52 protein-coding genes and 3 pseudogenes (1 of these 55 only partly in view) are annotated in these 57,186 nt (G+C 60.3%); 27 read left to right on the forward strand and 28 right to left on the reverse strand.

The features are described 5' to 3' along the window. Nucleotides 1–148: 148 nt before the first annotated feature. The 6 genes from NKJ20_RS23710 to NKJ20_RS23735 form a co-directional block, all read right to left on the reverse strand. Nucleotides 149–1,354 carry a TadE/TadG family type IV pilus assembly protein gene (locus NKJ20_RS23710; RefSeq protein ID WP_352747396.1) on the reverse strand — a complete coding sequence of 402 codons (1,206 nt, stop codon included), beginning with the start codon at nt 1,352–1,354 and terminating at the stop codon, nt 149–151. 132 nt (nt 1,355–1,486) lie between these two features. Beyond that, nucleotides 1,487–2,131: an alpha/beta fold hydrolase gene (locus NKJ20_RS23715; protein WP_352747397.1), complete on the reverse strand. Its 645-nt coding sequence runs from the start codon at nt 2,129–2,131 to the stop codon at nt 1,487–1,489. 427 nt (nt 2,132–2,558) lie between these two features. Continuing rightward, entirely contained in the window at nt 2,559–4,811 is a 2,253-nt protein-coding gene (locus NKJ20_RS23720; protein WP_352747400.1) for a CapA family protein, read from the reverse strand. 77 nt (nt 4,812–4,888) lie between these two features. Next, on the reverse strand, nt 4,889–6,346 hold the full coding sequence (locus NKJ20_RS23725) for a Mur ligase family protein (RefSeq protein ID WP_352747403.1): 1,458 nt from the start codon (nt 6,344–6,346) through the stop codon (nt 4,889–4,891). 76 nt (nt 6,347–6,422) lie between these two features. Further along, nucleotides 6,423–6,905 (reverse strand): hypothetical protein, encoded by a 483-nt coding sequence (locus NKJ20_RS23730; RefSeq protein WP_352747405.1) that lies wholly within the window; start codon nt 6,903–6,905, stop codon nt 6,423–6,425. 46 nt (nt 6,906–6,951) lie between these two features. Next, a complete protein-coding gene (locus tag NKJ20_RS23735) occupies nt 6,952–9,162 on the reverse strand; it encodes an ATP-grasp domain-containing protein (RefSeq protein WP_352747408.1) in 2,211 nt (736 codons plus the stop codon). Between the two features lie 612 nt (nt 9,163–9,774). On the opposite strand from NKJ20_RS23735, the gene NKJ20_RS23740 reads away from it, so the two are divergent. From NKJ20_RS23740 to NKJ20_RS23750, 3 genes are all read left to right on the forward strand, one after another. Beyond that, a complete protein-coding gene (locus NKJ20_RS23740) occupies nt 9,775–11,301 on the forward strand; it encodes a hypothetical protein (RefSeq protein WP_352747411.1) in 1,527 nt (508 codons plus the stop codon). Nucleotides 11,302–11,406: 105 nt separating this feature from the next. Further along, complete coding sequence (locus tag NKJ20_RS23745) at nt 11,407–13,002, forward strand: ATP-binding cassette domain-containing protein (RefSeq protein WP_352747413.1); 1,596 nt, start codon at nt 11,407–11,409, stop codon at nt 13,000–13,002. After that, nucleotides 12,999–14,330, forward strand: coding sequence for an HlyD family type I secretion periplasmic adaptor subunit (locus tag NKJ20_RS23750; protein ID WP_352747414.1), 1,332 nt, complete (start codon nt 12,999–13,001; stop codon nt 14,328–14,330). The genes NKJ20_RS23745 and NKJ20_RS23750 overlap by 4 nt, the downstream gene beginning before the upstream one ends. Nucleotides 14,331–14,896: 566 nt before the next feature. Here the strand turns inward: NKJ20_RS23750 and NKJ20_RS23755 are convergent. Further along, a pseudogene (locus NKJ20_RS23755) lies at nt 14,897–15,328 on the reverse strand (integrase arm-type DNA-binding domain-containing protein); the annotation flags it as partial. 826 nt (nt 15,329–16,154) lie between these two features. Here NKJ20_RS23755 and dctP point away from each other — a divergent pair. The 3 genes from dctP (at nt 16,155) to NKJ20_RS23770 (ending at nt 19,806) form a co-directional block, all read left to right on the forward strand. Beyond that, the gene (dctP, locus tag NKJ20_RS23760; protein ID WP_352747416.1) at nt 16,155–17,273 is read left to right on the forward strand and encodes a TRAP transporter substrate-binding protein DctP; all 1,119 of its coding nucleotides are present in this window, start codon (nt 16,155–16,157) and stop codon (nt 17,271–17,273) included. 109 nt (nt 17,274–17,382) lie between these two features. Further along, complete coding sequence (locus NKJ20_RS23765) at nt 17,383–18,432, forward strand: TRAP transporter small permease subunit (protein ID WP_352747418.1); 1,050 nt, start codon at nt 17,383–17,385, stop codon at nt 18,430–18,432. Between the two features lie 42 nt (nt 18,433–18,474). Continuing rightward, entirely contained in the window at nt 18,475–19,806 is a 1,332-nt protein-coding gene (locus NKJ20_RS23770; protein ID WP_352747478.1) for a TRAP transporter large permease, read from the forward strand. 168 nt (nt 19,807–19,974) lie between these two features. On the opposite strand, the gene NKJ20_RS23775 is transcribed toward NKJ20_RS23770, so the two are convergent. Then, nucleotides 19,975–20,097: a hypothetical protein gene (locus NKJ20_RS23775; protein WP_352574874.1), complete on the reverse strand. Its 123-nt coding sequence runs from the start codon at nt 20,095–20,097 to the stop codon at nt 19,975–19,977. 71 nt (nt 20,098–20,168) lie between these two features. Here NKJ20_RS23775 and NKJ20_RS23780 point away from each other — a divergent pair, with 71 nt between their 5' ends. Together NKJ20_RS23780 and NKJ20_RS23785 are read left to right on the forward strand one after the other, a co-directional pair. Then, a complete protein-coding gene (locus NKJ20_RS23780; protein ID WP_352747481.1) occupies nt 20,169–21,164 on the forward strand; it encodes a hypothetical protein in 996 nt (331 codons plus the stop codon). A 1-nt stretch (nt 21,165) separates the two neighbouring features. Next, complete coding sequence (locus NKJ20_RS23785; protein WP_352747421.1) at nt 21,166–22,641, forward strand: FAD-dependent oxidoreductase; 1,476 nt, start codon at nt 21,166–21,168, stop codon at nt 22,639–22,641. 24 nt (nt 22,642–22,665) lie between these two features. Here NKJ20_RS23785 and NKJ20_RS23790 read toward each other — a convergent pair whose 3' ends face one another. Beyond that, complete coding sequence (locus NKJ20_RS23790; RefSeq protein ID WP_352458289.1) at nt 22,666–23,136, reverse strand: YbhB/YbcL family Raf kinase inhibitor-like protein; 471 nt, start codon at nt 23,134–23,136, stop codon at nt 22,666–22,668. 49 nt (nt 23,137–23,185) lie between these two features. After that, on the reverse strand, nt 23,186–23,623 hold the full coding sequence (locus tag NKJ20_RS23795) for a DUF2267 domain-containing protein (protein ID WP_352747423.1): 438 nt from the start codon (nt 23,621–23,623) through the stop codon (nt 23,186–23,188). 113 nt (nt 23,624–23,736) lie between these two features. On the opposite strand from NKJ20_RS23795, the gene NKJ20_RS23800 reads away from it, so the two are divergent. Beyond that, nucleotides 23,737–24,369, forward strand: a complete 633-nt coding sequence (locus tag NKJ20_RS23800; RefSeq protein ID WP_352747426.1) for an Hsp20/alpha crystallin family protein — start codon at nt 23,737–23,739, stop codon at nt 24,367–24,369. Between the two features lie 88 nt (nt 24,370–24,457). Here NKJ20_RS23800 and NKJ20_RS23805 read toward each other — a convergent pair whose 3' ends face one another. Further along, nucleotides 24,458–24,868, reverse strand: coding sequence for a CBS domain-containing protein (locus NKJ20_RS23805; protein WP_352458287.1), 411 nt, complete (start codon nt 24,866–24,868; stop codon nt 24,458–24,460). A gap of 222 nt (nt 24,869–25,090) precedes the next feature. Between NKJ20_RS23805 and NKJ20_RS23810 the strand changes: the two genes are divergently transcribed. The 8 genes and pseudogenes from NKJ20_RS23810 (at nt 25,091) to NKJ20_RS23845 (ending at nt 35,796) form a co-directional block, all read left to right on the forward strand. Next, nucleotides 25,091–25,918: a phosphoribosyltransferase gene (locus NKJ20_RS23810; RefSeq protein ID WP_352747428.1), complete on the forward strand. Its 828-nt coding sequence runs from the start codon at nt 25,091–25,093 to the stop codon at nt 25,916–25,918. A gap of 11 nt (nt 25,919–25,929) precedes the next feature. Next, nucleotides 25,930–26,607: a dienelactone hydrolase family protein gene (locus NKJ20_RS23815; protein WP_352747431.1), complete on the forward strand. Its 678-nt coding sequence runs from the start codon at nt 25,930–25,932 to the stop codon at nt 26,605–26,607. Nucleotides 26,608–26,729: 122 nt separating this feature from the next. Then, complete coding sequence (locus NKJ20_RS23820) at nt 26,730–27,230, forward strand: DUF6496 domain-containing protein (protein WP_023678569.1); 501 nt, start codon at nt 26,730–26,732, stop codon at nt 27,228–27,230. Nucleotides 27,231–27,571: 341 nt separating this feature from the next. Next, the gene (locus NKJ20_RS23825) at nt 27,572–28,495 is read left to right on the forward strand and encodes an arginase family protein (protein ID WP_352747484.1); all 924 of its coding nucleotides are present in this window, start codon (nt 27,572–27,574) and stop codon (nt 28,493–28,495) included. A gap of 190 nt (nt 28,496–28,685) precedes the next feature. Next, complete coding sequence (locus NKJ20_RS23830; protein WP_352747433.1) at nt 28,686–31,217, forward strand: NAD-dependent epimerase/dehydratase family protein; 2,532 nt, start codon at nt 28,686–28,688, stop codon at nt 31,215–31,217. A 181-nt stretch (nt 31,218–31,398) separates the two neighbouring features. Then, a complete protein-coding gene (locus tag NKJ20_RS23835; protein ID WP_352747434.1) occupies nt 31,399–32,427 on the forward strand; it encodes an ABC transporter substrate-binding protein in 1,029 nt (342 codons plus the stop codon). Between the two features lie 3 nt (nt 32,428–32,430). Beyond that, nucleotides 32,431–34,720, forward strand: a pseudogene (locus tag NKJ20_RS23840) (ABC transporter permease). Next, complete coding sequence (locus tag NKJ20_RS23845; protein WP_352747437.1) at nt 34,720–35,796, forward strand: ABC transporter ATP-binding protein; 1,077 nt, start codon at nt 34,720–34,722, stop codon at nt 35,794–35,796. The pseudogene NKJ20_RS23840 and the gene NKJ20_RS23845 overlap by 1 nt, the downstream one beginning before the upstream one ends. Here NKJ20_RS23845 and NKJ20_RS23850 read toward each other — a convergent pair. The 5 genes and pseudogenes from NKJ20_RS23850 to betI all read right to left on the reverse strand — a co-directional run bounded on the left by NKJ20_RS23850 (nt 35,786) and on the right by betI (nt 39,353). After that, entirely contained in the window at nt 35,786–36,580 is a 795-nt protein-coding gene (locus NKJ20_RS23850; protein ID WP_352747440.1) for an inositol monophosphatase family protein, read from the reverse strand. The two genes, NKJ20_RS23845 and NKJ20_RS23850, sit on opposite strands and share 11 nt — an antisense overlap. Before the next feature lie 156 nt (nt 36,581–36,736). Continuing rightward, a complete protein-coding gene (locus NKJ20_RS23855) occupies nt 36,737–36,883 on the reverse strand; it encodes an SDR family oxidoreductase (protein ID WP_502894852.1) in 147 nt (48 codons plus the stop codon). A 201-nt stretch (nt 36,884–37,084) separates the two neighbouring features. After that, nucleotides 37,085–37,246, reverse strand: a pseudogene (locus NKJ20_RS23860) (aspartate aminotransferase family protein); the annotation flags it as partial. A gap of 12 nt (nt 37,247–37,258) precedes the next feature. Continuing rightward, nucleotides 37,259–38,560 (reverse strand): flavin monoamine oxidase family protein, encoded by a 1,302-nt coding sequence (locus NKJ20_RS23865; RefSeq protein WP_352747442.1) that lies wholly within the window; start codon nt 38,558–38,560, stop codon nt 37,259–37,261. Between the two features lie 76 nt (nt 38,561–38,636). Next, nucleotides 38,637–39,353, reverse strand: a complete 717-nt coding sequence (gene betI, locus NKJ20_RS23870) for a transcriptional regulator BetI (protein ID WP_502894850.1) — start codon at nt 39,351–39,353, stop codon at nt 38,637–38,639. 331 nt (nt 39,354–39,684) lie between these two features. Here betI and NKJ20_RS23875 point away from each other — a divergent pair, with 331 nt between their 5' ends. Beyond that, a complete protein-coding gene (locus NKJ20_RS23875) occupies nt 39,685–39,945 on the forward strand; it encodes a hypothetical protein (RefSeq protein WP_352747446.1) in 261 nt (86 codons plus the stop codon). A gap of 42 nt (nt 39,946–39,987) precedes the next feature. Here the strand turns inward: NKJ20_RS23875 and NKJ20_RS23880 are convergent, their stop codons facing one another. The 4 genes from NKJ20_RS23880 to NKJ20_RS23895 all read right to left on the reverse strand — a co-directional run bounded on the left by NKJ20_RS23880 (nt 39,988) and on the right by NKJ20_RS23895 (nt 43,104). After that, nucleotides 39,988–41,046, reverse strand: coding sequence for a dipeptidase (locus NKJ20_RS23880; RefSeq protein ID WP_352747449.1), 1,059 nt, complete (start codon nt 41,044–41,046; stop codon nt 39,988–39,990). A 187-nt stretch (nt 41,047–41,233) separates the two neighbouring features. Further along, the gene (locus tag NKJ20_RS23885) at nt 41,234–41,533 is read right to left on the reverse strand and encodes a GNAT family N-acetyltransferase (protein WP_352618800.1); all 300 of its coding nucleotides are present in this window, start codon (nt 41,531–41,533) and stop codon (nt 41,234–41,236) included. Further along, nucleotides 41,526–42,161, reverse strand: a complete 636-nt coding sequence (locus tag NKJ20_RS23890) for an alpha/beta hydrolase (protein WP_352747452.1) — start codon at nt 42,159–42,161, stop codon at nt 41,526–41,528. Before NKJ20_RS23890 ends, NKJ20_RS23885 begins: the two co-directional genes overlap by 8 nt. Nucleotides 42,162–42,171: 10 nt before the next feature. Then, nucleotides 42,172–43,104: a VOC family protein gene (locus NKJ20_RS23895; RefSeq protein ID WP_352747455.1), complete on the reverse strand. Its 933-nt coding sequence runs from the start codon at nt 43,102–43,104 to the stop codon at nt 42,172–42,174. Nucleotides 43,105–43,327: 223 nt separating this feature from the next. Between NKJ20_RS23895 and NKJ20_RS23900 the strand changes: the two genes are divergently transcribed. Beyond that, nucleotides 43,328–44,905: an alkaline phosphatase family protein gene (locus NKJ20_RS23900; protein WP_352747456.1), complete on the forward strand. Its 1,578-nt coding sequence runs from the start codon at nt 43,328–43,330 to the stop codon at nt 44,903–44,905. 52 nt (nt 44,906–44,957) lie between these two features. Here NKJ20_RS23900 and NKJ20_RS23905 read toward each other — a convergent pair whose 3' ends face one another. Continuing rightward, nucleotides 44,958–46,316, reverse strand: coding sequence for a PRC-barrel domain-containing protein (locus NKJ20_RS23905; RefSeq protein ID WP_352747459.1), 1,359 nt, complete (start codon nt 46,314–46,316; stop codon nt 44,958–44,960). 252 nt (nt 46,317–46,568) lie between these two features. On the opposite strand from NKJ20_RS23905, the gene NKJ20_RS23910 reads away from it, so the two are divergent. Then, entirely contained in the window at nt 46,569–47,489 is a 921-nt protein-coding gene (locus NKJ20_RS23910) for a diacylglycerol/lipid kinase family protein (protein ID WP_352745287.1), read from the forward strand. A 58-nt stretch (nt 47,490–47,547) separates the two neighbouring features. Here the strand turns inward: NKJ20_RS23910 and NKJ20_RS23915 are convergent, their stop codons facing one another. Beyond that, the gene (locus NKJ20_RS23915; RefSeq protein ID WP_292659198.1) at nt 47,548–47,721 is read right to left on the reverse strand and encodes a hypothetical protein; all 174 of its coding nucleotides are present in this window, start codon (nt 47,719–47,721) and stop codon (nt 47,548–47,550) included. Between the two features lie 146 nt (nt 47,722–47,867). Here NKJ20_RS23915 and NKJ20_RS23920 point away from each other — a divergent pair, with 146 nt between their 5' ends. Beyond that, the gene (locus NKJ20_RS23920; RefSeq protein WP_352451154.1) at nt 47,868–49,394 is read left to right on the forward strand and encodes a sensor histidine kinase; all 1,527 of its coding nucleotides are present in this window, start codon (nt 47,868–47,870) and stop codon (nt 49,392–49,394) included. A gap of 55 nt (nt 49,395–49,449) precedes the next feature. Here the strand turns inward: NKJ20_RS23920 and NKJ20_RS23925 are convergent, their stop codons facing one another. Both NKJ20_RS23925 and NKJ20_RS23930 read right to left on the reverse strand, forming a co-directional pair. Beyond that, entirely contained in the window at nt 49,450–49,929 is a 480-nt protein-coding gene (locus tag NKJ20_RS23925; RefSeq protein WP_352451153.1) for a hypothetical protein, read from the reverse strand. A 10-nt stretch (nt 49,930–49,939) separates the two neighbouring features. Next, nucleotides 49,940–50,266, reverse strand: coding sequence for an ElaB/YgaM/YqjD family protein (locus tag NKJ20_RS23930; protein ID WP_023678546.1), 327 nt, complete (start codon nt 50,264–50,266; stop codon nt 49,940–49,942). Nucleotides 50,267–50,493: 227 nt separating this feature from the next. On the opposite strand from NKJ20_RS23930, the gene NKJ20_RS23935 reads away from it, so the two are divergent. Continuing rightward, nucleotides 50,494–50,874 (forward strand): response regulator, encoded by a 381-nt coding sequence (locus NKJ20_RS23935; RefSeq protein WP_352747462.1) that lies wholly within the window; start codon nt 50,494–50,496, stop codon nt 50,872–50,874. Nucleotides 50,875–50,903: 29 nt separating this feature from the next. Here NKJ20_RS23935 and NKJ20_RS23940 read toward each other — a convergent pair whose 3' ends face one another. Then, nucleotides 50,904–51,455, reverse strand: coding sequence for a sigma-70 family RNA polymerase sigma factor (locus NKJ20_RS23940; protein ID WP_023678544.1), 552 nt, complete (start codon nt 51,453–51,455; stop codon nt 50,904–50,906). 3 nt (nt 51,456–51,458) lie between these two features. Further along, nucleotides 51,459–51,662: a NepR family anti-sigma factor gene (locus tag NKJ20_RS23945; RefSeq protein WP_023720919.1), complete on the reverse strand. Its 204-nt coding sequence runs from the start codon at nt 51,660–51,662 to the stop codon at nt 51,459–51,461. A 216-nt stretch (nt 51,663–51,878) separates the two neighbouring features. Here NKJ20_RS23945 and NKJ20_RS23950 point away from each other — a divergent pair, with 216 nt between their 5' ends. The 5 genes from NKJ20_RS23950 (at nt 51,879) to NKJ20_RS23970 (ending at nt 55,175) form a co-directional block, all read left to right on the forward strand. After that, nucleotides 51,879–52,673: a response regulator gene (locus NKJ20_RS23950; RefSeq protein WP_352451151.1), complete on the forward strand. Its 795-nt coding sequence runs from the start codon at nt 51,879–51,881 to the stop codon at nt 52,671–52,673. A gap of 226 nt (nt 52,674–52,899) precedes the next feature. After that, nucleotides 52,900–53,064 (forward strand): DUF1328 domain-containing protein, encoded by a 165-nt coding sequence (locus NKJ20_RS23955; protein ID WP_023678541.1) that lies wholly within the window; start codon nt 52,900–52,902, stop codon nt 53,062–53,064. A gap of 191 nt (nt 53,065–53,255) precedes the next feature. After that, nucleotides 53,256–54,290 (forward strand): sensor histidine kinase, encoded by a 1,035-nt coding sequence (locus NKJ20_RS23960; RefSeq protein ID WP_352451150.1) that lies wholly within the window; start codon nt 53,256–53,258, stop codon nt 54,288–54,290. A 122-nt stretch (nt 54,291–54,412) separates the two neighbouring features. Then, on the forward strand, nt 54,413–54,583 hold the full coding sequence (locus NKJ20_RS23965; RefSeq protein ID WP_023678539.1) for a hypothetical protein: 171 nt from the start codon (nt 54,413–54,415) through the stop codon (nt 54,581–54,583). Nucleotides 54,584–54,929: 346 nt separating this feature from the next. After that, entirely contained in the window at nt 54,930–55,175 is a 246-nt protein-coding gene (locus NKJ20_RS23970; protein ID WP_006328050.1) for a YMGG-like glycine zipper-containing protein, read from the forward strand. A 99-nt stretch (nt 55,176–55,274) separates the two neighbouring features. On the opposite strand, the gene NKJ20_RS23975 is transcribed toward NKJ20_RS23970, so the two are convergent. Beyond that, entirely contained in the window at nt 55,275–56,897 is a 1,623-nt protein-coding gene (locus tag NKJ20_RS23975) for a CHASE domain-containing protein (RefSeq protein ID WP_352747465.1), read from the reverse strand. Between the two features lie 129 nt (nt 56,898–57,026). Then, nucleotides 57,027–57,186 carry the final stretch of an ATP-binding cassette domain-containing protein gene (locus NKJ20_RS23980; protein WP_352471126.1) on the reverse strand. It continues 641 nt past the right edge of the window, so 160 of the gene's 801 nt are visible here — the last part of the coding sequence; its start codon lies off the right edge, out of view; its stop codon occupies nt 57,027–57,029.

The raw sequence follows: 57,186 nt of genomic DNA on the forward strand, positions 1-57,186 counted from the left end.
CCAACCGAAGAGCTGCGCACAGTCATGCCCGCTCGGTCATTTCGGCCATGCATATAACGGCAGCCGCCGGGAATGGTTGGTTGGTCCGAGCCCAATGCAGCAACAACAAAGATATAGCCCTGTGCCGAGCACTGACATCAGTATTGCTTCAGCGAAGGAGCACTATTCCTAAGTCTCCAAGGCCTTTCGGCGGAGTCGCACCATACCAGTCCAGGGCCACACTCGAGTTGCCACCATAGAAAAATTGCCAGGCAACAATCCAACCTGAATTGGCAGTCGACTTCAGGTCTTTTGTCCCTCTCATCCGAAAACGATGGTGGGGCAGGTAGATAGCCCCTTCAATTAAGTAGTTTTTGTTTCCGGATAACGAGACCGTTGGCACAGAGGGCGTAACTGTGCGTGACCCGAAGATAGCGATGCCAGCGTAAATGCCGCTCGTGGGAGCCGAAATCCTTATGCCCCCTGGGCCAGCTGCCTGAATAATGCTTGACCCGGAGTCGACGAATATCGTGACTTCGTCGCCCGAGAGATTCATATAGCTGCCAATGCTCACTGTTGCGTTTTGAAGATAGTGAACTCCGGGAGAAAGTACGACATTTCCATTGAGGTCGATGTTTCCACAGAACACCCGGCCGGCCGGAATGGTAACATCGGAAAGCATCTGATTGCTGTAATCACAACCGTTCGGAGGAACGGGCTCTGGTATATTGACAAGCGGGTCGGCGAGCAGAGGTTGGTTGGTTTTCGGGACGATGGTGTAACCGCCGCCTTGGTAATTGCCCACTACAGAGATTTCCCTGGCGATGAACTTTCCGGTTCCATCGTGCCTCAGCGCCCTTGGACTGGAGGAATTCACTTGGATACCGCAATTTGGCACCGAAAGGCCCCCGGAACCCATTACCGTCAGCGCTCCATTTGAGGCAGGATCGAGGACATAGAAGCAATAATCTGGCGCGGCTTTTCGGGCCGTTGCCGCCACGTGAAGGTTAATACTCCGAATTCCAGCAAGACTCATGAAAGCGGTTGGCATTCCAGCTGAGATTTCAACCGCCGCCTCTCGCGTCCCAGCAGTAGGAGTGGTGATGCTCACCCCAACGACAGCGCCGGTCACGAAGGAGCCATTGGCCAGCGCCCAATTCTTCGCGGCGTGGACGGCTTCTTCGTTTCCTCCATCGCTCTCGACAGCAGCAAGAGCCGCCGAATCGGCCATCTCCTGCAGCTTGGATTTCCAGGAAGCGGCATTGGTAAAGTCTATGCTGAGGCCCAAGGCCAAGCTTAGTGGCACAGCCAGCAAGGCGGTCGTTACGGCAAAGGTCCCCCGCTGGTTGAGCACCAGATCTTTCAGCTTCCGCATGGAAAATGCCCTCTTCTGGAGAACACTCAAGATCGAAGATAATTTGGATTATTCTCGACCAGAGCCCGATTTGCCGAGCGACGGATTGAAAAAATTAACTATCAGAGGAACCTGATCCCAGCTGCTGTTTTCTCATTTAAGACCAAAGGCTTGCTCAGCCTGATCGGACCGCAACATGTCACTTGCCGAATGTCCGACACCAGGCAAAATCAGCAGGCGCCAGTTTAATGGCCACCCATTAGCCGTCGCGACAGCTTGCGCCAGCTCAAATGTGAACTCACCCCTTTCCAAGCGTGTCGCTCCCTGACGCATAGCAGCGGCGCTTTCGCTCAAATTCTCATCACCTGTATCGTCCTCTCCGAGGTAGATCGTCATTGGCAGCGCTAGATAAGCCTTTAATTGCTGCGTTACTTCTGTGGAACTGTATAAGCATTGCGGCCCGTTGGACGAAGGCGCACAGCCGAACCCGTAGGCAGCGGCCTCTGCCAGCGACGGCAGCACATAAGTGGACGGATTGGCGACCACCAGTCTATTCCCATCAGCAAGAGAGTATGCCGCCACGCGGGATATGAATTGCCCTCCCGCCGAGTGTCCAAACAGATAATAGGGGGCTGCCGGTAAGCCCTCCCGCACTCTCGCCCAGCTCACGAGGCCCTTTACATATCCAACCGTCCATTGATCCTTCGGCTGAATCACGCTGTAGTGAATGACCCCACCCCGCTGGTACTTCCAGCTAGGGAAGCGCTCCTCATCGAATAGCGGCGAAAAGACGATCATACAGTTTCGATCCGCAAGAGGTTGCGCATAGTCTCTATAAGATGAAGCAGTCCGACCCACCCCATGAAAAACGAAGAGGATCGATGGGTTGCTGCAGTACTTGGGGTGATAGGTGTATACCGTCAACTTCGTCCCATTGACGGTTGCTGAGGTCGAACCCTTGCCGACTTTCCAGGCAAGGGCCAAGCCTGAATGCATCAAGCCACAGCCCAGGATGGCTGCGACTAACAGACGGATTAAGAATCGCACCTGTCGCTCCTATGGACAATCAGCCACGAGTGGATAGCGTATTAGTGGCAGCTAAACAAAACAAAAACGACCAATTGGTAAAGACTTCGTTTCAGCATATCTGGCCCCAGGCAAAATCCCCGAAAGCGCCGTGAGAATCGAGGCCCCTGAGCTAAACATGGACGCGCGTCCATTGACCTCAGCACGCGGGAATAGATAATCTAAGGCATCTGTCTTGGACGGTTGCGGCTATATCGGCGAGTCCAGGCGACAGCGCGAGCAACCGGTCGATTGTCGCGCGGCCAGCCGCTCCGCCCATCACTTTTGGTTGGTAATCAACGCGAGGATCCCGATTTTGAACGTAGGTAGGATAAATATCCAAATCTATTTTTTTTATGCCAAAGCGAAAGCATGGCAGGATACATTCACCCTTGCTGTTTCCAGATCCAAAAGCGAGATTTCCAACGCTGTATAATATCGGCCGGCCTTTATAGATTTCGACCGGCTGGAGGATGTGCGGATGATGGCCTATGACTGCATCAGCTCCCAGGTCGATAAACCGCCGTGCTTTCATGCGGTCTTCCTCGGTAGGTTGGCGCTGGTACGGTATACCCCAATGCACCATCACGGCGATCCGATCGACCAGCGGACGCAGTCGTGCGAGGTCCCGCTCGACGAACTCGGGTAGGTCTTGTGCGGAGCCAGGCATGTCGCCCCGGGCCGCGGTTCGACGGTTCCAGTAGTATCCGAGAAGTCCGATCCGGATATCCACGCCATCAAAAATCGCTGGATCGTGCGCGGTATCCTGGTTCCGGCCACCGCCGTACGGTTTGATGGAGTGTCGCTCCAAAGTGTCGAGCGTCTCAAGGACGCCACCTCGACCGCAATCCTGAATGTGATTGTTCGCGATGGTCATCGCGGCGAACCCAGCACGGCGCAAGACAAAGGCTGACTTGGGATCGACCTTGTATGAGTAGTTCCGAGTGGTCTCTGCTTTCTCGGAGTTAGAGGAGAACGGCCCTTCAAGATTTCCTGTTATCAAGGCGCAGCGCCGGAAGATCGGCTGGACCCAGGCGAAAGGATAGTCGGGGCCGAATTTCCGGATACGATGCCGCATCCGCATTCCCGTCATGACGTCTCCGACCGCTACCAGATTGTAAGGGGCGCTGGCGGACGAGGAGAGGAACAGTTCAAGTTGGTCGGGGTCTATCAGATCGGTGTCGTCCGGAATTATGACCTCTGCAAATGTTTCGCGAATTCTTGCTACGTGGCGCTGGACGTCTTCGGACTCACTCAACCGATAAGGAAGTGGCGGAACCGAAGGTTGCAGTGCATCAAAACTAAAGCCTACCCCACGCCTCTGAAATACATTGCGGATCAGCGTTTCGTAGCGGCTGCGGAATCTCGTTCGGTCCACATGAAGCAAACAAGAGGCAAAATTCTCGGGAGACGACCTGATGGCGCGAGTTCGAGCCCGGGAGGGGGCGTACGGACTGTCAGAAAGTCGACCCATCGCCAAAAGGGCAGCGATAACTAATGAAGTGCAGGTACGCTCGTCTCCGGGAAAGGCCTTGTGCAAATCCCACATTGCCCCCGCCATGACCCGCGCGACCAGCGCCTCCGCTGCCGGCATGGCGGCATCGTCCAAGTGGGAATCATTGGCAAGAGTATCAGAGGGTACGAACTCTGCATCGTGGCGGAGATGCCAGCACCATATGTGGGGCGTCGAGAGCATCGAGGCCGCCAGGTACGTGCTCAGGGCGTACTCAAGCGCGCCCGGCCTGCTGAAACTGGTGCACGGCGCATGCAGCCGATCAGCTTGGATGTCAGCGGTGTGGCGCAGCACGTGAAGTGCGAATGCCTGATATATGAAACTGGCATTGTGGGATGGGCCACAGAGATAAGCGCCGCCTGAAATTCGTGGCAGCCACCCTTCCGTGGTGACGGAAAGCCCCGGCCCAAACAGCAATTCCCCACAAACCGGAATCGAAAAACGGTCGAGATTTTCCATTCTTGCGGGATATCGGTACTTGGCTCCCTTGACGGGCCCCCAGCCGGCGGCATCCTTCTGCGCAGCCCGGCCGTCTCTCTTCGGCTGGTACGCATTGATGACCGCCCTGACCTTCGGCAAGGGGTTCTCCCCAAGTGAACGAAGCACCTCGTTCATGCGCTGAGCCATCAACGAGATGTGATAGTAGACGTTGACCTGACCGAAGCGTCCGGCAGCATCATAACCTTCCTGTCCACCAAGAATTCCGCCCCCAAAAGGGTTGAAAACATAGTTGCCGTGTTCGTCCGGCAGAGTTTCGCTCTTCCGGCCAGTTGACCAGCGCATCTCTGCCACTGGCAATCCGGCCGGGGAACCATTGCCAATCACATCCACGTACCGCCCGAGCAGGCCTCCTGGCCCTGCGGCGTTTGCGTCTAGAAAGGGTAGTTCAACCTTGCTCAAATGGACCCGCCCGCCAGTAAGGTCCGAATCGCAACGCTCCCAGACGTAGACAGAGCCAATGGCCATACCTGCACCGCCTACTGCAGGGGCCACAATCTGTCTCGAATAACCTGAGACAGTTCGCGTATTCGGGTTCCCCTATGCGACCCTTTTAGAAAAATTAGGGTGTTATCGACAAGCGACGAACGTATAAGCGAAACTACGTGCACGGGGTCGCTCGACTCGACTGCATTCACGCCATAACATCTCAAGGCATCCGCAAGCTGCTCTAATCCATTGTCGAACAAGACTACTGAAAATGGCGAAAGGCGCCAGATTTCTTCGGCTAGTGTATCGTAGACAGTGATCTCCATACCCTCTATATGAACAATCTTACCAACTATTATCACGATCCTCGACACACAATGCTTGTTCATTTGCACATGATCTAATGCACTCCGGAATGATACCAGCGTAGCATTGTGGGAGTCGTCGAGAAAAGAAACGCGCATTTGTTCAATCGTCGTCGTGTGCGACTCCATCTTCCGACGCGCCATTTTCAAGTGGGATATGCCCTCGACCAACTCACTGAAAGGTAAACCAAAATCCGAAGCGCACTGCGCAGCCAGTGATAAGTTACTTAGTTGACCCGATCCGACGACTGACACATCGGCTTCATCGGATTTAGAGCCGCAAGATATACTAATGAGGCTCGAAGCAACACCAGAACGAAGCAAATTTATTGCGATTGCTCCTGCGTTCAGCTGGCCGATTATTGTCAATTGCCTGCCATCGGCCGCTGCATCGAGAATTTCGTGGCATTGGATTTCGAATGGACGATATGCACGACCGTCATCTGGTAGGGCTGAAAATAATTTTGATTTCACCGCCGCAACACTTTCAGCAGTCGGTGTTCGCGACGTAAGGTTTACCCCAATAGAAGTTATGATGGCGTCATGATGCCTAACCATTTCTACAGCAGAGCGACCGCGCATGCCTAAAATCGCTCCTCCACTGACCTCAATCACTGCAAATTCGTCCTCGGACGACAGGTTGGCCAAATTGAACGCAATTCCTTCAACAGTATTCCAGTTTCCGACAGACGCGTAAGTAGGTCCTTTTATATTTAGAAGTGCTCCAAGAAAATCTTTCGTCGAGCTTTTTCCAGCAGTACCTGTGATTGCAACAATTCTACCGGAGAAGCTAGCTCGTCGGTGCTCGGCCATTGCAAACAAGGATTCGTACGTGGATTCTACGACCAAGACCGGCAAATCGGTCTTGGTCGTAGGTACCTCAGACGTCACGATCAGGAGACCTGGTACAGAACCAAATCTAAGGATTAGCTCATCTATATTCGAACGGTGCTGCCCAGACCCATCAATACTTTTGGTGGGCCACCCACGACCCACCACGTGCAATAGAACGGCACGTTCCTGAACATAACGGACAGGAAAGGTCACCCTCGTGTACACTGATCCGAGGCTTGGCTCGATGTGCCATCTTCCCCCCGTTACCCGGATGATCTCTTCTGCGCTCCAGACAGATCGATCGTTCATCCAGGCCTCACAAATCCTTATGATCTACGTGCCCCGAATTCGCGTCGGGGACAGATTAATGCGCTGCGACTTGGGTCTACTGACCCCTCGCCAGCCGCTCTTTTCTTCTTGTTTTCCCGTTTGCTGCGCTTCCGGCCATCGCCGTTAGCTCACCGTTGTCCGACGAATTGTGGACGTCACTTGATTCACCAAGCTCTTCCCGAGCGTTGTCCAGCGCCTTCGCCAGAGATCCCTCCCTGATCAGCTTCAGTTCTTCCGCCGCCATCTTCGATTTTGACAAAGGCCATTTGTCGAGGGAGGCGGCGCGCACGAAGCCGTAAGCCGATGGCATACGGACCATCAGCCAGCCTAGCTTCAACAATTCCTCCGTGAAGCCTTTCACGAACGCTGCCCCGCCGACACGCCGTCCAGTTAGGCGCCTGAATGTCTTGTACGACATTCTTGAACGGGTTCGCGGCTGTCCCGCTTTGTTTGTGGTGCGTTTCAAGGTCAAAGCAACCAGTGTCGCCGCATCATTTAGCGAAACAATCGGTGTGGCAGTTGGCGAAACAGTATCCATAACTTTACTCTCCTTTGTTTCAGCAGAATCGATAAACTCATTACTGCTATCGAACGTCGTTCGTCTCAGGCCGAACCGAAGGAACCGGGGGCACTTCATCGAACCAGCCATCCTTTTTTGCCAAATACGACATTACCATTGCGTGCATGGCAGCCCTTATTTGCGGTGGCCGCGACTGAGACATAGATGCGACGGGTTCCGCGGCTAGCTCACCAGATCTCGACACAAGCGCCATTTTGGTGCCCGATCCGTCAGTGCTCCATCTCAAAGTTAGAACCAAACCACCACTCTGTAGGTGCCGACGTAGGTCGGTATCAATATCAGGCTCGGAACTGACCAATATTAGCCGCGTAGTCGGCAAGGTCGACAGCGCACGGCGGGGCCATTCATCTTCGCTGTTGACAATGAAATAACCCTGGTTGCCGCACTGCAACACCCGCTGAGCGAGATCTTCGAGAACTGTACCATTATCTGCATCCGTTCGAGTCATCGAGACCGCACGGCAGGCACCCAGACAAAGACCGCTCGCCCAAAGTCTGTCTGGAGAGGCTGCATAAACCAGGGCTTCCAGGAACGGGTCTCTGGCCAGCATTTGCGGGGTTGTCCGCCGGCCAAATTCCTGGGGTACAGTGTTGATGTAAGCGCCTCTTTTCGACAAGAGACCAACTCTTCGCCCTTCCGCCTGGAACCGATGATCGATTGCTGTCGCCACCGCACCAGTGTGTCGATCGCCAATGACGAGTACGGTGGCGATTTCCGATGAGCCCGGCTCATTGTACATATTGGCCAGGATTATCTCACTCACATCTCTCGAGATCCCCGCTCGCGGCCAAAGATGAAACTCGATCCCCGGCCGTGCATTTACCTCGATGACAGTGCACCCGACCTCTTTGTAAGATCTTGCAATGTCGGGCATGATGAGGTCTATCCCGGCAATACTGAGGCCGATGACCTTGGCGATGCGCTCGCACAGTTGCTTGTTATCCGGATGAACGGAGCTTGTAACATCGACCGGGATGCCTCCACGGGCGAGGTGACCGGTAGGCCGGAGAACCAAAGGCTGCCCGGAAATTGGGACGGACTCCGGCGTAAGACGATGCAAGGCTAGATGCCGCAGCAGCTCATCGTCAATTTCTACAGGAGAAAGACGTCTCCCGTCCCTGTCCGGTTCTCGATTCAAATCATCGATCAGGTCGAGTATCGTTTTTTCACCGTCGCCAATGACTTGGGAGGGGCAACACATGACCGCTGCCACGAGATGAGAGTCAACGACTGTCGCTCGAAATTCCGGGCCGGCGATGAACTGCTCAACCAAGACGCCATACCGCTCTGAGTGAGGTATGTCGTGCGCTATGTCGAATGCAGCCTCAACTGCACGGCGTCCCCGCAGTTTAACCGAAACTCCCCGCCCCTGATTTCCCTGAGCCGGTTTGACCACCACGGTCTTGCCCAGCTGTTTGGCGGCAGCGACGGCCTCAGATTTGGTGCGAACGGTAATTTGACGGGGTACTGGGATCCCCGCTTGCGCCAAAAGTCTATTGCCCAGCCTTTTGTCCAAGGCCACTTTCGCCGACGCAAACGATGTAGAACCCGATATTGTTGAGAACAGCTGCTTCTGGTGCTTGCCTTGGCCAAGGCGAAGGTGGTTACGGGCAACGAACTCGAACGGGATGCGATTTCTCTTAGCTGCAGCTACCAGCACAGCGGTCGAATTTGAAAGACGCCGTTTCTTTGCCCTTTCCAGGTTTAGCTCCCGCGCCTGAGCGTATTTCGGTGCCCCGTCCTCGCCTTGCGCCGCCTCACCAACCGCTTCAACGACAGCCGAAGCAGCCGCGCGCGACATCTGCGGGTCATCCGACTCCCAAACGATCGCAAGATGGCTTTCGGACGGATCGCCTACTAGCGACGCCATCGGCGAAAACGAATAAAAATTCATCGCGCGGCGAAGCTCAAGATCAGCGGACAGGATTGCATCGGCGATGTACTGAGGGACCAAAGCGTCTTGTGCACAACCGGGGAACATTTCGGACAGCGCTGAGCGAGCCGGCGCAGTAAAATCGGAGATGCGAGAACCCGCTGGCCGCCCGACATTCAGGGTTAATTTGACCACCGTGTTCGTGCTATGCACATTCAGTCCCGATAGCACTTTAAAACTGGTAATCTCGATTTTTCCCAACTCTTCAGATAGGTTGACCATAACCCCACTTTTGACCCCCGGATGTTCACGCCCCGCCTGCTTTTCGGCCGTCTCCCACAATACAGACTTCCTGACCACGCTTCCGCTGCAGCCACTTCAAATGCATCTCGAAACGGGCACCGCATCGATGGGCATGAGCGGCTTCGGCAAGACCCGATGTGAAGGGGCGAAGATGTGGCGCATTCCACCACATTTAAGCACGCTTTATATCTGATCCCCCGCGTTCAGTCGGCCTAAACGCTATGGCCGCAGCATCCGGAAGTCGCGTTCTTATTCTCCCGCCGGCCTGATCCGGACAATGCAGCTGGATGGTATGTGGCCTCGCGGGGAGATGTCGTCATGCATTCGAATGGCAGAGATCCAGACATTATAGTGTTAATAGCCGTTGCAAGACGTCAGCTTGGGTATGTATTTTATGCATCTAATGCTAGTTATCTAATCATATTGGTTATCTAACACTAGTTATCTAATCATATTGCTTATTTAATAATCGATTGCAAGCGGAGATAAGCATAAAAATGATTTAAGCTTATAACATCGAACAGAAAAAAGACTTTTAAATGCCATCCAAGTATAAGCTGGGGGGGGGTCATGTCCGTTTCAAGAATTAAGCGCGGGCGCCTGAAGAGAGCTAAACGCGCGTTCGCTACCCGCCGGGTCGCGGCATCTCACATGCGGACACTCGTCACCGGGCCCATACAGCCCGTCGCTGGCGATCTTGTTTTGGCGCGCGTTGATGAACTCGGCAATCACAGCAGACTGGAGCTCATCTGCGGGCGAAAAGCGATCATGTTTCGCGGAGATGAGATAATCCTCTGTTATGGAAACAGGTATGCTCCTGACCAGTTCGAGGCCGTAATAGGCCCCGATCTGGGGCCGTGCGACTTGGTAGCGGGGGGAGGCATCGCGGCATGTGAGCTTTCCAGGCATGCTCGCATGCTGGCGCCAACCAAGATCACCCCTCTCGGCCTGATTGGCGACAAGTTCGGTCGCCGGCTAAACGTGTGGGATTACAAGGTCAGCTCCGACGATTTGCCCCCTTCCCTGCCGATTGTTCTGTCGCTTGGGACGTCAATGAACGCCGGCAAGACATTGACGGCAACGTCATTGGTCCGAGGGTTCAAAAAGGCGGGACTGAAGGTCGCGGCACTGAAAATTACTGGAACCGGCTCGGGTGGCGACACCTGGATTGTACGTGATGCCGGAGCCGACATTGTTCTTGATTTCACAGATGCAGGATTTGCAACGACGTATTTAGCCCCTGTAGAATTGATCGAAAAGGGCGCGTTCCGCCTACTGAACCATGCCGCTGAAAATGGATGTGATGTCGCCGTTATTGAGATCGCCGACGGGCTGCAGCAGAAGGAAACTTCCGAGCTAATTCTGGCTGAATCATTTCGTAGCATGGCTCTTGGCGCCATTTTCGCTTCTTATGACGCGATGGGCGCAAAGTATGGAGTTGATACCCTCCGCGCTGCTGGCCACAAGGTACTTGCAATTAGCGGCAGGATCGGCCGATCGCCGCTGGGAGTGAGGGAGGCTGAGGAAGCCACAGGCCTGCATGTCTATTCCCCATGGGAGCTCCAGGATGGGGCGCTCAGCCCCGTTCTAAAGGCCCGCGCTTCTGAAAAATTAGCTAACGGGCAGGGTAATAACCCATATCTTCGGCGTATTGCTGACTCCCCAAATCCAATGGTAGCCCTCGGCCAGGGTCGAGCCCATTCTTCCCAGCTGCGACTTGATTTTCTGGGGAAACTCGCGCACGAACTGGTTCAGGCAGAGTTGGGAGAAACACCTGGTCCGAGGCCCGGCGGCGACAGCAGGGCGACATGGCCCAGTCCCTTTGGGAGCGTCTCCGTCACTCTGCCCGAGATGCTATCGCCTGGCTCGAACCCCTTATTTATGTCGATTCAGGCGCCGGCTGAATTGATCGAAGCGGCAGTGCTGGCAAAAACCCGTAGGGCCCTCAAGTCATCTCTGGGCAGCCTGGTCCAAGCCCTCGGGTGCCCTCCTCTGTCCGCCACCCGAATGGATAATCTCGTGAGCGGAGCTTGGTCGATGTTGCAGGCAGTTGATCAGCAAAATGTTCATGCAGGGCCTGCGTTCAGCCCTCATGACGATTTGGACGAGATGATCATGAATTTCTCAGGGATTTTCAACGAGGGTGCCGACCAGCATGCCCCGCTTGGGCGGGCGTGAAAGACGGTGGCCTTGGTGAGAACACGCGGCCCGCGGTACAGTGCGCCCCTCAGCGAAATGTGGCGAAGATCGGTTCCTGGGTTTGCCGCCATAGTAGTTTTCGGTGTGTTTATCAATGCACTCCGATTTGCTGGTCCGCTTTATCTCATACAAATATTCGACCGAGTCATTTCCAGCCGCAGCGTAGAAACCTTGGTCGTTCTGACCTTGGCTGCCTTGCTCGCGCTGGTAGCTGGCGCTGCGCTGGAAACTATCCGCCGGCGTATGCTTTCCCGATGGGGCATCTGGATCGAGCACCAGTTGACCAGCCAATCCGTGAAGGCCGGATTGACTGCAGGCGCCGCCAATCCGCCTATCTTGACCAGTATCGAAAAGGTCTCCAGCTTCGTCGAGCGAGGGCTATCCGCCTGGCTCGACGTGTTCTGGGCCCCCGTTTTTCTGTCGTGCGTATACCTTATCCATCCGATTCTCGGCCTGATCGCGTTGGCAGGCATGGTCTTGCTGATCTGCATAAGTCTGCTCAAGGAAAAGCTCACACGAGAACCCCGCCAAGCCGAACGTGATGCTGCCAAGCAAGCGAAAGATGTGTTGGTCTCCGCGGAGAGGCACAAAGACGTGGTCGGCGCCTTCGCAATGGCAGACGCGATCGTTGGTCGGTGGGGCAGGAACAGAGTGGACGGCTTCTTGCAACGGGATCGGCTTAACGCCAGAGGATCGAGCCTTGATTCGGTGATCCGGGCGCTTAACCGCGGGTTGTCCATAGTCCTGCTGGCATCGGGCGTCTGGCTGTTCCTGAACGACGGGGCATCGCTCGGTGGGCTGTTTGCAGCACGGCTTATTGCTAGATTCGCTTATAGAATGGTGGAAAAGGCGGCTCGGGAGTTCAGAAGTCTAAGGGAAGCGCGCGAAGCATACTTCAAAATTAAGGCGGAACTTGTCAAACCATCGGACATAGAGCCGCCATTGCTTCCTGGAACGTCGCAAGGCTCGTTGGTCCTCGATGAAGTCACGTTCAGGCATGCTGGATCGAGGGGTGATGTATTCAGGAAACTGTCGCTTGCCCTCGCGCCGGGAGAATTGCTGTTGGTCATCGGGCGCGCAGCAACGGGCAAGACAACGCTTTCCCGTCTTCTGCTAGGTCTGCTCAAGCCACGCACCGGTCAAATCCGCTTGGGGGACATGAACATCACCCGGCTTCCTGACTATGTGAGAGCTGAGGTAATTGGCTACTTGCCTCAGCACGTTGAACTTTTCGAGGGAACCGTCGCGGAAAATATTGCGCGGTTTCAACAAAGTTCTATCGACGACGTAGTTTCCGCAGCAAAAATTGCTGGGATACACGAGGTTATTATTCGTTTGGGTCAGGGCTATGAGACTCTGCTTGACGACTCGGTCGGGCTATCCGGCAGCGAGCGAAAGCGAGTAGCTCTTGCCAGGGCACTGTTTCGCGCGCCGAGGCTTATTGTCCTGGACGAGCCCTTCGCCAATTTGGACAGTTCCTCCAGAAAGACGCTCGAAGCGACGGTTAGACTTATGAAGGCGTCGGGATGTTCAGTAATTGTCACCATGTCCGGACATTCCAAGCGTCTTGCGGGGCTAGTAGACAGGTCACTGATTCTAGGAGGTCGATCGCCTGAGCCCATCGAGGGTTCCGTTCGTCCCGTTCGCTTCGGGAAAACTGAATTGCGGAGCGTTAAGTGATAGGTCCGCTCGCCCTTGGCACCAAACACCCCGGCACCCAGCAAGCCGAAGATCCGCCGCCGTTTGGTAGGCGTTTAGTAATCTCTGGCTTCGCGATAGTCGCTGCCTTCTCGACCGCGACCGGCATGTGGCTTGTCGCGGCACCCATCCAGGGTGCGGTCGTGGCTACCGGGATAGTAAATGTCGCGTCTAGCGTAAAGACGGTTCAGCACCTCGAAGGCGGCATCATATCAGAGATATTGGCTCAAGAAGGAGATCGCGTGTCGCCAGGCCAGGTGTTGATACGATTGCAAAACACCGCTTCGACGGCCGCTGCAAATGAAATCAAGGCGCAGTGGTACGAGGCGAAGGCTACCGAAGCGCGCTTGGTCGCGGAAAGAGATGGAAAGGACACGATCGAAATTCCGCCTGAATTGAAAGTGTCCGGCAAATTGGCAGCGGATGCTGTTTCCGGGCAGGAGAGTGTCTTTCGGACACGTCAAAACCTCTTCAGAGAGCAGCTCTCCCTGCTGCAGCAAGCAACCGGAAGCATGGCGAAGGAGATAGAGGGCTTTGAAGGACAAGTCGTAGCGGCTACTCGGAAACTGGCGCTAATCGAGGAGCAATTGGGCGATGTCCGCAGCCTATATGAAAGGAAGTTGGTGATCAGGACACGCCTTGTAGATTTGGAAAGAGAAAAGGCAGACGTGGGAGGTGCCCTAAGCGGGTATGTAGCATCGATCGGCGCGACCCAGCAAAAGATGGAGGAGACGAAATTCAAGATCGCCGAACTTAACGCCTCGACGACGGCCGATATTGTCGAGGCACTCGGAGAAACACGCGCCAAAATATACGAATACGAGCAGCGAATGGCCGCTGCTGATGACGTGGCGACGCGTACCGAGATACGCGCTCCTATCGGAGGCACCATAGTGGGACTTAAGGTCCACACGAATGGGGGGGTCGTAGCGGCCGGAGAGCCGCTAATGGACATCGTCCCTCAAGAGGACAACTTCGTTGTTGTCGCGAACGTTGACCCCCTCGACGTCGATCAGGTGAAAGTAGGGCTGCACGCGACTGTTTGGCTGAGCGCTGTGAGCAGACGTTACCAGCAACCGATGAGCGGTGACGTTCGCACTCTTTCAGCTGACCGACTAATTGACCCTCGGACCGGTCAAGCTTTCTATTCAGTTCGAATTGTTCTGAGACCGGAGTCTTTGAAAGCAGCGCCTGTGGCATTGCAAGCTGGGATGAGCACGCAGGTCATGATCGAAACTGGAGCGAGGTCAGCATGGGAGTATCTCAGCGCTCCTGTCTACGCCGCTATGGGTCGCGCTCTTCGTGAATAATGAGAACGAGCAATAAAAAAAGAATTTTTAGCTCAAGTTAAAGTATAATTTTGGCGAATATAATGTCTTATTCCAGAATTCGCGGGACCAAAAGAGAGCTAAACGTGAATTCTCTACCCGCCGGGTCGCGGCACTTCACATGCGCACACTTGTCACCGGACCCATACAGCCCGTCTCTGGCGATCTTGTTTTGGCGCGCGGAAACACCGCTTACGATTTTCCTTGCTATAGTACTTCATATGGCGCGCCGGCAAGCGGACTCTGCTCACCGGCAGCAACGCAGCTTGAATTGGCAGATCGACGAGTGTGGGGAAAGGCGGTAGCGCTCTACCGACTCGATCTCCCGAACACGTTTGATGCCGCTAATCCTTGCCGCTCATCAGCTCAGAAAGTAGGCGCCTGCTGGGAAGGACGGGTCAGGCGCGAAGCCTCGTTTGATTCCCTCGCGACCGCCCAGCTTCGAGCATCCGACGTGAGATTGCTTCCTTTTGCTGTCGCAGGTGATCGCTTCAGCAGCTTGTTGCGCGTGATGTAGCCTGCGTTAACCCCCGGGATCGAGTGGTTCATCAGAAGATGGACGTCCAACTCCGCAACGCCTGCAGCCTGGGCGATTGTCCGGAAAGTCTGCCGCAGGTCATTCCCCATTTCGACAGATCGCTGCGTTTCTCCTTGTGCTCGATGACGTGACCGCGTTCGCTCTCTGATGGCAAATCAACCTCGGCAGCATCGCCGCCCGGCTTGCGCGTCGACGCGCGAGGGTCAATGCCGTTGGCGATCTTGCCGAGAATGTCCTTGGCCTTCGCCCGCGCCGCGCGCGTTGTGAGTTCTCCGACTTCGGCAACCTTCATTCGGACGGAAAGGCGCCGCCCCGCCTTCCTTCGCTCACCCTGAACAACGAATGTCTTTTGCCGTTTGCCCACGAGCACCATGAAGCCCGGCAGATCGGTGTCTCGGGCAAAATATTGGTCTGAGGACGCCGGCTCGAGGCTTGCGACGGCGCGGTCTGTAAGGGCGAGTCGAAGGTCTGTCGTGAAATTAGTACGGGATTAGTACGGCAATTGCGTCGTGCTGCATCTGGCTGAATCTGTTGGTTTGTCTACGCCATCATAGCCGCTCAATACGAAAACAACAACAACTTGAATATGTTAGCGGCAGCGCAATCGTACAGCGGCCTGCATTTGGAAACAAAGGAAAGGCCGTCTGACAAATTCCTAATCTGTAGGTCACAGGTTCGATTCCTGTCGGGATCACCACGCTTTTTCAAGTACTTCGCGCGAAATTGCCGCCATACTTTTTTCTGAGGAATAGTACGGCGAATTTCTGCAGATCCTATGGTTCTGGCACGATCAGCGCCGCACGACCGGAAGTTGGAGAGTTCTTTGGAATGAAATCCAAGCCGCAATGCAGTCAGCGCTCCAAATCCGTTGCATTGCCTTTGCCACCAAGGCGGCAGTCAGCACCGCTGGCGTTTCGACGCAGACCAGGACCATGGAGTGCAGTCACCTGGCCAATGTTTCGGCTTGAGAAGCAGGGACGGAAGCCGCACCGAGCTTCGTATAAGCCGAAGGAACGCCGCGTTGACTAGCCGATAACCCACTAAAACCGTGGATTTATTGAAACCGCACGAGCATATTACGGGTCGGGCGCGCAGTGGTTGAAAATGCTTGCGTCGCGCTATGTCATTTGCATGCTGCGCCGTTTCTTTCTCTGTCGTTCGTGGCGCTGGCATGCTGATCCCTCAAAAAGGATGTGTCATTAGTTTTCAGTTTTTGAGCCCGGCGGTGGGCCTATCGTTTGTCCGCTTGCCGAACAGGGAGGAAGACAATGGACGGAGAATCGCATTCCAAATCAAGGCGAAGCTTTCTGAAGTCGAGCGGACTTGTCGCCGGGCTGACGGCGACGACGGTTACCGCTCCCTGGGTTCGAAGGGCAGGAGCCGCTGACACAATCATCTGGAAAATTCAAACCTCGTGGCCGGCTGGCGTCGGACTTGAAACTTTCCAGAGCTGGTGTGGGACCATCAAGGAAAAGACCGGAGGCCAACTCGAATTTCAGCCGTTCAAGGCAAAGGACATCGTTGGTGACTTCGAACTCCTCGACGGGGTGAAGAACGGCGTTCTGGAAGCGATGAACTCGTTTTCACTTTACTGGGCCGGTAAGCTTCCCGCTGCGGCGTTCCTCTCCTCTTACACGATGGGGCTACGCTATCCGCACGAATGGGACATCTTTTTCTATTCGAAAGGTGGTCTGCAGGCCGCGCGCGACCTTTATGCGAAACAAGGTCTTTACTACGTCAACCGCATTCATCACGGCCCGAACATCATCCACTCAAAGACACCGATCCGCTCGATCGAGGATTTCAGAGACCTGAAGCTGCGCGTACCTGGCGGCATGATCGCCGAGACATTCGCAAAAGCCGGCGCCAAGACGACGCTGCTGCCGGGCGGCGAGGTGTTCTCCGCGCTGGAGAAAGGCACGATCGATGCAGCCGACTACACTGGGCCGGCGGTAAACTGGGCGCTCGGGTTCCAGCAGGTGACCAAGTACATTTCCATGGGCCCAGCCGGTCTGATGTCCGTATACCAGCCCGTCGACCTGATGGACTTTGCCGTCAACATGAATGTCTGGAACCAACTCCCGGACAACCTCAAGAAGTTCGTGGAAGACGAAATCCAAGTCTATTCCAATGTCCATTTCGGGGCCATCCAGAAGGCCGACATGGAGGCCTGGCAGAAATTCCTGGATGCCGGCATTGAAATCAATCGGCTTGGACCGGAGGACCTCCAGAAGTTCCAGGAAATCGCGGTGCCAATCTGGTTCGAGTGGGCCAACAAGGATAAGGACGCGGCGCGCATCTTCAAACTGCAGCTTGAGGTGATGGAGAACCCGACCGTCGGTTACGTTACGCCGGACATGTATCAGGGATTGTCGATCAACCTCTGAGGCTCTCCGCGCCCGTCCTGTCCGGGCGGGCGCACTCTCCTGCAAGAGGCAGTCGCCGATGCCCTCACTCACATTTGTGCTGCCGCACTGGCTATACTGGTCAAGCCTCGTGCTTTTCCCGCTCGTTGCGGTCTTCCTTGTCCATCGCGAGCGGGCACAGCGCGATGCCGGCCGTCCAAATCTCTTTCTTGCTTACCTGTTCCTGGTCACTGCAGGCTTCCTCGGCATGCACCGGTTTTATCTGAAGAGCAGGTGGGGATTCATTTTTATCCCGCTGTTCATTGCAGTGCTTTGGACGAGCGCCCAGGTACGCGACGGACGTGAGGCAGTGTCGCTCGCGCGATCCCAGAGCGAACACGCCGAAAGGCTGTTGCCGCGTGCCAAGGCAGATGTAGCAGCCAGCAAAGAAGGCGCTGCCAATCGCCTGGCGAAAGCTGAGGCAGACGCCACGGTGGCGCGCGATAATCTGAGCGCCGCCGCCCATGGGCTCGAGCGCGCCAACAGCATCGGCCGAATTGCCGGACTTCTGCTTGGTCTCGCTCTCGCAGGCGACGCCCTTCTAATACCCGGTCTTGTGCGGCGCGCCCGCACCCGTGAGATCGAGCGCGCCGCGGCCGACCATCCGCTCGTAGTCGATGTGCCAGCCACGCCCGTCAAGCAACCGCTCGCGTTGTTCCAGCCGGTCGACTGGCTGGTACGCGTGACGGGCGAGTTCGTCGCGTATTGGTCGGTTCTCGCAGTGGTGGCGTACTACTACGAAGTGGTGGCCCGTTTTGTTTTCAACTCACCGACCAACTGGGTACATGAAAGCATGTTTCTTATGTTCGGCATCCAGTACATGCTGGCAGGCGCCTATGCCTACCGTGACGAAACGCATGTCAGGGTAGACATCGTCTACAGCCATCTCTCCGAACGCGGTCGTGCTGTCTGCGACATCATCACCTCGGCCTTCTTCTTCTTGTTCACCGGCACCATGCTGGTCACAGGATGGCGATTTGCGAGCGATGCCACGGCGGTTGGCGAACGCTCATTCACCGAATGGGGCATCCAATACTGGCCGGTAAAGCTCGCGATCCCCATCGGGGCAGCGCTCCTGTTGCTTCAGGGCCTATCCCGGCTGATGCGAGACATCGCCACTGCATTTGGAAGGGTCGGCTGAGCGATGGGCCTCGAGCTTCCGATCCTGTGGCTCAGCATATTGATGTTCGGGGGTCTGGGCGTACTTTTGCTGCTCGGATTACCGATGGCCTTTTGCACCGGCAGCCTTGCCGTGCTTTTCCTCTTTCTGTTCGGCAATTCGGCCATGCTGAACATGCTGCCGTCTCGGGTCTTCCCGTTCATGACGGATTATCAGCTCTCGGCGGTGCCGCTTTTCATCTTCATGGCCGCGATTCTCGAGAAGGCGGGCATCATCGAGGAGCTGTTCGATGTCGTCTACAAATGGCTGGGCGGACTCAAAGGCGGGCTCGCATCGGCCACGGTGATCTCCTGCACGCTGCTGGCCGCGATGGTCGGTGTCGTCGGGGCAACGGAAGTGACGATGGGCATGATCGCGCTCCCGGCCATGCTGCGCCGCAACTACGACGCCAAGCTCGCCTGCGGCTCGCTTCTTGCTGGCGGGACCCTTGGCATTCTCATACCCCCTTCCGTCATGGCGATCGTCTATGCCGTCGTGGCGCAGCAGTCGCTGGGCGAGCTTTTGATCGGGTCGGTATTTCCCGGGCTGCTGCTGTCCGGGATGTATGTCGCCTACGTGACGGCGCGCTGTTACATCGACCCCAAACTCGGCCCGGCGTTGCCGCCGAACGAGCGCATTGACTTCGCCCAAAAACTCAAGCTTTTGCGCCGGACGTTCATGCCGATACTGCTGATCCTGCTTGTGCTCGGGGTCATCTTCATGGGCATTGCCACGCCGGTCGAAGCCGCCGGCATCGGTACGTTCGGGGCTTTCATCGTCTGCGCCGCACATCGGCGCCTGACCTGGGACACGATCCGGGAGGCCTGTGTCGCGACGCTCAAGGCCACGGCGATGGTCATGTGGATATTCTTCGGCGCCACCATGTTCGTCGGTTTCTTTATCCTGAAAGGTGGGCAGAACTTCGTAGCCGAATCGATACTCGGAACAGGCTTGGCGCCTTACGGCGTTCTTGTTCTGATGATGATCATTCTGTTCGTCCTGGGCATGTTTCTGGACTGGGTGGGCATTCTCCTTCTCACCGTACCGATATTTCTGCCCATCCTAAAGCCACTCGAATTCGGCGGCACGTTTGGGCTAGCCGGTGTGGCTCCTGAAGACGTGCCACTGTGGTATGGTGTCATTTTCATGGTCAACATGCAGATGGCGTTCCTTAGCCCGCCTTTCGGCTATTCGCTGTTCTATCTGAAGAGCGTTGCGCCGCCGGAGATCTCGATGGCGACGATCTTTCGATCCGCAGTCCCCTTCTTGTGCCTGCAGGCGATCGGAGTGGGACTATGCATCGTGTTCCCCTCAATCGTCGTCTGGCTCCCGAAGGTCATGTACGGAGGCAATTGACCACATTTGCGGCTTGCCGACACCGAGGATCAGTCGAATTTGATAGCTTTTCACTTGAACGGCGTCACCTTTTTGCCTTCCTTTGCGCGTCGTCATGAGATCGCTTCTTGAAACAATCCTGCCTGCGAGTGCGGGTATATCGCACTCGACCAGTCTTGGTTATCTCGCCTACGCCGCCCCGGGAATGCCGCCCCATCTGTCCTTGCCGAGATGGCCAAGGAACCCGCCGCCGATCAGATCGTTTCGCGATAGATCAACCGGACGAGGAGAGACATGCTCGAAATTCTGCATGCTCACAATCGCGGGACACTGAACACGGGCCGGCTCTGCCAGTTCGGGGCTTGGCGCGATGCTGCGTGACGATGCTGCGTGACGTCGATTATGTCCTGCAAAAACTCGACTGGATGCGCGGCGAAGGCATCTGGCCCAACGGCTTGCGATATCTGTGGACCGATGCATTCGGGGTCGTGCTCTACGTCTCGCTTTATGCGGAAACTGGCGAAGAGCGCTGGCTGGGCGAAGCCGAGCGGCTGGTGGCCGATGTCGAGCGTGTGCTCGGCCGCCGGCGCGGACTGAGGATCGGCGAAGCGGGCGATCGCGACGGCCAGTATTTCCACTATCTGGCGATGTGGCTGTTCGCCCTGGCGCGTCTCGGCGATCTGAAGCCGGAATACCGCAAGCGCGGCATTACGCTGGCGCGGGACATTCACCCGGCGTTTGTGGTCCCCGGCCGCGGCGTGTTCTGGAAGATGCAGGAGGATTTGAGCGGTCCTTACCCCGGCTACGGCCTCGGCAGCATGGATGCCTATGACGGCTACGTCTCTTACCGAATGCTCGACGACGAGGAACTGGCGCCCGAGATCGCGCAGATGCGTGACCTGATGGAGCGCGATTGGCGCAGCCTCGACATCGACCAGGACCTCGGCCTCGGCATGATGCTGTGGCTCGCCCATTTCTTTCCCGACGAGCCGTGGGCCGAGGCCCAGACGAGGCGTTCGCTGCGAACCCTGGAAACGATGTGGGTCGACCCGCCCGGTTATTTCAGCCGCGCGCCATGGCTGCGCGATACCAAGTTCGCCTTCACCAATTACGGCGTTTCGCTCGGCCTGCAGGCCGCCGGTATCTGGCCGGGGCGTGTCGATAGGCTGAACGCCTTCTTCGAGGACTGGCGCTCCGGCGACGAATACGACCGCGAGGCGATCACCTGGGTGATGGCCTGCAGCTCGCATCTTCCCGGTGCTTTTCTGACCCGGGGTGGCGAGAGAACGATTGAAACCGACGAACCTCGGGAACGTTCCTCTGCCGGCGCGGTTGTCGATGAAAGTGCATCGAAAAGCAAAAGCAAGGAACGCGGTTGAAATGGCCACTCTCTTGGGAAAACCGGGGAGCTGTTGGGTGGCGACGGCCACCTCCACGAACTATCCCCAGCTCGAAGGTTTGGTCCGTGCGGACGCCGTTGTCGTGGGGGCTGGAATCGTCGGGCTGACGACGGCGCTTCGGCTTTGCGAGACGGGCCGGTCGGTGATCGTCTTGGAAGGCTTGCGGACAGGTGGCCAGGTGACCGGCCGCTCGACGGCCAAGATCACCACGCAGCATGCGCTGATCTATCGTCATCTCATTGACAGCGTAGGCCGGGACCTGGCGCGGACCTATGCCGATGCGAATTCCGCCGGCGCCCGACAAATCCGCGACTGGGTTAACAACTACGCTATCGCCTGCGATCTCGAGAGCAAGGACGCCTATACCTTCACCTGCAGTGAAAGCCGGCGCGCGGAGGTCGCGGCCGAGGCGGAGGCCGCGCGCCAGGTCGGGCTAGAGGCCGAGATCCTCGACCACGCGCCGCTGCCTTTCGAAACGGCCGCCGCGCTACGGTTTTCTGACCAGGCGCAGTTCAATCCGGCGATGTATCTGGTTGGCCTGGCGGAAGCGGTGACGGCCCGTGGCGGTCGGATCTTCGAAAACAGCCGCGCCACCTCGATCGACGAGGCAAGCCGCTGGCGCGTTGCCACCGATGGCGGCGCCGTTGATGCCGGGCATGTCGTCGTCGCCACCAACATGACGGTGAAGAGCCCCGTCGGCATGGCGAACCGGACGCAACCGCGCTGCCACACCGCCATGGCCTTTCGGATCGATGATCCCCTCCCTGTCGACGGCATGTTCATCGGCATCGACGACCCGACGCATTCCGTCCGGACGGGCCGTGATGCCGAAGGTCCACTGCTGGTCACGCTCGGCCCCAAGTTCAACACCGGCTGGGACGGCGACGTGGCCAAGCGGTTCGTCGAACTGGAAAACTGGGCAAGAAAGAACCTTCCGGTCGGCGACGTCGCGTGGCGCTGGTGCAATGAGGATTATGATACGGCCGACAGGATTCCATATGCCGGCGAGCCCGATCCCGCCAAGGCCGCCGGCTTCCACATTGCCACGGGCTTCAACGCCTGGGGCATCACCAACGGGACGGCCGTGGGCGCGATGATCGCCGACCTGATCTGCGGCCGCCCGAGCCCTTGGCAAAAACTCTACGATCCGGCCCGGCCCTATCCCGAGGACTTCCACAAGAACGGCCGCAGTCAATCGATCGTCTCGAGCACCCACGACATTGCGCCTGGCACGGGTGGCGTGATCGTCAGGGGAGACGAAAAGATTGCGGCGTGGAGAGACACCGAAGGCGCACTCCAGGCGGTTTCGGCCATTTGCACCCACAAGGGCTGCACCGTAACCTGGAACAATGCGGACCACACCTGGGATTGTCCCTGCCACGGCTCGATCTTCGCGGCCGACGGTTCGGTCATCCACGGCCCTGCCCGAAAACCGCTTGCCCAGATTACATTGTGAAGGCGGCGACCGACGCCGCCCGCGTCAGGCCGGCCGTTCGTAGGTTCCGACCAGCTCCGTCTCCTCCAATGCGTGTTTCTGGGCTTGCTTCCAGACCTGATGCACGCCCGCCTGTCCTGGTACGCTGAGGCTCGGCACATCGAGCGCGGCCAGCAGGAAGTGGTAATGGTGGATGCCGTGCCCTGCAGGCGGCTGCGGACCATCGTAATACGCATTGCCGAAATCGTTGGTGCCTTGCCTGAGTGCCGACGGGCCGGGCTTGCCGTCTTCGGCCTCGGCTAGTCCCCCGGCATCCGGCGGGATGTTGAACACCGCCCAGTGCCCGAAAATCCCGCTTGGTGCATCGGGATCCCGCACGACAAGAACAAGGCTCTTGGTACCATCCGGGACACCGGACCACTTCAGCGGCGGCGAGACGTTCTGGCCGTCACGCGCATATTTTTCGGGAATTCTTCCGCCTGCCCGGAACGCCGGGCTGATAAGGGTGAGTGGCATTGCTATTTCCCCAAGGAGGTTGCGACCGAGAAGCCCGCGCCTGCGCCGTTCACGCCGCTTGCTGAGCTTCGGCGACGCGTCTTATCTCGCCTGGCAGGGATTCCCAGACCTTGTGCATCTGTCCTTCTCCGACGTGATGGGCGAGCACCTTGGACACGACCCTGAATGCATCCTTGGAATCGACCGGACGGGTAAATTCCAGCTCCGCCTTGATCTTGGCCAGAAACTCGTCGAGCGACCGCATCTTCTCGGGAGCTTTGGAAGGCTGATATTGGTCATAGAAGGCGCCGCGCACCAGGATCGGCAGCTGCGAGCCGAGGTGGGCTGCAAGATCCGGCTGCATACGGTCGCGCAGGGCGTGCAGCACCGCTCCGAGAACGTGCCAGGCGACCTGCCGATCCGGTCCAATCTCGTCCATGATCTCGTCGAGCCAGATGTTTGTGGTCTGCTGTGTCTTGTCGAATACGTCGAGTCCGGTGGCATTCATCGAAATCCTCCTTTCGTTCAAATCCGACTAGGTGATGTGACCAAACAGCCGTACCTGCCCGTTGTTCCCCGATGCGCATGTCCTGATGCGCATTTATTGTCGGAGGTCCCGTCATGAGGGAATTCGGGCCGGCTTTTTTGCCGCTGTTTTTCGACCACCTTTCTTGGCTGGCACCCGGAACATCCTCATGGGTGGACGAGTTTTGTTTGCCCGTGGCCGATCACATGGCGACGAGTGATGCAGACACAAAAAACAGGAGAAGAACCATGGCACATCACGATTTGGCGCCCCGGACGCCATCGCGCAGCCTCTACCCATCCGCGCGCGACCCGCTCACGTCATTTCACCGGCAGATCGACCGCCTGTTCGACGACTTCTTCGCGCCGATGGCCGAAGCGACTACGGCCGGCGATCTTTGGCCGAGCGTCGACGTACATGAAACAGACCAAGCCTATAAGGTCACCGCCGAATTGCCGGGGCTCGAGCAGAAGGACGTTGAGCTCAAGCTGCGCGAAAACACCCTCTTTATTACGGGCGAGAAGCGTTCGGAGCACAAGGAAGGCGAAGGCGGCCGCACCTACAGCGAACGCAGTTATGGCCGGTTTCAGCGGACCATCCCGCTGGAAGCGGAGATCGATGCCGACAAGGTGCAGGCCACTTTCAGGAACGGCATTTTGGCTGTCGAGCTTCCGAAGAACCCCGCTGCAAAGGACAAGACACGCCGCATAGAAGTGAAAGCGCGATAGTTGCCAAACTGAAGGCTGCCTGAGCAGGCGGCGTTCAGCCCAGATGGAGAAGAACGGCGAGCACGGCGGCAACCGCCCAGGCGAGCGTCTAGCGCCGGGGATCGTCCGTTGCCTCGGAAACGCCTTCGAGAGCGATTTTGGCGGCTTCCTTATCGGTCCGCCCGAGGTCGGCCAGGGCAATGACGCCGACGAGGCGCTTGTCGTGATTGATCACCGGAAGACGACGCACCTGATGCTTGGCCATGATCTTCGCCGCATCGGTGATATCGGCGTCATCGAAGCACCAATAGACATGCTCGGACATGACCTCGCGAACGGTCGTGTTGCCGGCTGAGCGCTCCTCGGCGACGCCGCGCATCACGATGTCGCGGTCTGTCACCATGCCGACCAGCCTGTCATTCTCGCCGACCGGAAGGGCGCCGAGATTGTCGGCCCGCATTTTCCGGGCGGCATCCCTGATTGTCGTGTTCGGGCCGACCAGTTCGGTCCGACGGCTCATGATCTCCTGAACTTGCATGGGATATTCCTTTCCCTGATTGCTGAGGCAACAAGTCGCCAGACGGACCTGTTGCCACGCATCGCTAGATTGCCAGCTGGCCGGACGAGGCATGTACGGATCACTATCTTCGATCTTCCCGATCCGCGCTGAGGCGCGTGCCGGTGCCGGCACCTCGCGATCGAAACTATTCTTGGAACGTCCAGGCAGCGAGCGAGTTCCAAAATGGTACCGGTGCCGCAGCCATCCCACGGAATGTGGACGCAGGCTGGTGAAAAAACATCCACCGGGAAAACAGATGCACGCGGATTGAAGGTCATGGCTATCATCTTTTCAGATCGCCGCGAGGCCGGGCGGCAACTCGCCGGGGAACTCGTTCGCTTTGCCGGCCGCGACGATGTGATCGTATTGGCGCTGCCCCGAGGCGGCGTGCCGGTCGGCTACGAGGTCGCGCAGGCACTCAAGGCACCGCTCGACGTCTTCGTCGTGCGCAAGCTCGGCGTCCCCGGTCACGAGGAACTGGCCATGGGGGCGATCGCGCCCTCAGGTGTACGTGTCCTGAACGACGAAATCGTCAACGGTCTCGCGATCCCGCCACATGTCATCGACGCGGTCGCTGCAAAGGAGGAAAAAGAGCTTCTGCGCCGCGAGCACCTCTATAGGGACGGGCGACCCCCACCGCAGTTGAATGGACGAACCATTATCCTCGTGGATGACGGGCTTGCGACCGGATCGACCATGCGGGCCGGGATCAAGGCGCTGCGAAAAAACCACGCCGCCCATATTGTCGCGGCCGTTCCCGTCGGTAGCCCCGACACTTGCGACACGATGCGGGCGGACGCCGACGAGGTCGTTTGCGCGACGACACCAGAGCCGTTGCTGGGTGTCGGGCGCTGGTACGTGGATTTCTCGCAGACGAGCGATGAAGAGGTCCGCGCGCTCCTCGCCAGGTCCGTGCCCAAGCCTGCGGCTTCCGACAAGCCTGCCGCTTCCGAAGAGGAATTGGCTGGGCGCGCGAGCGCGGGTCCGGCGCCTGGCACCAGATCGACATAGCGGAGGTGGATATGGACCGGGATAGCGAGCACGTCGTGCATGTTCCCGCGGGACTTGTCGCGCTTGAGGGCAATCTTTCGTTGCCCCCGGCTGCTCGCGGCCTTGTGCTCTTCGCCCATGGCAGCGGAAGCAGCCGCCACAGCCCGCGCAACCGCTACGTGGCCGAAAGGCTGAACGAGGCGAACCTCGCCACCTTCCTCATCGACCTGTTGACGGCCGAAGAGGAGCGGATCGACCAGGTCACGGCCGAGTTGCGCTTCAATATCGGACTGCTCGCCGACCGGCTGGTCGGCGTCACGGATTGGCTCGGCGCCTCGTCGGAAACGTCGGGGTTGCGTCTTGGCTATTTCGGCGCGAGCACGGGCGCCGGTGCCGCCCTGGTGGCGGCGGCCGAGCGGCCCGACCAGGCCGCGGCCGTAGTTTCGCGTGGTGGCCGGCCCGATCTTGCAGCGCACGCCCTGCCGCGCGTCCGGGCGCCGACCTTGCTCGTCGTCGGAGGCGCGGACACGCAAGTGATCGCACTCAACCGCTCGGCGCTGGCGGCGCTCCGCAGCCAGAAGGAGCTCGCCATCGTCCCTGGCGCGACACATCTGTTCGAGGAGCCTGGCGCCCTGGACGAAGTCGCGGGTCTGGCGAGCCGATGGTTCTTGCGCCATCTGGTTTCGGACAGATCGGCGTCAACGTCCTGACGGCTGGGGCTTGGATCACCAGTGCCGGGATCATTTGCGTCCTCAACGCGTTATGATCCTCATAAGACCGCGCGCAGCTGCAACCCGAATGGCTGTCGCAACCCGTATGTGGGAGAAAGACAATGCCAGACAAGAAAACCATCGAGAAGGCCCGAAAGGACAAGCGCGAGGGCAAATCGCCGAGCACACAGGCCGGCGAGTTCGTGCACGAGGAGATCGATAAAATCCGCCGCGGCGAGCACGGCGCGCGCTCGACCCAGCAGGCCATCGCCATCGGGCTTTCCGAGGCAAGACGCGCAGGCGTAGACCTGCCCCCGCCCAAAAAGGGCAAGGTGAAGGAGAGCACGCGCAAAAGCGCCGAATACGCCTATGAGGCCGGCCAGGGTGAACGCACGCCGAAACGCCGCCCGCGGGTCTCGAAAGCCGTCTCCAAGGTGCTCGAGCACGAGCCGAAGAGCACGGCGTCGCACGAGGCGCTGGCGCAGCAGGCCAAGCGTGCGGCCTCGCGCCGGACGGCTGAGGAGCGCTCGGCCGCCGCCAAGAAGGCCGCCGAGACGAAAGGCGCCAGCGGAAGGAAGGCGGCGGCGCAGAAGGCCGCCAGAACGCGCGCACACCACGCATAAGTTCAAAGACGGCAGTTCGCCCCCTGGAAATCCGATATGGCCCAAACGACCGGTATCGAGCTCTGCCCGGGCAGCGCGGGACAACGCCGCTGCCCAAGGCGAACCAGAGCCTGCATCTGCGGGACAACATCGACTTCGAAATCACCGCTGACGACACGGTGGCGCTGAACGAGCAATACTCGTCGCTCGCGACGCTGCCTGACGCGTGACACCGACCGGAGGTACTCGGCGGCAAGGGCAGCGGGAGACCGGTCAGGAAAGCGCAGCCTGTTTCTTGAGCATGATGCGTATCGCCAATAACGCGGAGAACTCTGATCATGACCTCAGCTGCCAGCACGACAATGCCGCGAGCCACCATTCAGACGAGACATATCGCTTTGCTCGGCGCGCCCTCTAATCTTGGGCTGATGCCGCAGGAGGGTGAGCCGGAGCCCGGCGTGTGGAAGGCGCCGGAGGCACTTCAATCGCTTGGTCTCGCCGACCGTTTGGGCGCCGGTCCGTTGCGCTCGGTTCGGGCTCCGCTTTATCGGCCTGAGGTGGATCCTGCGACGGGCGTGCGCAATGCCCAGGCCCTGCGCCAGTATTCCAAGATGCTTGCCGAAGCGGTCGACGAGGAGCTGAACTCGGGAGGGTTCCTGCTCATGCTCGGCGGCGATTGCAGTGTGTTGCTTGGCCCTGCGCTCGCGCTACGGCGTCGTGGCCGCTACGGCCTTATCTTCTTCGATGGGCACACCGATTTCAAATTGCCGGATACCTCGCCGTCAAAGGGAGCCGCGGGCATGGATTTGGCCTTCGTAACCGGTCATGGCCCGACGCTCCTGACCGATTTCGGCGAGCACACTCCTTTGGTCCGTGAGGCCGACGTAGTCGCGTTTGGCTATCGCGATGTGCAGGACCCCGCGACTTACACGTCCAAGGCCATCTTCGACACCGATGTTCACCGGATGGATTTGGCTGAAGTGCGGCGGCGCGGCATCGCCGATGCGGCACGGATAGCGCTTGACGCGGTCGCAGGGCACGACGTCGAGGGTGTATTCGTTCACTTCGATGTCGACGTGCTGGACAGCGAGATCATGTCGGCTGTCGATTCGCCGGAGGCCGGCGGTGTCTTGCCCGACGAAGCTGTCGAAGCCCTTCGCACATGGTGCAACGATCCACGCGTGATTGGGATGGAGGTGACGATCTATGATCCCGACCGCGATCCGGATCGTCGCTGCGGCAAGCTGCTGATCGACATTCTGGTCGCTTCCCTTCGCGGCCGGTAGACCAATGGGAGTCCTGCACTTGTGCACGAACGCAATCCGCCGGCACGAATGGCCGTCGGTCTGACGGATCGCCGCGCGCACCCATTCTGTGGTGCTACCTCATCGGGAACCGTTCTCAACGAACATGGTTCCGAGTGTGCGACCGAAGCATTCGGCTTCTTCTACCCGGCTATCGCCAAGGAGATTAGCCATGACCGGCAAAACCCGTCCCACCGTCCTGATCACAGGCAGCAGCGGGTTTCTGGGCCAAGCCATCGCTCGCGGCTTGATGGAGCGCTACGACATCATCGGCCTTGATGTTGCCAGACGATCCTTGCCCGGCGTCGAGACGATCGAGATCGACCTTACCTCGGACGCGAGCGTGGCGAAGGCACTGGCCGAGGTGCGCGAGCGGAGCGGCGGCCGCGTTGCCTCGGTGATCCATCTCGCGGCTTATTACGACACGACCGGCGAGGATAATCCGAAATACGGCGCGGTGACCGTCGAGGGAACGCGCCGGCTGCTGAACGCGCTGAGGGGGTTCGAGACGGAGCAGTTCGTGTTTTCGAGCACGTTGCTGGTGCATGCGCCGAGCCCGGCGAAGGGCGCCAGGATCGACGAGCGATCGCCGATCGATCCGGCCTGGGCCTATCCGAGATCGAAGGCCGAGACCGAGACGCTGATCCTGAAGGAGCACGGCGACATCAAGGTTGCGATCCTGCGACTGGCGGGTGTCTATGACGAGGATTGTCACGCGGCCTTCATCGCCCAGCAGATCGCCCGCATTTTCGAGCGCATGCCGACCGCCTATCTTTTCACCGGCGACATCACCACCGGCCAGCCCTACCTGCATCTGGACGATCTCGTCGACGCCGTGGTGCGCACCGTCGACCGGCGTAGCGCGCTTCCCAACGAGACCGTACTGCTGATCGGCGAAGAAGAGACGCCGTCCTACGACGACATGCAGAAGCAGATCGGGCAGCTCCTGCACGGCGAGACCTGGCGGACCCTGTCCCTGCCGAAAGAGGTGACGAAGCTCGGCGCCTGGATGCAGGAGAAGGTTTTCGACCAGGAGACTGACATCAAGCCATGGATGATCGAGAACGCCGACGATCACTACGAGATCGACATCTCCCGCGCCAGGCGCCTGCTTGGCTGGAACCCGCGGCACAGCCTGACCGCTACCTTGCCGGAAATGATCCGGCGGCTGAAGGCGGATCCTACCGACTGGTACAAGAAGAACAAGCTTGAACCGTCGGCGGTCGCCGCTTCCGCGCCCGAGCTCAACCAGGCCGCCGAACGGCTGCAGCGCCCGCTCGAGCGCTCGGACGACGAGGTCGAGGCGGAAACCGAACGCCGCCGGGCCGCAACGCTCTGGGCGCCGCTGACCAACGTTGCGATCGGGCTGTGGCTCGTGGCGTCGCCCTTCACGCTCGGCCTGTTCGATCCCGCTTCAGCACCGATTCCGCCGGCGCTCGGACATGAGATCGCCTCGCCGGAGACGCGCGACGGCAGGCTCGGCATCAGTGAGATTGTATCCGGCCTCGCCATCCTGTCGCTGGCGCTTGTCGGCATGCGCCGGCGCTGGCACGGGCTGCATTGGATCACCGCCTCGATCGGGGTTTGGGTGATGTTCGCGCCGCTGCTGTTCTGGACCACCAGCGCCGGAGCCTACGCGACCGACACGCTGGCCGGCATGCTGATCGTCGCGTTCGCGGTGATGATCCCGCCGACGCCGGGTATCAGCCGGCGTGCCTTTGCCGCCGATGACGACCGCCCGCTCGGCTGGAGCTATTCGCCCTCCCTTTTCACCCAGCGCATTCCCATAATCGGCCTCGCCTTTGTCGGCCTGTTCGTCTCGCGCTATCTCGCTGCCTATCAGCTAGGGCACATCGACAGTCTTTGGGATCCGTTCTTCGGCCCGGGCGAAACGCCGGCCGGCAATGGCAGCGAGGCGGTGGTCACCTCCTGGGTCTCCAAGGGTTTTCCGATCGCCGATGCCGGGCTGGGCGCCTTCGCCTATGCGCTGGATATACTCGCGGGCGCGATCGGCGATCGCCGCCGCTGGCGCACCATGCCGTGGATGGTGCTTTTGTTCGGCTTGCTGGTCGTTCCGCTCGGTGTGGTCAGCGTCGGCTTCATCATCATCCAGCCGCCGCTCATCGGGGCGCTGTGCACGCTCTGCATCGTCCAGGCCGCCGTCACGGTCGTGCTCATCCCCTATTCGGTGGACGAGGTGCTGGCGAGCTGCCAGTATCTTAGGCGTGCGAAACAGGCGGGAGAGCCGTTCTGGCGCACATTCTGGTGCGGAGGCCCGGCACTTTCGGAGAACCAGACGCCGACGCCGGATCTCGACCGGCCGCTATCGGCAGTGGCGCGGGACTTCGTCACTGGCGGTGTGAATTTCCCCCGGACCCTTGTCGCCAGCACGGTCGCCGGCGCCCTGCTGATGATCACGCCACTTGTCTTCGGCACCAGCCCGCCGCTCTACTTCAGCGACCATGTCATCGGCTGCCTGGTCATCATGATCGCCGTTACGGCGATGGCCGAGGTGGCGCGAGCCGTCCGCTTTCTGAACATCGCGCTTGGAGCCTGGATCGCCCTCTCTCCGTTCATCCTCGCCGGCGGCGCGGCGGCGAGCCTCGCCAATCTGGCGATCGGAGCGCTGCTGGTCGGGCTCAGCCTGCCGCGCGGCACGCGCAGCGCTGCGCATTATGGCGGCTGGGACCGGGCCATCGTCTGAGGAAGTTCGGCGGCGCAGGACGGTCGGCCAGGTGACTGCAAAGATTGATCCGTATCAGCCTGTCGAACATATCGAGCGGGAAGTCGGCGAAAGGCGCAAAGGCGGCCGTACCCTTCCAACTTGAATTTTTCGCGTATCTGGGTTTCATAAGTCGGCAAATAACTTAGGGAGGAATTTCAACATGATAAAAAGGGCAATTCTCGGCGCCGGCATCCTCGCCGCCGGTATGTGGGCCGCGTCGTCATCGGTGTCCGCCGAAAGCCTGACCATGTATTGCGGCGTTGACGAGGTCTGGTGCCAGCAGACGGCGCGGGCGTTCGAGGAGAAGACCGGCATCACCGTCAATATGACCCGCAAGAGCGCTGGCGAAATCTATGCGCAATTGCGCGCCGAGGCCGCCAACCCAAAGGGAGACATCTGGTGGGGCGGCACCGGCGATCCGCATTTGCAGGCAGCCGAGGAGGGCCTGACAATGGAATACAAATCGCCGCTGCTCAACCAGTTGCAGCCCTGGGCGATCAAGCAGGCGGAAACGTCCGGCTACCGCACGGTCGGCATCTATTCGGGTGCGCTGGGCTTCGGCTACAACAAGGATTTGCTGGCCAAGAACAATCTGCCCGAACCGAAATGCTGGGCGGATCTGATCAAGCCCGAATACAAGGGGCACATCCAGGTCGCCAACCCCAATTCCTCGGGGACCGCATACAATATGCTGGCGACCATCGTTCAGCTGTTTGGTGAGGACAAGGGTTTCGAATACATGAAAGCCCTGCACAAGAACGTCAACCAGTACACCAAGTCGGGTTCGGCGCCGATCAAGGCCGCCGGTCTCGGCGAGACCACCATCGGCATCGTCTTCATCCACGACGCCGTGTCGCAGGTCGTCGCCGGCTTCCCGATCGTTCCAGTCACGCCTTGCGAGGGAACCGGCTATGAGATCGGCTCGGAATCGATCATCAAGGGCGCTCGCAACATGGAAGCCGCGAAGAAATTCTACGACTGGGCGCTCGAGGCCGACGTCCAGTCCACGGCGCAGGATGCGGGGTCGTTCCAGGTTCCATCGAACAAGGCGGCGAAAACCTCCGCCAAGGCGCCCGACCTCTCGACCATAAAGCTGATCGACTACGACTTCAAGAAGTACGGCTCGAGCGAAGAACGCAAGCGCCTGCTTAAGAAGTGGGAGGAGGAGGTCGCATCGCTGCCGCAATAGCAGATGCGCTTCCGCGAAACCCGCTGGCCGATTGAACCGGTCGCCGTCCTTTGGATGGCGGTCGGATGGCTGGGGTTTGCCGTGCTGCCCTGGTACGGCATCGAGGACGGGTTCTTCGGCTTTTCCTGGCTGTTCGACGGTTACCCGTCCGACAGCGAATTCGCGCCGGCACTGGTTCTGGCCCTCAAGGGCGAGAAACTGTGGCTGGCGCCGCTCGGCCTGCTGCTGGCGGTGCCGCTGCTTCTGTGGGGCCGCACCAAATCCGATCCGGTTTTCAGCCGGCTGCTGATCATTGTCGGCGCCGCCGGATTTGGCTGGCTGTTGTTCCAGGGCTTCGCCAATCGGGCTGCGCGGTTGGCAGTTCGGCTGGCTCACCAGCCTGTTCGGCGAACTTGGCGACCGCCAATTCGGCATGGGCTACGGCGCCTTGCTGGTCAGCGGTGCCTTTCTGTTCCTTTTCACCCTGGGTGTTGCCGCGCGCGGCGCCGTCTCTGGCGACGTCTTCGTCGTCGGCTCGATCGGCTTTGTCGTCGCCATGGTTGCCATTTTCATCTTCATGCCGATCCTGATGATGCTGGCCAATGCCATGCAGACCGACGACGGCGGCTACTCGCCTGTCGCGTTCCTGGCCAAGCTGTTCAGTTCGCGGCTGTGGAGCCTGGCTTGTCTTGCCGGCGGCAGCCGCTGCGGCGTGGCCTGGAATTCGCTGCTGCTGGCCGTGCTCGTCGGCCTGCTGACCATGTTTCTGGGGCTGGTGTTCGCGCTGGTCGTGACCCGTACCGGCTTCCGCCACGGCAAGCTGCTCCGCGCCCTGACCGTGTTGCCGATCATCACGCCGGCTTTCGTCATCGGCCTTGCCATCATCTTGTTGTTCGGACTGTCAGGGGCAGTGACGCAGAGCGTGGCCGGTCTCTTCGGTTTCCAGCCGACACGCTGGGTATATGGACTTCCCGGCCTGCTCATTGCCCAGGTTCTCGCCTTCACGCCGATCGCCTTCCTGGTGCTGATCGGCGTCGTCGAAGGCGTCAGCCCGTCCATGGAAGAGGCCTCCCAGACGCTCCGAGCCAGCCGCTGGCAGACCTTTTGGACCGTATCCCTGCCGCTGATGCGGCCGGGCCTTGCCAACGCCTTTCTGCTCGGCTTCATCGAGAGCATGGCCGATTTCGGCAATCCGCTGGTGCTGAGCGGCAATTACGACGTGCTGTCGACAGAAATCTTCTTTGCCATTGTCGGCGCGCAGAACGATGCGGCACTTGCCGCGATCCTGGCACTGGTGCTGCTGGCCTTCACGCTCGGCGCCTTTTATGCGCAGCGCTTCTGGATCGGCAGGCGCTCTTACACCACCGTCACCGGCAAGGGCGACGCCGGCGTCCATCCGCGCTTGCCTGCCGGGCTGACATACGCGCTCTATGTCATCGCCGGACTGTGGACGGCATTCACCGTACTGGTCTACGCGGTGATCTTCTATGGCAGCTTCGTCAAGCTGTGGGGGGTCGACCAGAGCCTGACACTGGAGCACTACCGGAAGGCGTTCTCCGTCGGCTGGAACGAATTCGGCATCCACTGGTCGGGCTCGGCATGGAGCTCCTTCTGGACGACCATGGAGATCGCGCTGATATCGGCGCCTCTGACGGCCGGGATCGGGCTTCTGACCGCCTATCTTCTGGTCCGCCAGAATTTCCGCGGCAAGAACGCCTTCGAATTTGCGACCATGCTCTCGTTCGCGATTCCGGGAACCGTCATCGGCGTCAGCTACATTATTGCCTTCAACGTGCCGCCGATCGAGCTGACCGGGACCGGCATCATCCTCGTCCTGTCGTTCATCTTCCGCAACATGCCGGTGGGCGTGCGCGCCGGCGTCGCCTCGATGTCGCAGATCGACCGTAGCCTGGATGAATCCTCGCTGACGCTTGGCGCCAACTCGTGGCAGACCTTCAGGCGCGTCATCCTGCCTTTGCTGAGATCGGCAATGCTGGCGGCGCTCGTCTATTCCTTCGTGCGCGCCATGACCGCGATCAGCGCCGTCATCTTTCTGGTCAGCGCGCGCTACGATCTCTCGACCAGCTACATCGTTGGACGTGTCGAGAACAATGAATACGGCATCGCCATCGCCTATTCGACGGTGCTGATCGTCGTCATGCTGATGGTAATTGGCTTGATGCAGCTGCTTGTCGGCAGCCGCAATATCGGCCGGCGCGGCATCCAGCAGGGCGACGGCGGCTGGAGCGTGCGCACCAATGTCAGCCTGCCCGGAACGGCCGGCGGCCCGACCACAATAGCAGGAGCCGGGTGATGGCCGAAATTCGCAGCAACGCCGCCTCGGTAACCTTCGACCATGTCACCAAGACATATCCGGGCGCCAGCATGCCGGCGGTCGACGACATCTCGCTTGCGATCGAAGCCGGCAAGCTGGTGACGCTTCTCGGGCCCTCCGGCTGCGGCAAGACGACGACGCTCCGCATGATCGCCGGCCTTGAAATGCCGTCCAGCGGCCGCATTCTGATAGGCGGCAAAGATGTCACCCGCCTGCCCGCCACCGACCGCGACGTGTCCATGGTTTTCCAGTCCTATGCACTGTTTCCGCACATGACGGTGATGGAAAACGTCTCCTATGGCTTGCGCTTCTCCGGCCATGACAAGAAGGAGGCTGCGTCTCGGGCCCGTGCCGGGCTGGAATTGGTCGGCCTGACCGGTTTCGAGGCGCGCCTGCCCAGCGAACTGTCGGGTGGCCAGCAGCAGCGCGTGGCGGTGGCGCGCGCGCTGGTGCTCGAACCGCAAGTGCTGCTGTTCGACGAGCCGCTGTCAAATCTCGACGCCAAGCTGCGCCGGCACGTGCGCGAGGAAATCAGGGAAATCCAGATCAAGCTCGGGCTGACGGTGGTCTATGTCACACACGACCAGGAAGAGGCGCTGGCGGTTTCGGATCGTATCATCGTCATGAACAAAGCGGTGATCGCACAGGACGGCACGCCACGCGAACTCTACGACGCACCGGCCAACGCTTTCGTCGCCGACTTCATCGGCGAAGCCAATATCCTCGATTGCGAGGTGGTTTCGGTAGGAGGCGATGAAGCTGCCGTCCGGCTGGGTTCGCTGGCCTTGAAACTGCCGGCGCGAGGCCACCAGGCCGGGCCGGCGAAGCTGGCCGTCCGTCCGAGCCGCATCGAGATCGGCCCTGCCGGTGCACCACGGACGATCGCGGGCAGGCTCGAAAAGGTCACCTATGTCGGCAGCCATCTCGAACTGATCATCGGCACACCGCACGGCCAGGTGTTTGCAATATCGCACAACATCGATGCGCCGTTTCAGGCAGGCGACAGCGTCGGCATCGGCTTTCCGGAGCGCGGACCGGTTCTGATCAAAGCTTGAAGGATTGCACGCAGAGCTGGCGAACCTGGGCGAACACACCGCTGCCGGCGCAAATCACCAGCGCGCCGTGTTCCAGAACCGTCTTTGGGTCGGGCTTGACGATCGTGCCGCCGGCTTCTTCCACCAGCAGCATGCCTGCCAGGCAGTCCCAGGCGTTCATATGCTCTTCGACATAGCCGAGCAGCCTGCCGGCGGCCGCATAGGCGAGCATCAATGCGCCGGATGCGTTACGGAAAAACACGCCGCCTTTTGAAAACAGCAAGCCGATGAGCGTTGCGACGTTTTGCATTTCGGCGCGGTTGGAAAAGCCGGTGCCCAACGAGCCGTCGGTCAGGCTGATGGCCGCGCTTGCCCTGATCGGCTTGCCGTTGAGAAAAGCGCCGCCGCCCTTGCGGCAATGGAACGTTTCGCCGGTAGAGGGCTCGTGGATGACACCCACGACAGTGTCGCCGTCCTTGGCGCAGGCGATGACCACGCACCAGGCCGGAATGCCCCGCACGAAGTTCGCGGTGCCGTCGATCGGATCTATCACCCAGACATGCCCGCTCGATCCGGTGACCGAGGCATGCTCCTCGCCGACAATTCCATCGGTCGGGTAGTCGGCTTTCATTGCCGCACGGATGAACAGCTCGACCTCGCGGTCAGCCTGCGAGACCATGTCCTGATGACCTTTGCTCTCGATGGCGAGGCTGTCGAGGTCGCGAAAATACTTCAGGCCGAGCGCGCCGGCGCGCCGCGCGAGATCGATGGCGAACTGTTCGCGCGTTGCTGTGTCGGGTGTCATGAGATCCTTGGGATGGCGAATGTGATCTGAGGAAAATACCCCCAGCCAGAGAAGCTTAGCGGTGAAGATAAGAGTGTGCAAATGACGAGCCCTGCCTTTTGCGGGGCGGCCCCGAGGCCGACCGATCTTCCATGCGCCCGACAGCGACAGTCGCGCTCATACGGGTCCGGTCATGTCGCCGTCGACATAGATGATCTGGCCGGTCATGAAGCTCGACGCGTCGGAAACCAGGAAGATCGCGGCACCGCCCAGTTCATCGACCTCGCCCACGTTGCCAGCGGCCGACCAATGCCGCGGCTCAATCCGGAAATTAAGGCGGTTTTACCGGCGAGGCCGAACAGGTCCGATAGGTCATCAATGCTTTGTTTCCCCAGAACTTTGTTTCCCAGAGTTGCGCTTTGTTTCCCAGAGATGGCGGCCAGACGCAGGCGATCGAAGCCTCGTCGCGCATCGTTAGCGCTGACGACCGCTGTCAGCAATGGCGAGATCGCCGGCGATAAACGCCTATCCCCGCCGGACACCTTGCCGGCGCAGATCGTCCATCGTGCGCGAAATGCCTTGGCGCAGGATCGACACCATGTCGTCGATCTGCTCGCGCGTGATGATCAGCGGCGGCGACATGGCGCACATGTTGATCAGCGGTCTGACCAGCAGGCCGAGCTCGTGGATCCGCCTCGCTTATGACCCCGAGGCTCGGCTGGCGATGGCAGACTGAATAATTCTTAGCGCAGCAATGCGGCCGGCGACGATGGCGCCCTCGACGTAGCCCGGAAATGATGGCGACAGCTCCGACGAGGCGAAATGGATCCGCGACGCGCCGGCGCGGATAACGCGTTCGGCATCGGTTGCCGTCGCATCGACGATCAGATCGCTGTAACCGCCGCCGCTCCAGCGATCCCCAGTCCAGTCGCGATAACTGAGATCGATGATGCCGGCCGCCTCGATACCGAGCGCCTCTTCCAGCCTTGACGTCACCTTTGCGCGCAACGCCGCGTCGTCCAGATCCCGCCAGCGCTGCGCCAGCGGCCCGCCGATGAAGACGACAAGGGCTGCGTGATCTTCGTCTCTGCTGGCATCGCAGGCAAAAAGCCCGTGCGGGTCGCGCCACATCACCATGCCGCTCAAGCCCCTGTCGCGCCAGAAAGCCTTGGGGTAGCGCACCAGCATTTTGATCACCGCGCCGCTTTGCCAGACGCCGAGGGCTCTCTTCAGCACAGCCGGCAGCGGCGGCACGAAATCCACTCTCGAGGCCATCATCGGCGGTACGGCGACCAGTACCGCTCGTGCCTCGATCGCGCCGGCAGGCGAAACGACGCGAACTCCTCGCGGCCCGTGCTCAATGGCCTCGACAGCTGTATTCAGCCGCAGTCGATCGCCGAGATCCCGCCCAAGATCATCCGCCAGCGAATGCATGGTTTCGCGCACGAAATACTGCAACTCCGACACCTCATTGGTGATGCGGCGATCATTGTCGATCAGGAACCAAAGCGGCAGCGTTTCCATTGCCAGGCACCACAGGCCCTCGATCATCGACCGAAAGGCGGCCTTCGCATCGTCGGGATCGGCCTGGCGATCGAGCCATGCCGCTACCGTCAAGCCGGCAATGGTCGGGTCGGTCGGTGCGATCGCGTTCATCCGCTCGCGCATTCGCATCGCGGTGCCGTAAGTGCGCCCGGCTTGCGCCTCGCTCATTCGCGGCTGCGTGACGAATTCGCCTGCGACATGGGTCTCGACCAATGTCTTGCCGCGCGCTCGCACCAGCGCCATTAATTCCGGCATGTCTTCGCACAGGAACTGGCCGCCGCTGTCGATCCGCTCGCCGAGCCCGTTCTGCACGGCTTCGACGCGGCCGCCGACACGGTCGCGGGCTTCGAGCAGCACGACATCGATGCCGGCGTGGTTCAATTCACGCGCGGCCGACAGGCCGGTGAAGCCGGCGCCGACGATGGCCACATCGGCTCGTTCGATCTTGAACTTCATTAGCCGGCCTTGATCTTCTCGAATGTCAGGGGCCGGATCATTGTCTTCATTGCTGGTCCACCCTCTTTTTGATGGTTCACGCCGGCCTGGCACCGCGGGCTGCAGAGTTCGGATAGTGCTTGGGGAATGCCGCAGACAGGAACTCGTTCGCGGCCTGCAGCGCCGTCTCGCGTGTGGCGTCCTCGGTGCCCATCATCAAATGCAGCCACAGACCATCCAGCATGGCGCTGAGCGCCAGCGCCATGACTTGCGGCTCGTAGGCATAGAAGCCGCTCTGCTTGAGCGCCACGCAAAGATCGATGAATATGTTCTGGTAGACGGCATCGCGTGCGCTGCTCAGCGCCTGATATTTCGGTCGCGATTTGGCCTCGCCCCAGAAGGCACACCAGGCAGCCAGCTTGCGCTTGTTGCAGATCGAGCGGTTGAAATCGGCTGCCACCAATGCCTGCAGCTGGCGGGCGGGATCATCGCCGGCCCTTTGCAAGGCGCTGCGCCAATGCGCCGAATACTCGTCATGCATGTATTGCAAAGTGGCGACGAGCAGCTTCTCCTTGCTCTCGAAATGGAAATTGACGATGCCGCGCGACAGGCCGGCGCCGTCGGCGACGTCGGCCATAGTCGTTTCCGAATAGCCGCGCTTGGCCAATGAATCGATAGTCGCTTCGATCAGTTGAACCTGCCTTGTCTCTTTCGACGCTTTGCGGCCGCGCTTTTCGGAATCGCTTTTTCGCGCCGGTTCGAGGAGGGCTTCGCGCGCCTCTGTTGTCTTCATCGGGGTGATGGTCTCCAGCATCGCCGGCTAGCCGATCGGCTTCGGCCGCGAAGATCAGTGGGACGGTGTTTGCCACTGTCAAGCACCTTCTGCACGGCTGCCATATTCGAATGTTCTCGTCGAGATTGCATCCTTGGAGAAAACGACGTCGAAGGCACCGTCGGCGAAAGGGCAGCGATCCCGGCGATGCAGACCAGATCAGCGCCGCCGAGCCCGCCTGCAGCGGACCTTGGGTCGAGATCTACGCCAGGCGCGAGCTGCAATATCAAAAGCTGCTGAGGCGTGCCAAACTGGCGCCGCGGCTGGTCATCAAACTCGACCGCCGCACCAGTCCGCCCGCGGATTTTTAAATATGGCCGACGACACCGACAGTCCCGAACTCGACACCGAAGCCGCCGAACAGTGGCAGCTGATCAACACGCCGCTCGGCGAAAAATGGTCGGGCCGCACCCGCTATGCCGCGGCCATGTTCTTCTACAAACGCGGCGAGATGAACGCCGAGACGCTCGAGGTCTACCGCATCTGCACACGCCTGGATTCGACGGATCCGCTGCCGATCATCCGTGATCGCGGCATTGGCCAGGACTGGCTTAAACGCATGGGTTTCGAATAGTCCGCCCCCAAAACGCGTTCCGGTCAAGCCGGCATCACCCGCTTAGCCGATGGTCCTTTCCAGCATGCCTAGCCAGTTGCGATAGGCGATCTTCTCGATCAGCGCGCGCCCGAAGCCGCGTGCCGCGAATGCGTCGAGCAGTCTTGGCAGGCCGGCAACATCGCCTATCACGGCCGGGATCATGGCGCCGTCGAAATCCGAGCCTAGGCCGACGCCGTCTTCGCCCAGCGCCTGCAGCAGCGAATCGACATGGCGCACCATGATGTCGAGGCCGGTGTCGGCGTTCATCCTGCCGTCCTCGCGCAGGAACCCGGTGGCGAAGTTCAGCCCGACCATGCCGCCGGAGTCGCGGATCGCGCCGAGCTGCCATTCGGTGAGGTTGCGCGAATGGCCGCAGATCGCGTGCACGTTGGAATGGGTCGCGACCAGCGGTGCGTCGCTGATCTCGACGACGTCGCGGAAACCTTTTTCGTTGAGATGCGAAAGATCGATCATGATCTTCAGCTGGTTGCAGGCTTTCACAAGCGCCTTGCCGGCATCGGTCAGCCCCGCCCCTGTATCGGGCGATGACGGGAAACGGAACGGCACGCCGTGGCCGAAGGCATTGGGACGGCTCCAGACGACACCGAGCGAGCGCAGGCCGGCTGCGTGGAGAACGTCGAGCAGGGTGAGCTCAGGGTCGATCGCCTCGACCCCTTCGATATGGAACACCGCCGCGATCGAGCCTTGCGCCATCGCCTTCCTCACATCGCCGGCGCTGCGGCAGACAGTAAGTGCCGAAGCCCGCTCCAGCCTGAACAGGATCGAGGCCATCGCTACGGTGGAGTTGAGCGCATCGGCGCGCGGAATCTCGGGTGGCAAGGGCTCGCTGTCGCTCGGCGCCAGCGGCACCGCGCCGCGTTTGGATTTCTCGACAGGCGGCGGGAAGATCGCGAACATGCCGCCGGCAAATCCGCCTTTCTTCGCGCGCGGAAGGTCGATATGGCCACCCGGCGTCCCCTCGACGAACAGCTTTTCGACGTCCGCATCCTTCGACTGGTAGAGCCGGAGCAGCGTGTCGTTGTGGCCGTCGAAGACGGGAACGAGATCGGATTCGGTCATGGAGGGCCATTCGGTTGAAGTGGTCGGACCGCGGACGGCGAGCCGGTTGCTGGCAATACTTAGGCAAGGTTGGCGCTCTGCGCAAATCCCGTATGTTTGCCCCTTGCGTTTGTACGCCTCCGATAGCCAAAGGGGCACGCGGTAAAGCCGCGCACCCCTTCTCCTGTCATTCATCGAGGGGCTGTGCTTACCGCTTCAGCACGTCCGCCCATTCCGGATGGCGGCGGAACTGAGCATTGGCGAACGGGCAAAGCGGGATGATCGTCTTGCCCGCCGCACGTGCATCCTCGACGGCACGGGTGACCAGGCGAAGCCCCGCGCCCTGGCCGCGAAATGCATCCGGCACTTCGGTATGGTCGATGATGATCTGGTGCTCGCCGACCTTGGTGAAGGTCATCTCAGCCTCGGCGCCGTCCGGCCCACGCAGGAGATAGCGGCCCTTCGAGCCGCGGTCCTCCAGCTCGATCTCCGGCAATAGGTCAGACATGGCTTGCGGTCCTTTCATCCGGCGCAAGGGCGAACAACCGCCGCGCCGCCTCGATCTCGGTCGGCCGCACCTCATGGCCGCCGTCATGCCACTCGACTGTGACATCGGCGCCATCGGCGCGCAAATAGGCTTCAAGCCGCGCCGTCAAATCAGGCGGACAGATCGGGTCCCGCCTGCCGGCGGTGACCAGGATGCGGCTGCCGCCAAGGCTGCCCTTGACCTCCGGCTCGAACGGGATCAGCGGATGCATCAGCACCGTTGCGTCGAACAGCGACGGTTCGGCAAACAGCACCGAGGCCAGGATGTTAGCGCCGTTGGAGTAACCGAGGCCGAGCACCGAAGATGGCTTTGCCGCCTCGACATGCGCCTTGACGAAGCCGGCCATCCTCTCCGTCGCTCGCGTGAGGTCGCCCATGTCGTAAACGCCCTCGCCGGTCCGGCGGAAGAAGCGTGCGGCGCCTTGTTCCGAGACATCGCCGCGCGGTGCGACGACCGTCGCTTGCGGCGCGAGATCGCGCCCAAGCGACAGAAGCTGGGCCTCGTCGCCGCCGGTGCCATGGAAGACGAAGAGCAGCGGTCCGGCCGGCGAACCGGGCAGCACCTTGTGAATATATGAATCCTTGCTCATGACGTCGCCCTCAGTCTTCCAGTTTCTGCAGATGCTGCTCGAGATAGGGCCGCAAATGCTGGTGTTGCAACGGCAGTTTCAGCGCCTCGCCAAGGTGGGCGGTATCCTCGTCGCGGTCGAAGCCCGGCTCGTTGGTGGCGACCTCGAACAGCACGCCCCCCGGTGTGCGGAAGTAGATCGCCCAGAAATAATCGCGGTCGATCACCGGCGTCACCTGATAACCTGTATCGAGGAGTGCCTTGCGCACTTCGAGCTGCTTGGCGCGGTTCTCGACGGCGAAAGCAACATGGTGGACCGAGCCGGCGCCGAGATTGGCGAAGCCGGCCCCTGGCAGCGATTCGATATCGACGACGTCGGCGCCGTTGCCGTTCTTCACCGCCAGCCGCCTGATGTTGCCGGACTTGTCGACCTCCTCATAGCCCATGAATTTCAGCAGCTCTTCGGTGGCGCCGCCATCTTTCAGCCTGAGCGACACCGAGTGAAAGCCGCGGATCGCCTCGTCGGTGGGAATGCCACCCTTGGCCCATGGCGCACGGTTGTCCGCTCTGTCTTCGACCAGCGCAAACCCGTCGCCGTCGGGACCGGCGAACGCAAGACGCTTCTCGCCGAATGTCTCCTCGCGGGACAGCCCAGTGACACCTTGCTCGGCAAACCGTTTCTCCCAATAGCCGAGCGTGCCCTCGGGCACCGAGTAAGCGGTGGTACCGACTTCGCCGATTCCATGGCGGCCTTTGCCGATGTTCGGGAACGGGAAGTAGGTCATCACCGAGCCGGGCGTGCCGACCTCGTCGCCGTAATAGAGGTGGTAGACATCGGGTGCATCGAAATTGACCGTTTTCTTGACCCGGCGCAGGCCGAGCGTACCGGTGAAGAATTCGTTGTTCTGGCGCGCATCGCTGGCCATCGAGGTGACGTGATGCAGGCCCTTGACTTGGTCGAGCATGTTTCTGCTCCTTCCCTTGTGCTGGTGCGGCCCTTGCCGCTGTCCACGCAAATATGAGGATCCGCCTCCTGGCCGCAAAGGCGGCAAACACAGAATGGACTGTGCTGTTAAAGTGAACGATCAAGCAGGTTTTGTTCACCATTCGGCGAACCGGACCGGCTTGCATACTCGCCGAAATTGCGCTCCATGAGCAACGCATGTAGCCAGCGTGAGGATACCGCGGTTGACGGGAAAACGCCCCAACATTCTCCTGATCACCTGCGACCAGTGGCGCGGCGACTGCCTGTCAGCTGCTGGCCACAAGGTGGTAAGAACGCCCAATGCCGACGCGCTGGCCGCCGAGGGCGTTCTGTTCCAGAAGCACTATGGCGGCGCCGCACCATGCTCGCCGGCACGCGCCTGCCTCTACACCGGCCTCTACCAGATGAACAATCGTGTCTGCCGCAACGGCACGCCGCTCGACGCCCGCCACAGCAACATAGCCCTCTGGGCACGCGCCCTCGGCTATGATCCGACGCTGTTCGGTTATACCGACATGGCGCGCGACCCGCGCACGCTGGCGCCTGGCGACCCGCAGCTGAAAAGCTATGAAGGCGTGCTGCCCGGCTTCAACGTGCGCCAGCTTCTGCCCGAGCACCAGAAGCCCTGGCTGTCATGGCTCAAGGCGCGCGGCGTCGATGCCGGCGCCGGCTCCCCCGCCATTCACCGCCCGGCGGGCGAAATCCTGGAAAACGACGGCGCGATCAGCAACGGTCCGCCAATCTATTCGAAGGACGAGACGCCGTCGGCCTTCCTGGCCGGCGAATTCATCCGCTGGCTCGGCGAGCAGGAGCGCGATGCCCCGTGGTTCGCGCATCTTTCCTTCATCAGCCCCCACCCGCCCTTCATCGTGCCGGCGCCTTACAACGCCATGTACGATCCGGCCATCGGTCCAGCTTTTGACCGCGCGGAAAGCTGGCAGGCCGAAGCAGCAAGCCACCCTTATCTCGCCTATGAACTTGACCGGCAGGAACGGTCGAAATTCCGTCCCGGCTCGGAGGGCAAGGTGCGCGACTGGGGCGACGATAATTTTCGCCGCATCCGGGCGCTCTATTACGGCATGATCTCGGAGGTCGACGCGCAGCTTGGCCGCGTCTGGCAAGCGGTCAAGGCGGCCGATGCATGGGACGACACCGTCATCGTGCTGACCTCCGACCACGCCGAGATGATGGGCGACCATTTCATGCTGGGCAAGGGCGGCTTCTTCGACTGCAGCTTCCATATTCCGCTGATCATTCGCGATCCGCGCCGCCGCAAGGCTGCCGGCAGCAGCGTCGACCGCTTCACCGAGGCGGTGGATTTGGCGCCGACCTTGCTTGAGCTCACTGGGCTCGAGCTCACTGGCGGCGAAGTGCTGCCGCATCTCGACGGCCGCTCGCTGGCGCCTTTCCTGGACGCAACGGAGCCGAACAATTGGCGCGATGCGGCGCATTGGGAGTTCGATTTCCGCTCGATCGCGGATGGTGATGCCGAACGGTATTTCGGCGTCGGTCCGCGTCAGTGCAATCTCGCCGTCGTTCGCACGCAAAAATTCAAATATGTGCATTTCGGCGGAGGCCTGCCGCCCTTGCTCCTCGACCTGGAGAAGGATGCGCGCGAGTTGACCAATGTCGCTGACGACCCAGCCTATCTGCTGGCACGGCTGGAATTTGCCGAGAAGTTGCTCGCCTGGCGGGCCGAGCATCTCGACCAGTCTTTGGCGCTCGCCGAATTGACGGACAATGGCGTTGCCGGCCATGTCGCCGGCTTCCCCTCGAGATAAGCAAAGCCCGCGCCGTTGCCGGCGCGGGCTTCTCTGTCGGCGTGTGCGCAGCTTAGCGCATGATCATGCGCTGTTTCTCGCGATTTTGCGCATAGCTGGCCTTGTCATAGGGGGCCTGCGCCTCAAGCTGCTCCTTGGTGAAGTTCGTGTAGAGATAGCGCTTGCCGTTCTTGTCGGTCATGAATTTCAGGTTGTCCATGCCGACCGCCACCTCCTTCTCGCCGATGCCAAGGAAGCCGCCGACGTCGATGATGACTGCATCGACCTTCTTGTCGCCGCTCAGCACGATATCGCCGATCTCGCCGACATTGGCGTCGTTGGCGCCGTAGACAGTTGTTCCGACCAGATCCTCGGCCCGGATTTCGCCTATCGGCATTTCAGTCAGTGTCGACTTGTCGATCGACCCGGTCTTGGTCTGGTCTGCCGTCGTTGCGGGCGCTGGGGCATTTTGAGCCGTCTTGCCGGCCTGGTCAGTGTTGTTGGTCGTGGCAGTGTTGCTGGCCGTCACGGTAGGCGTGACGACGGCTGGCGCATTAGCCGCGGCATCGTTCGACGCTGTGGTCGCCGGGGCCGGATCATAGGGCTTGCGGTCGAAATCCGGCTGCGCCGTCAGCTCTTCCCTGGTGGTTTGGGCAACCAGCCAGCGATCGCCGTTCCTCTCGGCCCACTGCGCCTTGTCGAAATCATAGGCGACGTTCTTTTCACCTATGCCGAGGAAGCCGCCGACACCGATGACCAGCGATTGCGCCTTGGCTTCCTTGTTGATGACGATGTCGTTTACGTCGCCGATGTTCTGGGCGTCGTCGCCGGTACCGTTGTAGACGGTCTCGCCGATGATATTGGTGGCAAGATTGCCTTCCGCGCGCTTCACGACCGGAGCGGGGTTGTTACCGGTCGGCGCCGCCGGGGCGTTCTGCGCCGTATCGGTGGAGGTCGACGGAGCGGCAGGAGCCGTAGCCGTGGTGTCTGTCGCCGCAGGCGCCGGATCATAGGGCTTGCGGTCGAAATCCGGATGAGCCGTCAGCTCATCCTTCGTCGTTTGCGCTATCAGCCAGCGATCGCCATTTCTTTCGGCCCATTGCATCTTGCTGTAGTCGAAGGCGACGTTCTTGGTCCCAATGCCGAGGAACCCGCCGACGCCGATGACGACGGATTTTACCTGGCCGCGCTCGTCGAAGACGATATCGGTGACCTTGCCGATATTCTCTGCATTGTCGCCGGTGCCGTTATAAACCGACTCGCCGATGATATTGGTGACAAGGCTGCCCTCGGCGCGTTGCACCGGAGCGGCTGGAGCGGAATTCTCTACGGCGGGTGCTTGCGCCGGCGCCGGGGTCGTCGCCGATTGCGCAAATGCACCCGTCGCAATCAATGTTGCGACTGCTGTCGTGGTTAAAAGGGTGCGGATCATCTTAGTGTCTCCTCGTCGGTGATTTCGTGCACGCCGTGCCCGCATAACGTCGCTGCGGGCGCAGCGTCTTCTGCATGTTCACAACGTTGTGACCACACTGTTGTTCCGAAAAAAGCCGTGGCGCACCCGGTGCCATGTCGAAGGTTCTCGGATTCGCCACGCTGGTCGAAAGGAACATTTTCTCGGCCGCCCCGTTCCACTCCCGGCTGGGGCTCCGTCCCGGCCCGATAGGCGCTGGAAAATGGAACGGCCATGCAGTTTGCAGCGGTGCTGAACAAGGACGGGGGCACCCTGCGCACCATCGATCTTGAGGCCTTCGCCAGTCGGATGCGCAGCACGCTTGAGACTGCCGGCCACTCGATCGATATCGAAATCGTCGCCGGCAAGGATATCGTTGCCACGCTGGACGGCGTAGCTTCCAGGCGCGGCATCGACGTCGTGCTGGCTGGCGGCGGCGACGGAACCATTTCGGCCGCGGCAGCCCGTTTGATGAATGGGGAGAAGGCGCTGGCAATTCTGCCGGCTGGCACAATGAACCTTTTTGCGCGCGGCCTCGGTATTCCGCAGACCCTCGATGCGGCACTGAAATCGTTTGCCGACGGCGAGGTGATGGCGATTGACATTGCAACAGCCAACGGCCGGCCTTTCGTGCATCAATTCTCGATCGGCATGCACGCCAGGATGGTGCAACTGCGCCAGAAGATGGAATTCGGCTCGCGGTTCGGGAAGATGCGCGCCTCGGTGCGAGCCGCTTGGGCGACGATCAACAATCCACCGGCGATGAACGTAACGCTGACGATCGGCGAGGCCGAGATCAGAACGCGGATCACCGGTATCGGCATCACCAACAATCTGTTTGGCGAGGGCCACCTGCCCTATGCCGATAATCCGGCAGGCGGCGTGCTGGGCATCTATGTCACCGTGGCGCGGCGGCGCGGCGAATTGATCAGGTTCCTCTTTGACGTCGCCCGTGGGAAATGGCGCGGCAACGAGCATGTCGAAATCCATCAGGCAAACCGCGCCGTTTTGAAAATCCATTCGACGAACAGGAAAGTTCAGGCCGTCATGGACGGCGAACTGGTAAAGCTCGATCGCGAGATGACCGTCGAAATCCATCCGCGCGCGTTGAATGTTCTCGTCCCGGCGCGCGCCGCCGAGGCAAAGGTTGCCTGACGTGGGATGCGTGATGTGGGGTTGCGTGATGCAAACTGGCGCGAGCGATGGAGAGAACCTAGCCGCTGGGCGTGTTGCCCTGTTCGGTCTTCGGCGTCTCGATCATCCAGCCGTAGATTTCGGCGACGCCCCAGGCGATAAAAGCCAGCAACAGCGCGGCGATCAGGATACGAAGGACATGCCGACCCCGCCGCCCTTGACGGGCTTTGTTTTCAGGAATGGTTTTTGGCATTGTCTGGCTCCATATTTGGCGCCGGCAGGCGTAACTGGCGGGGCGTTGGCTGGTAACGGTCCCCCGCCGCGAAAGTTCCGGCTCTGCAAGGCGGCAGACGGGCCGGTTGGCCTGACCAATCAGCGGAGCCGGCCACCGGGGGCATAGTGGACGACAATAGCCAGAACACGCCGGGCCTGCCGGCCGATATTCGCCGTGTGGTGGGCGCCGCGGACCGTCTTGCCGTGCTGCACGGCCTCGACACGCTGGACGGGGCTGCCGACCCTGATTTCGATCGTATCGGCGGTCTTGCCGCTTCGGCGATGCAAACGCCTGTCGCACTGATCACGCTGGTCGATGCCGAGCGGCAGTGGTTCAAGTCCTGTATCGGCCTCGGCGAGACCGAAACCGCAACCGAGACATCGTTCTGCGCCTATACCATCGCAGCCGGCAACGTGCCGATGGTGGTGGCCGACGCGGCGGCGGATCCGCGGTTCAAAGCCAATCCGCTGGTCACCGGCGAGCATCATATCCGCTTTTACGCAGGCGTGCCCATCGTAATCGACGGCGCGCTGATCGGCACGCTGTGCGTGCTCGACCGGAAGCCGCACGCACGTCCCTCCTCTGTCCAGCTCGACCAGCTGTCGGCGCTGGCCGGCCTTGCCGCCAGCCTGTTCACGCTGAAGGATGCAACCCGCAGTGCGGCGATTGCCAAGGCAGCACTGGTTCGAGAGGAAAAGCGGCGCGCTATCGCGCTCGACGCGGCCTCGCTTGCCAGCTGGGCATGGGATATCCGCAGCGATATGATCGACTGCGATGTCCTGCTGCCCGAATTGTTCAACCTGCCGAAGTCGAACAGGCTGAGGGCGCGCGACATCCTGACCGCCATCGACCCGCGCGACGTTCACCAGACCGAAACACGCTTTCGCGACGCGCTGACTGGCAGCGACGATTATTTTGGCGAATACCGTGTCAAAGGCCTCGATCCGCCGCGATGGATCGCAACGCGCGGCCGCGTCATAGAGCGCGACGGCGAGGGCAAGCCAACGCTGATCTTCGGCGTCAACTACGACATTACCGAACGCAAACTTGGCGACGAACGTCAACGACTGTTGCTGCGCGAGCTCAATCACCGCGTCAAGAACACTTTGGCAACCGTACAGGCGCTGGCTACGCAGACCGTTCGCCATGCCCGCCAGCCAAGCGAATTCCTCGAAGCCTTCAGCGCCAGGCTGCAGGCACTGGGCGTTGCGCACAGCCTGCTGTCGGACCGCGAGTGGCGCGGTATCGGCATCCGCGAGCTGGTGGAGATCGAGCTAAAGCCGTTCCAAGCCGCCGGACAATCGCGCATGGCGATCTCCGGCGCCGATGTCCTGCTCTCACCCGACCAGGCAGTCGGGCTCGGGCTAATCCTGCATGAACTGGCAAGCAACGCACTGCAATACGGGTCGCTCTCGGTTTCCTCCGGAAAGGTCGATCTCGATTGGAGGGTACAAGGCAGGAAGGGCGCACGGCGTCTGTTGCTGGCCTGGCGTGAAAGCGGCGGCCCGCGGGTTGCGCCGCCCGAACGCCATGGCTTCGGCTCGATCCTGATCCGCCGCAGCCTGGCCAAGGTCATTTCCAGCGAGGTGACCCATGAATTCCGGCCGGAAGGCGTGGTCGCCGAAATATCGATTCCGCTCGAAGATTTGTGACGCCAGCATTTTGCGACCGGCGCCAGAATCGTTTGCCCCGAACTATCCCTCCGAACTATTCCCGTTTGCCGGTATCCGGATCATCGGAGCCGCGCTTCACGTTCTCGCGGTAGATAGCGTAGGCGGCGAGTGCTATCGCCGGGCCGAGAATCGCGCCCAGTCCGGCCTTCCCCGCGCCACCTTTGCCCTTGAGCAGCGCCGGCAGCACGGCGAGTACCGCAGTGATGCCGATAGCCTTCATGTCGGCGTTGCGTCGCTTCGCCCGGCGCCTGGCGCGCGAGCCGGCCGACATCCGGTAGACGAGCAGGATGAGACCGGCGATTGCCAGAAAGCCGATCCCGAAGCTCAGGGAAGCTGCCATCGGCCCATAGCGGGCCGCCGTCCAGATATAGGCCGCCGCGACGAGGAAGCCGAGGCCGCACAGCGCCGCGAGCGCTGCGATCGAATAGACAATCGCAGCGACGCGTGCGCGTTGCACCGCCGCAATGGTTTCGCCCGAGGCGAGGCCCGAGATCAGCGATGCAAGCATTCCCATACGTGCAGAACTAACGGCGCGCGAGAAGCGCGAAGAGGAATCCGACGCCTGCGGCGATCGCCAGCGAAGTCACCGGCTTTTCGCGCATATGCGCTATCATCTGCGCCTCGATGTCCCTGGCGTTGCTGCGCAGGCTGTCGAAGGCTGCCTCGCCCTGGGTTCGCAACTGCTCGACGCTTTCGGCCGCGGCTCGCCGTGCTGCCCCGTAGCCATGTTCGCCAGTTTTGGCCAACAGCTTGGTAAGTTGGTCGATGTCGGCCTTCAATTGTGCGATGTCGGCCTCAATATCGGAATTCGTGCGGGCTTCGTTCGCGGCCTTTCCTGCGGCAGTCGCCATTGCTTCACTCTCCATGCTTTTGCTCGGTCGAAACGCCCGACAGACCCCAAGGTTCCGGCACGAACCTCTTCTAACCCTATCTCCGGCAGCGCGCGTTGCAAATGCCTTGCATGGGCTGAGGCCGACGCATCCGCGCCGGCACGTCTTTTTTAAATGACAGCATGCCAAATAACGATCATGACTTCCCCCGTTTCACGATAGAGACGAATTTAAGGAGATATTGCTGCGTGCGCCCATCGCTTGACGGTTTGCGGATTCTTATCCTGGAAGATGAGTTCCTGATTGCCACGGATATCGAGCAGCTTTGCCGCGACTACGGCGCGCTCGATGTGGTCATTGCGCGTGATCTGACTGAGATCGAACAGCAAGACGTTGCCGCGCAATTCGATGTGGCCATCGTCGACCTCATGCTGAGCGGCGTTTCGACGCTCCAATTTGCTTCGTGGCTGCGTGAAGCGGGCATCCCGTTCGTCTTCGCCTCGGGCTATTCGGATACCGACGAGATCAAGAAATCCTTTCCCGGCGTCAGGCTGGTCACCAAGCCCTATTCGGGAGACGATCTCGTCGAGGCAGTGGTAACGGCCTGCAGGCGCACGCCTCTTCGCTGAGGCGCGGAGCGGTTCGAACACGCCGCGCTTCACGCAGCCGTCGACCCGGTTACCTGAGCCGAAATTGCGTCCGGGCCATACTCGTCTTCACCGGAGATCTTCAGGATTTCCTGCAGCCGTGTGCGGGCGCGGCTGACGCGGCTCTTGATCGTTCCGACGGCGCAGCCGCAGATCTCGGCCGCTTCCTCGTAGGAGAAGCCCGACGCGCCGATGAGGATAATGGCTTCGCGCTGGTCTTCTGGCAGCAACTCGAGCGCGCCGCGAAAGTCTTCGAGGTCAAGCTGGCCGTGCTGGGCCGGGTGAACGGCAAGCCTGGCCGTCATGACGCCATCGCTGTCCTGCACCTCGCGGCCGCGCTTGCGCATCTGCGAATAGAATTCGTTGCGCAAGATCGTGAACAGCCATGCCTTCAGATTGGTGCCGGGCTGGAAGCTTTCATGCTTGTCCCAGGCCTTGACCAATGTTTCCTGCACCAGGTCGTCGGCCTTGTCGGCGTTTTGCGTCAGCGACACGGCAAAAGCCCGCAGGCTCGGGATCGAGCCGAGCAAGTCGGTCTTGAAGCCCTGGGAGACGGCCGCCATGCCTCAGTCCTTCTTTTGTACAGGTTCGGCCTTTTCCAACTGGCTGAGCAGTTGGGCGAAGCGATCCGGCACATTGTCGGAGACCAGCTCGTCATAGTATTGTTTGAGTTTGCGGCCGATTTCCGAGTTCGGCCCAAGCGGGTCGCGGGAAGCGGCCCGGCGCCCGTTGCCAACGCCAGCCGTGGTAGCTTTCGTCATGTTCTTCATTTCGCCCTTCGTCCCAGCCTTAAGCCGCCCTTCAACACATAACGCAAGGCAAGCGGCAGCCTCGTCTGGTTGCCCAACCCGCCTTTAAACGCCAGCCTCACATATTAGTTCCGCACGATTGGAACCTTTTTCAAGGAGCCAGCGTTTCAATTGCTGGGCTTGCAAACCGTTTTTAGCTGTAACATGCAATCACGTCATATGAGGGAGACGTCCACTATGAGCCTATCAGCAACCATCGCTCCGCACCTGCCGTTCCTGCGCCGCTTCTCGCGCGCCGTATCCGGATCGCAAGAGAGCGGCGACGCGCTGGTCGCCGCAATGCTCGAGGCCATCATTGCCGATGTCGACATCTTTCCGGACGCATCGAACGACCGCATCGCGCTCTACAAGGTCTTTGCCAAGCTCTTCACCTCGGTGGCCATTCGCGTTCCGCAGGAGCATGCCCAGTCGGCATGGGAACAGCGCGCCGCGGCCAATCTGAATGCAATTGCGCCTCGTCCCCGCCAAGCCTTTCTGCTGGTTGCGGTCGAAGGCTTCAGCGAAGACGAGGCGGCGGAGATTCTCGACGTCGACGAACAGCAATTCTCCGAACTTCTCGCGCAGGCGAGCAACGAGATCTCCCGTCAGGTGGCAACCGACGTGCTGATCATCGAGGATGAGCCGCTGATCGCCATGGATATCGAGGAAATGGTCGAAAGCCTCGGCCACCGGGTCGTCGGAACGGCGCGCACCCACGCCGAGGCGGTGGCGATGTTCGGCAAGGCGCGGCCAAAGATGGTGCTTGCCGATATTCAGCTTGCCGACGGCAGTTCGGGCATTGCGGCCGTCAATGAGATCCTGTCGTCCACCTCGGTGCCGGTGATCTTCATCACCGCCTTTCCCGAGCGCCTGCTCACCGGCGAGCGGCCGGAACCGGCTTTCCTGGTTACCAAGCCGTTCAATCCGGACATGGTCAAGGCTCTTATCAGCCAGGCCCTGTTCTTTGACCGGCACGCGAAAGCCGCGGCATGAAACAGCGGACGGCCGAACTGCGGCCGCCGAGACAGCCGCTCCCTCGGATCAGATGGGCGTGACGCCGGCTCAATTCACTGGCAACCAACTGGGGCAACCAACTGGATCTTTCCACACACCGCGGCAATTCGGGCCCTGAAGATTTTCAGCATCGTCTTTTTCGGAAAATGGTGGAACAAACGGGGGCGAATCACGTTTTCACCGCAGCATTGGAAGGAGATCGATCATGCTTTACTGGGCGCTCGTATTTCTCGTCGTGGCGATAATCGCCGGTGCGCTTGGTTTCGGCGGCATCGCTGGCACCTCGGCCGGCATAGCGCAGATATTGTTCTTCATCTTTCTCGCCTTCCTGATCATATCGCTTATTGCCGGCCTGATCAGACGAGCGTGAATGCCAAGCGGCCATTCAAGCGAACACTGGAAGCCGCACCCCTCAAACGGTTTCCAGCCACCGCCGGGCAGTGTCCTCCAACGGGATGCCGCTCGGCGGACCGCTTTTTAAGGCTTGATACGAACCTCCTCCTTTTGGAACCCATTTTTCCGCGAACCGTTCAGCCCGACATGGGTTGAGCAAATTGACCGATGCGTTCCAGAGTCGGAAAAATGAAAGACCGCGGCCAGAGTGATGAGATCATCGCTTTGCATCCCGCCGAAAGCGGGATGCAGCTTGGCCGGGCCCTTCTCCATGCACTGCACAATGCCGGGATTTCCGTCCTGTACCAGGATCGCGAGATGAAGACGGTGTGGGCGCGCAACATGCGCGCGCCCTGGACTTCCGATGCCTCCGACAACAACGGCATCTTGCCGCCGGCGCAGGCAGAGCGTATCGGCGCCGCCAAGCACGACGTCATCGTATCCGGCAATCCTCAACATCTTGAACTCAGCGTGCCGGCCGATGACGGCGCCCGCTGGTTTCAGGTGTGGATAGACGCCGACCGCAGCGAGACCGGCGCGGTGCAGGGCGTCGTGACCACCATGGTCGAAACAACCGAGCAGAAACGCCGGGAGCAGACGTTGAAGGCGCTGCTGCGCGAAGTCAGTCATCGCTCCAAGAACCTCTTGGCCATCATCCAGAGCATCGCCACCCAGACGGGCCGTTATTCCGGCAGCATTGACGATTTCCTGACGCGCTTCCGGGGCCGATTGCAGTCGTTGGCCTCCTCGCAGGATTTGGTTACGTCATCCAACTGGCGGGGAGCGGCGCTGCGCGAGCTGGTTTCCGGTCAGGTCGGCAGGTACGGCGCGGACCCCTTGCACAGCCTGCGTTTCCGCGGCGCAAATCCATATCTCAACCCCAATGCCGCCTTGCACATCGGCTTGGCCATGCATGAGCTTGCCGTCAATTCGGTCAGCTATGGCGCACTGTCGCGCAGCGACGGTTTCGTCGAGGTGACGGCCGATCTGACGGCAGCTTCCGCTGGCGAGCCTGCGCTGTCGCTGACATGGGCCGAAGTGATCGGAGCCAACGACAATCAGCGCAGTGAGAAGCGTTTTGGCAGCGTCGCGCTCGAACGCGTCGTGCCCACTTCATTGAATGGAACGGCGACACTTGAGATCACCGGGAACCGCCTCGAATACCGCCTTGTCGTTCCTCACGGCAATTTCGAGACGGATTAACGAGCGGCGGTCGCCGCGCGAGGGCTTGCTGCGCATCGCCATCTTTAACCGACTGTTCACCATAAAGTCCGAACGTGCCGATCCACCGAATTGAGTTTGGCACAAAATGAAGGGAATGGGCCTTGACGGCTGCCGACTTGAACAGACTGGAACAGGCCGCTCGCGTCTCGATGGGCGGTTTTCAGGATCCCGACGCGTCCGCAGCGCCCGCGCCTCGTGCTTCGCCCCTCCGCTTCGCCGCCGTCGCGCTTATGGCCGCGATCGTCCTGACCGCCGCGTCCCAACTGATCTGAATGGAACTCGCCTCTGCTTGATCGATTTGAAACCACTGCCCGAGTGCTCGGCCGTGCCCGTTCGCGGTCACCGGCCTGCAGGGCCAGGCCCAACATGTCGTCGCCAGATGCCTTGCCGTCGATCCGGCGCTCGAGAACGACCATGACAGGATCGTCTGGAACGTGCGTCCCAACGGCACGCTCGATGCTTCCTTGGAGATTTCCGGGTTCGTGGTAGCATCGAACGGCGCACGCCCCGAAAAGGACTATCTTAATCAACAATGAAATCGTGCGGGCAAAGGCCGTACTTTCATGCTAAATGGCGGCTGGAGCTTATTAAAGTGAGGACAAAAGTGAGGATGACTCCATGCGGAAGATGATTATTGCCATGGTTGCCGTGGTTGCGGTCAGCGGCTGCACCACCACGGAAGAGAACGTGGGTATCGGCACTGTGGGCGGCGCGCTCATTGGTGGCGCTGTCGGCGGCGGCAAGGGCGCTTTGATCGGCGCCGGCGCTGGTGCGATTGGCGGTCTGCTCGTTCGCCGTCTGCAAAATGGCTACTGCCAATACAGAGATCGTCACGGCCGGATTTACACAGCTCGCTGCAACTAGTTTCGAACTCCAGGCGAACAGCAAACGCGGAGGCAGGCCACCTGTCTCCGCGTTTGCCCTTTCAGAGCGCTGTTGCGACGCGGCCCACGAGACGGCGTTTCAGGCCGGCAGCGGAACCTTGATTTCCACGTTCAAGCCACCTTCGCGAAAATCGCGCCTGATTGTGCCACGCAATTCGCGCGTGACGTTGAGATCGATCAGTCTGGTGCCAAAACCGCTCTTTGCCGGTGTCTCGAGCTTCTTCTGACCGGCCTCGCGCCAGTTGAGAGCCAATGTCCGGGTGCCGCTACGGGCTTCGAGCGACCAGTCGACCTTCAGCGCACCGACTGAATTGCCGGCTTCGCCATGCTTCAGCGCATTCGTCGCCAGTTCGTGAAAGACTAGGCCGAGTGCCTGCGTCGTCTTTTCATCGAGAAGAACCTGCGGTCCCGACAGCAGCCCTTCAGGAAGCTCACTGCCGAACACCTGGCCTAGCTCGATGCGCAGCAGGTCGCCGAGATCGGCTTTCTGCCAGCGTGAGCGCGTCAGCATGTCCTGAGAAGCCGCCATCGCCTGCAGCCGGGCCGAGAAGGAAGCCGAGAATTCCTGGACGTCGGTGGTGTGCGATGCTGTCTGGCGCGCGATTGCCAGCACCCGCGTGATCGAGTTCTTGATGCGATGCTTCATCTCCTGCAGCATCAGGTCTTTTTCCAGCAGGCTCTTTTCGGTCGTTTCGTGAAGCAGCGAAACCGCCTCATAGGCCCGCTCCTGATAGCGGGCCACCAGCGCGATGGCGCCCGCAAGCAGCAGTCCGAACAATCCGAGCATCACCGGGATGGCGCGCGAGGAAGGTTGCGAGAAAGCACTTGTCGGCCTGAACAGGACGACCCACGGCCGGCCGGCGACGGTGATCTTGCGGGTGACCAGCAGCCTGTCGCCGAGGCTCGAAACAGGCGGCGTTTCCGATTGGAACAGCAGGTTGTCGCTGTCCACCGTGCCGTCATAGATCTCGGTGTTGACCGGCAGCAATGGTGCCCGGCTGAGCGCAGCCTGGAACAGATCACGGGCGCGGAAGGCCGCATAAAGGAAGCCGGCAGTCGAGGATCTCGTCGCGTTCACGGCGTCCGGCGCGGTTTCGACATTGAGCCGGACGAAGACGAGGAACCCGGTAAAGGTCTGCGCGGCACCCGTATCCTTGCCGAACTGCACGAGCCCGCTGGCGTGCTGCTGGTCGTCGGCCATCGCCTTTTCGATCGCCTCGCGCCGCGCCGGCCCGGTGAACATGTCGTAGCCGATGCTGGATTTGTTGGACGGATCCAGCGGTTCGAACAGCACGATGGGCGTACGCCACGGTAAGTTCGTGTCGGGATAGATCGGATGGCTTGCGCCGTGATCGTGCAGGATGTCGCGCTCGACCGCCGCCTCGTTGCCAGTTTTCGCCAGGCGGAGGAAACCGATGCCGCGCAGGCCGGCGAAATTATTGTCGATGTCGAGCGCGTTGAAGAAAGCCTTGAACTCGCCCTGCGAGATACCGCCATTGCGTGCGTCGAACAGCGCCCGGGTCGAACGCAGCAGCGACAGGTCCAGGTCGATGCGGCTTTCGATCCGGTTAAGCGCGTCGTCTGCCGTCGCCTCGAATTTAATGCGGGCCGCCTCCTGGGTGGCAAAATAGGCAAAACCCGCCATCGTCAGGCTGATCAGCGCGACGGCGATAAAAGCGACGGTCGGAAAAAGCTTCTTCAAGTGCTGATACGTCCCGTGGACGGTTCGGCATCTTTATGGGCAAGTCCCGACGCCAACACAATGGCGAGGCCAAAGCATGGTGACGGCTGGCACATTTTGGCGGCTTGTGATTAGCCGGCTAATTCTCGTTCATGCGGCGATCTTCAGCGCGCCCGGCCCCGGAATGGCGCCGGGTGGGCACTTGCCGAGGATGATCATGCCGAGCACCTCGTCCTGGGTGACATCGGTTGTGCGCGCCGTTCCGACAACCCGACCGTTCTTCATGACGCAGACACGGTCGGCAAGCTCG

Source organism: Mesorhizobium sp. M0185, assembly GCF_040322175.1.
GTDB lineage: Bacteria > Pseudomonadota > Alphaproteobacteria > Rhizobiales > Rhizobiaceae > Mesorhizobium.

Bases quoted from the DNA above. Each gene is read 5' to 3' on its own strand.
- NKJ20_RS23915 (WP_292659198.1), bottom strand. From the start codon at position 47,721: ATGCCAAAAACCATTCCTGAAAACAAAGCCCGTCAAGGGCGGCGGGGT.
- NKJ20_RS23875 (WP_352747446.1), top strand. From the start codon at position 39,685: ATGGCCGACGACACCGACAGTCCCGAACTCGACACCGAAGCCGCCGAA.
- NKJ20_RS23795 (WP_352747423.1), bottom strand. From the start codon at position 23,623: ATGAATGCCACCGGACTCGACGTATTCGACAAGACACAGCAGACCACA.
- NKJ20_RS23970 (WP_006328050.1), top strand. From the start codon at position 54,930: ATGCGGAAGATGATTATTGCCATGGTTGCCGTGGTTGCGGTCAGCGGC.
- NKJ20_RS23785 (WP_352747421.1), top strand. From the start codon at position 21,166: ATGGCCACTCTCTTGGGAAAACCGGGGAGCTGTTGGGTGGCGACGGCC.
- NKJ20_RS23815 (WP_352747431.1), top strand. From the start codon at position 25,930: ATGGACCGGGATAGCGAGCACGTCGTGCATGTTCCCGCGGGACTTGTC.
- NKJ20_RS23835 (WP_352747434.1), top strand. From the start codon at position 31,399: ATGATAAAAAGGGCAATTCTCGGCGCCGGCATCCTCGCCGCCGGTATG.
- NKJ20_RS23880 (WP_352747449.1), bottom strand. From the start codon at position 41,046: ATGACCGAATCCGATCTCGTTCCCGTCTTCGACGGCCACAACGACACG.
- NKJ20_RS23925 (WP_352451153.1), bottom strand. From the start codon at position 49,929: ATGGGAATGCTTGCATCGCTGATCTCGGGCCTCGCCTCGGGCGAAACC.
- NKJ20_RS23910 (WP_352745287.1), top strand. From the start codon at position 46,569: ATGCAGTTTGCAGCGGTGCTGAACAAGGACGGGGGCACCCTGCGCACC.
- NKJ20_RS23905 (WP_352747459.1), bottom strand. From the start codon at position 46,316: ATGATCCGCACCCTTTTAACCACGACAGCAGTCGCAACATTGATTGCG.
- NKJ20_RS23800 (WP_352747426.1), top strand. From the start codon at position 23,737: ATGAGGGAATTCGGGCCGGCTTTTTTGCCGCTGTTTTTCGACCACCTT.
- NKJ20_RS23955 (WP_023678541.1), top strand. From the start codon at position 52,900: ATGCTTTACTGGGCGCTCGTATTTCTCGTCGTGGCGATAATCGCCGGT.
- NKJ20_RS23950 (WP_352451151.1), top strand. From the start codon at position 51,879: ATGAGCCTATCAGCAACCATCGCTCCGCACCTGCCGTTCCTGCGCCGC.
- NKJ20_RS23850 (WP_352747440.1), bottom strand. From the start codon at position 36,580: ATGACACCCGACACAGCAACGCGCGAACAGTTCGCCATCGATCTCGCG.
- NKJ20_RS23865 (WP_352747442.1), bottom strand. From the start codon at position 38,560: ATGAAGTTCAAGATCGAACGAGCCGATGTGGCCATCGTCGGCGCCGGC.
- NKJ20_RS23890 (WP_352747452.1), bottom strand. From the start codon at position 42,161: ATGAGCAAGGATTCATATATTCACAAGGTGCTGCCCGGTTCGCCGGCC.
- NKJ20_RS23895 (WP_352747455.1), bottom strand. From the start codon at position 43,104: ATGCTCGACCAAGTCAAGGGCCTGCATCACGTCACCTCGATGGCCAGC.
- NKJ20_RS23710 (WP_352747396.1), bottom strand. From the start codon at position 1,354: ATGCGGAAGCTGAAAGATCTGGTGCTCAACCAGCGGGGGACCTTTGCC.
- NKJ20_RS23825 (WP_352747484.1), top strand. From the start codon at position 27,572: ATGCCGCGAGCCACCATTCAGACGAGACATATCGCTTTGCTCGGCGCG.
- NKJ20_RS23820 (WP_023678569.1), top strand. From the start codon at position 26,730: ATGCCAGACAAGAAAACCATCGAGAAGGCCCGAAAGGACAAGCGCGAG.
- NKJ20_RS23740 (WP_352747411.1), top strand. From the start codon at position 9,775: ATGCGGACACTCGTCACCGGGCCCATACAGCCCGTCGCTGGCGATCTT.
- NKJ20_RS23885 (WP_352618800.1), bottom strand. From the start codon at position 41,533: ATGTCTGACCTATTGCCGGAGATCGAGCTGGAGGACCGCGGCTCGAAG.
- NKJ20_RS23810 (WP_352747428.1), top strand. From the start codon at position 25,091: ATGGTACCGGTGCCGCAGCCATCCCACGGAATGTGGACGCAGGCTGGT.
- NKJ20_RS23945 (WP_023720919.1), bottom strand. From the start codon at position 51,662: ATGAAGAACATGACGAAAGCTACCACGGCTGGCGTTGGCAACGGGCGC.
- NKJ20_RS23730 (WP_352747405.1), bottom strand. From the start codon at position 6,905: ATGGATACTGTTTCGCCAACTGCCACACCGATTGTTTCGCTAAATGAT.
- NKJ20_RS23725 (WP_352747403.1), bottom strand. From the start codon at position 6,346: ATGAACGATCGATCTGTCTGGAGCGCAGAAGAGATCATCCGGGTAACG.
- NKJ20_RS23830 (WP_352747433.1), top strand. From the start codon at position 28,686: ATGACCGGCAAAACCCGTCCCACCGTCCTGATCACAGGCAGCAGCGGG.
- NKJ20_RS23930 (WP_023678546.1), bottom strand. From the start codon at position 50,266: ATGGCGACTGCCGCAGGAAAGGCCGCGAACGAAGCCCGCACGAATTCC.
- NKJ20_RS23780 (WP_352747481.1), top strand. From the start codon at position 20,169: ATGCTGCGTGACGTCGATTATGTCCTGCAAAAACTCGACTGGATGCGC.
- NKJ20_RS23775 (WP_352574874.1), bottom strand. From the start codon at position 20,097: ATGCAGAATTTCGAGCATGTCTCTCCTCGTCCGGTTGATCTATCGCGA.
- NKJ20_RS23845 (WP_352747437.1), top strand. From the start codon at position 34,720: ATGGCCGAAATTCGCAGCAACGCCGCCTCGGTAACCTTCGACCATGTC.
- dctP (WP_352747416.1), top strand. From the start codon at position 16,155: ATGGACGGAGAATCGCATTCCAAATCAAGGCGAAGCTTTCTGAAGTCG.
- NKJ20_RS23770 (WP_352747478.1), top strand. From the start codon at position 18,475: ATGTTCGGGGGTCTGGGCGTACTTTTGCTGCTCGGATTACCGATGGCC.
- NKJ20_RS23715 (WP_352747397.1), bottom strand. From the start codon at position 2,131: ATGATCGTCTTTTCGCCGCTATTCGATGAGGAGCGCTTCCCTAGCTGG.
- NKJ20_RS23790 (WP_352458289.1), bottom strand. From the start codon at position 23,136: ATGCCACTCACCCTTATCAGCCCGGCGTTCCGGGCAGGCGGAAGAATT.
- NKJ20_RS23940 (WP_023678544.1), bottom strand. From the start codon at position 51,455: ATGGCGGCCGTCTCCCAGGGCTTCAAGACCGACTTGCTCGGCTCGATC.
- betI (WP_502894850.1), bottom strand. From the start codon at position 39,353: ATGCTGGAGACCATCACCCCGATGAAGACAACAGAGGCGCGCGAAGCC.
- NKJ20_RS23805 (WP_352458287.1), bottom strand. From the start codon at position 24,868: ATGAGCCGTCGGACCGAACTGGTCGGCCCGAACACGACAATCAGGGAT.
- NKJ20_RS23960 (WP_352451150.1), top strand. From the start codon at position 53,256: ATGCGTTCCAGAGTCGGAAAAATGAAAGACCGCGGCCAGAGTGATGAG.